Below are 57,671 nucleotides of genomic sequence, written 5' to 3'. Positions count from 1 at the left end.
GGCTGAGAAGGTAATTGATAGTGGCGAAGAGCCATTGGATTCAAAAAAATTAGAAGAATTAAAAAAAGCAATTGAAGATAGTCAGAATTCGCTTCGAAAAGTACCAGAAATGGAGAAATCAACTGCTAAGATTGAGGAGCAAATAGAAGAATTAAGCAAGCCAGTGGACTATAGTGAAACAATAAAGAATTTATCTGACAAACAGACTCTTTATCAAAATAGCATTCTTCAGCTAAAACAAATTACAAATCCATCTAATACTTTTGTTGAAGAAAGACTCAAAGAAATTTCTTCAATTACAGGAGTACAGTCTGTTACTGAAAATAACGATCCAAATAATAAATTGAATAAACAAGGTGGGTATACAGCGTCTGTATATTTTGTTGACAATCAAGTTACACATTCAGTAGAGGGATCTGATATTGTTCAGAAAGGAAATGATGCTGGAGGAAATGTAGAGGTGTATAAGACAAAAGAAGAAGCTGAGAAACGAAACACATATATTAGCGCATTTGATGGTACTGCTTTAAATCCTGGTTCACACTATGTTTATGGAACAGTTTTAATTCGTACATCACACTATTTAACAGGAACACAGCAGAAAGAGTTAACTGAAAAAATTTATAATAAACTGATTGAACTTAAATAATTAAAAAATTGGATAGCTATTAGTTTATTTAACTAATATACAGTCAAAAAGCCGTTTTAAAGCGGTTTTTTTGTTATAATGAAGGGGAGAATTATTGATATTAAAGGAGAAAAACATGACATTTGAAGAGATCCTGCCTGGGTTAAAGGATAAGAAAAAATATGTACGAACTGGTTGGGGAGGTGCTGAAAACTATGTCCAACTTTTTGACACTATCGAGCAAAATGGGGTTGCACTTGAAGTGACACCTTATTTCCTAATCAACGTGTCTGGAGAGGGAGAAGGTTTTTCCATGTGGAGTCCGACACCTTGTGATGTTTTGGCGACGGATTGGGTAGAAGTGCATGACTAGACGTGTATTGATTACGGGAGTGAGTTCAGGGATCGGCCTAGCTCAAGCTCGCCTCTTTTTAGAGAAGGACTATCAAGTTTATGGAGTGGACCAAGGTGAAAATCCACTCTTAGAGGGTGACTTTCACTTTTTACAGAGAGATTTGACCTTGGACTTGGAGTCAATTTTTGACTGGTGTCCTCAGGTAGATATTTTGTGCAATACTGCTGGAGTGTTGGATGCTTATAAACCCCTATTGGAACAGACAGCGCAGGAAATTCAAGAAATTTTTGAAATTAACTACGTGACTCCTGTTGAGTTGACTCGGTATTATTTGACACAAATGTTGGAGAATAAAAAAGGAATTATTATCAACATGTGCTCTATTGCTTCGAGCCTGGCAGGTGGTGGTGGACACGCTTATACTTCTTCGAAGCACGCCTTGGCTGGATTTACCAAGCAGTTGGCTCTAGACTATGCTGAAACTGGGATTCAGGTCTTTGGTATCGCTCCAGGAGCAGTCAAGACAGCTATGACCGCTGCGGACTTTGAACCAGGTGGTTTAGCGGACTGGGTGGCTAGTGAAACCCCAATCAAACGCTGGATTGAACCGGAGGAAGTGGCAGAAGTCAGTCTCTTTTTGGCCAGTGGAAAGGCACCTGCCATGCAGGGACAAATATTGACAATAGATGGAGGCTGGTCTTTGAAATAGGGAGAATAAAGTTAATAAAAAGGAGCGTCCATGACACCGCAAGAAATGTGGAATGCCTACAAGAAAATTACCCCCTCTTTAGGAGATGAAATCGATGCTTGGGCTTTTGGAGTGGAACCAGACCTTTTAGCAGATTTGGTTTTAAGAGGCGAAAAGACTGCAACAGCATCAGCCTACGATCTCTATGCACTAGAAGCCGAGTCTCTTCCTCAAGAAGGAACTTTTGATGTCATTTTAGATTGTCAAAATCAGGCTGTCTGTATTGTCGAAATTACAAAGGTTTCTGTCCAGCCCTTCAATCAAGTTTCTGCTCAACATGCCTACAAGGAAGGGGAAGGTGACAAATCCCTAGCCTATTGGCGTCAGGTTCATGAGGATTGTTTCGCCGAGTGGCTGAAAGAAGCAGGACTGACTTTTACACCTGAAAGCAAGGTTGTTTTAGAAGAATTTAGCAAGGTCTACCCACTGTAGACTATTAGAAGGAAGAAAGTTTGGAAAATCACCGTCCAATCCTTTTTTCTCAAGTAAAACATGATATAATAAGTTTGTTTGAAGAAGAGTAGCAGCTCTTAAACTTAGAATAGGAGAAAACTATGCAAGCAGTTGAACATTTTATTAAGCAATTTGTTCCTGAACATTATGATTTATTTTTAGACTTGAGTCGTGAGACCAAGACTTTTTCAGGAAAGGTGACTATTAGTGGTAAAGCACAGAGTGACCGCATTTCCCTTCATCAAAAAGACTTGGAAATCGTTTCTGTAGAAGTTGCAGGGGAAGCTCGCCCATTTACAGTTGACCATGAAAATGAAGCCCTTCATATCGAATTGGCTGAGGCTGGTCAAGTTGACTTGGTTATCGCTTTCTCAGGAAAAATTACAGACAACATGACAGGGATTTACCCATCTTACTACACAGTTGATGGAGTCAAGAAGGAGGTCTTGTCTACTCAGTTCGAGAGCCATTTTGCGCGCGAAGCATTCCCATGTGTGGATGAGCCAGAAGCCAAAGCAACTTTTGACCTCTCTCTACGTTTTGACCAAGCAGAAGATGAATTGGCCTTGTCTAACATGCCAGAAATCAATGTTGAAAACCGTAAGGAAACAGGTATCTGGAAGTTTGAGACAACACCTCGCATGTCTTCTTACTTGTTAGCCTTTGTAGCAGGTGATTTGCAAGGTGTAACGGCTAAAACTAAAAACGGTACCCTCGTAGGTGTTTATTCAACCAAAGCCCACCCACTATCTAACCTTGATTTTTCACTGGACATCGCTGTTCGCTCTATCGAGTTTTACGAAGATTACTATGGAGTTAAGTACCCAATCCCTCAATCTCTCCACATCGCCCTTCCTGACTTCTCAGCTGGAGCTATGGAAAACTGGGGTCTTGTGACTTACCGTGAAGTTTACTTGGTTGTAGATGAGAACTCTACCTTTGCCAGCCGTCAACAAGTTGCCCTTGTTGTGGCCCATGAATTGGCTCACCAATGGTTTGGTAACCTGGTAACTATGAAATGGTGGGATGACCTTTGGCTCAATGAAAGCTTTGCTAACATGATGGAGTACGTCTGTGTGGATGCCATCGAGCCAAGCTGGAATATCTTTGAAGATTTCCAAACAGGTGGTGTTCCGTCTGCCTTGAAACGTGATGCGACTGATGGTGTTCAATCTGTTCACGTCGAAGTTAAACATCCAGATGAAATCAATACGCTCTTTGACGGAGCTATCGTCTATGCCAAAGGAAGTCGCCTCATGCACATGCTTCGCCGTTGGCTAGGTGATGCCGATTTTGCCAAAGGTTTGCATGCCTACTTTGAAAAACATCAATACAGCAATACAATTGGTCGTGACCTTTGGGATGCTCTTGGTCAAGCATCAGGACGTGATGTCGCAGCCTTTATGGATTCTTGGTTGGAACAACCTGGTTATCCAGTTCTCACTGTCAAAGTTGAAAATGATGTCTTGAAGATTTCACAAAAACAATTCTTCATCGGTGAGCACGAAGACAAGAACCGTCTCTGGGTTGTGCCACTAAACAGCAACTGGAAAGGCTTGCCTGATACACTCGAAACTGAAAGCATCGAAATCCCTGGCTATGCAGCCCTTCTTGCTGAAAACAAAACAGCACTTCGTCTCAACACTGAAAATACAGCCCACTACATTACCGACTATCAAGGAGATTTGTTGGAAGCAGTTCTTGCTGACCTAGTTGAGCTTGATAACACAAGTAAACTGCAAATCGTCCAAGAACGTCGCTTGCTTGCTGAAGCAGGGCACATTTCTTATGCTGACTTGCTCCCAGTTCTTGATAAACTAGCTAAGGAAGAATCTTACCTTGTCGTTTCAGCTGTTTCTCAAGTAATTTCAGCTCTTGAGCGCTTTATCGATGAAGGAACAGAAGCTGAAAGAGCCTTCAAAGCACTGGTTGCTAAATTGGCTCGTCACAACTATGACCGTCTTGGTTTTGAAGCTAAAGATGGCGAATCAGATGAGGATGAATTGGTTCGTCAGTTGGCTGTTTCTATGATGATTCGCTCAAATGATGCAGAAGCTAGCCAAGTCGCTAGCCAAATCTTCGCGGCTCACAAGGAGAATCTTGCAGGACTCCCAGCAGCAATTCGCTCACAAGTTCTGATCAATGAGATGAAACATCATGAGACCAAAGACTTGTTAGCACTTTATCTTGATACTTATACTCACGCAACAGATGCTGTCTTTAAACGTCAGTTGGCAGCTGCTCTTGCTTACAGTACAGATGCGGATAATATCCAAAAATTGATTGCTTCTTGGAAGAACAAATTTGTGGTCAAACCACAAGACTTGTCTGCTTGGTACTTCCAGTTCTTAAGCCATCAGGCAACTCAAGAAACAGCATGGTCTTGGGCTCGTGAAAACTGGGCTTGGATTAAGGCAGCCCTTGGAGGAGATATGAGCTTTGATAGTTTTGTTATCCTTCCTGCTCACGTATTTAAGACTCAGCAACGCTTGGTAGAATACAAGGAATTCTTTGAGCCACAACTTTCTGACCTTGCTCTCAGCCGTAACATCGGTATGGGAATCAAGGAGATTGCAGCGCGTGTTGACTTGATTAACCGTGAAAAAGCTGCAGTGGAAGCAGTCGTTCTTCAATATGGGAAAGCTTAAACATTCGTAAAATAATAAAAACTCAACTTTCTCTCTTAAAGTAAGAGGGAGTTGAGTTTTTTTAAGGCAAATTTGGTATAATGGTTTTAATAAGGAGGAGTTTCTCATGATAAAAATCTTATTAGTTGAGGATGACCTAGGCCTGTCAAATTCAGTATTTGACTTTTTAGATGATTTTGCGGATGTCATGCAGGTATTTGATGGGGAAGAAGGTCTCTACGAAGCTGAAAGTGGCGTCTATGACTTGATTTTGCTCGATTTGATGTTACCTGAAAAAAACGGCTTCCAAGTCTTGAAAGAATTGCGTGAAAAGGGGATTACGACTCCAGTTCTGATCATGACTGCCAAGGAAAGTTTGGATGACAAGGGACATGGATTTGAACTGGGAGCAGATGATTATCTGACCAAACCTTTCTACCTAGAAGAACTCAAAATGCGAATTCAAGCCCTTCTCAAACGTTCAGGCAAGTTTAATGAAAACACCTTGACATATGGAAATATTGTAGTTAATTTGTCAACCAATACCGTTAAAGTCGAAGATACTCCTGTCGAATTGTTGGGGAAAGAGTTCGATTTATTAGTTTATTTCCTTCAAAATCAAAATGTTATTTTGCCGAAGACTCAGATTTTTGATCGTTTATGGGGATTTGATAGTGACACAACGATTTCAGTTGTCGAAGTTTACGTTTCAAAAGTCCGTAAGAAATTAAAAGGAACCACTTTTGCAGAGAATTTGCAAACCTTGCGCAGTGTTGGGTATATTTTAAAAGATGTTCAGTAAACTAAAAAAAACATGGTATGCGGATGACTTTAGTTATTTTATCCGCAACTTTGGTGTCTTCACTCTGATTTTCTCTACCATGACTCTGATTATTTTACAAGTCATGCATTCGAATCTCTATACTTCGGTGGATGATAAGCTTCATGGACTGAGTGAAAATCCTCAGGCAGTTATTCAGCTTGCTGTAAATAGGGCAACAGAAGAGATTAAAGATTTAGAGAATGCCGCTACAGATACTAGTAAGACTGAAGTAAAACCCAATGTCAGTTCCAATACGGAGGTTATTCTTTTTGATAAGAATTTTACCCAGCTCCTTTCTGGAAACCGATTTTTGGGATTGGATAAGATTAAGTTAGAGAAAAAAGAACTAGGACATATCTATCAGATTCAAGTTTTTAATAGCTATGGACAAGAAGAAATTTATCGCATGATTTTGATGGAAACGAATATTAGTTCGGTTTCAACCAATATCAAGTATGCGGCTGTCTTGATTAATACCAGTCAGTTGGAGCAGGCCAGTCAAAAGCATGAGCAATTGATTGTAATTGTGATGGCTAGTTTCTGGATTTTGTCTTTACTTGCCAGTCTCTATCTAGCTAGGGTCAGTGTTAGGCCCCTGCTTGAGAGCATGCAGAAGCAACAGTCCTTTGTGGAAAATGCCAGTCATGAGTTACGAACTCCACTTGCAGTTTTGCAAAACCGCTTAGAGACCCTTTTTCGTAAGCCAGAAGCAACCATTATGGATGTGAGCGAAAGTATTGCCTCTAGTTTGGAAGAAGTCCGAAATATGCGGTTTTTGACGACGAACTTGTTGAATTTAGCTCGTAGAGATGATGGGATTAAGCCGGAACTTGCAGAAGTTCCAACCAGTTTTTTCAATACGACTTTCACAAACTATGAGATGATTGCTTCTGAAAATGACCGTGTCTTTCGTTTTGAAAATCGTATCCATCAAACGATTGTCACAGATCAGCTTCTTTTGAAACAACTGATGACCATTCTATTTGATAATGCCATCAAATATACTGAGGAGGATGGTGAAATTGATTTTATGATTTCAGCGACTGATCGTAATCTTTATTTGCTAGTTTCCGACAATGGAGTCGGTATTTCAGCAGAAGATAAGAAGAAAATTTTTGATCGTTTTTATCGAGTGGACAAGGCTAGAACCCGTCAAAAAGGTGGTTTCGGTTTAGGTTTATCCCTAGCCAAGCAAATTGTAGATGCCCTAAAAGGAACCATTACTGTTAAAGATAATAAACCGAAAGGAACAGTCTTTGAAGTGAAGATTGCCATCCACACACCATCTAAAAAGAAAAAATAAAAATATCGCTCCAGACGGGGCGATATTTTGGATTTATCTTCTACGTTTTCGTTTGATAATAGATCGTTGAACTTTTAAGACAAGTAAACTGGATCCGATTGCTGCGACAAAGGCAAGAGCAGGTGATAATTTTAATGATAAAAAGATAAAACTAAAGATAGCAATACAGATACAAAAAACAGCGATATTAACAAAAAATAGGATTTCCTTGAGATTGGCATCAGATTGCGCTTCAGGTGTATAATCTTGATAGCGAGGAACCTGCTGGCTTAATTCTTCTTGATAGTCTACCTCATAGGATTGTAATTTTCTTACGGGCATTATTCTCTCCTTAACAGTACATACCTATTTTATCATTTTTTCAGCAGAGAATTATTACAGAAAGGTTACAATAAGAATAAAGTCCCTTTTCATTTTTAAAGAATGGCTGATTTTCCAGAAATGTGGTATAATTTTTCTTATGGAAAAGATTATCATTACAGCAACTGCTGAAAGTATTGAACAAGTTAAACAACTTCTCGAAGCTGGCGTAGACCGTATCTATGTCGGTGAGAAAGATTTTGGCCTTCGCCTGCCAACGACCTTTAGTTATGACCAATTGCGTGAAATCGCTAATCTGGTTCATGATACTGGTAAGGAATTGATCGTTGCGGTTAACGCCCTCATGCACCAAGATATGATGGATCGTATCAAGCCTTTCTTAGACTTTTTGGAAGAAATCAAGACAGACTACATTACGATTGGGGATGCAGGTGTCTTTTACGTAGTCAACCGCGATGGTTATTCCTTTAAGACCATCTACGATGCTTCAACCATGGTAACTAGCAGTCGCCAGATTAACTTCTGGGGACAAAAGGCTGGCGCATCTGAGGCTGTTTTGGCGCGTGAAATTCCATCAGCTGAACTTTTCAAAATGCCAGAGATTTTGGAAATTCCTGCTGAAGTTTTGGTTTACGGAGCTAGTGTTATTCACCATTCTAAGCGTCCGCTCTTGCAAAACTACTATAACTTCACGCATATCGATGATGAAAAGACTCGCAAGCGTGACCTTTTCTTGGCAGAGCCAAGTGACCCTGAGAGCCATTATTCCATTTTTGAAGACAATCATGGTACTCATATCTTTGCCAATAACGACCTTGATTTGATGACAAAATTGACAGAATTGGTAGAGCATGGCTTTACTCACTGGAAACTAGAAGGGCTCTACACTCCTGGTCAGAACTTTGTTGAAATTGCAAAACTCTTTATCCAAGCGCGTAGCTTGATTCAAGAGGGCAATTTTAGCCATGACCAAGCCTTCTTGCTGGATGAAGAAGTACGTAAACTTCACCCTAAAAACCGTTTCCTTGATACAGGATTTTATGACTACGATCCTGACATGGTTAAATAGGACATCAAAACCCGAAATAAAAATGTTCGGGTTTTTCAAGTGTATCCATGAAATAAAAACGGATACATGTTATAATAAAAGTAGCTCTTTAATGGAGGTGTTTGAGTGGAAAATCTGAAGAAAATGGCAGGTATCAAGGCTGCTGAGTTTGTCAAAGATGGGATGGTTGTCGGACTGGGAACGGGTTCTACTGCCTATTATTTTGTCGAAGAAATCGGTCGTCGTATTAAGGAAGAAGGCTTGCAGATTACAGCTGTAACGACTTCTAGTGTGACTAGTAAACAGGCTGAAGGGCTTAATATCCCACTCAAGTCTATTGACCAAGTAGACTTTGTCGATGTGACAGTCGACGGGGCGGATGAAGTGGATAGCCAGTTCAACGGGATCAAAGGTGGTGGTGGTGCCCTTCTGATGGAGAAGGTTGTCGCAACGCCCTCAAAAGACTACATTTGGGTAGTGGATGAAAGCAAGCTGGTCGACAAACTAGGTGCTTTTAAATTGCCTGTAGAAGTGGTTCAGTATGGCGCAGAACAAGTCTTTCGTCGTTTTGAGCGAGCTGGCTACAAACCAAGTTTCCGTGAAAAAGATGGTCAACGTTTTGTGACCGATATGCAGAACTTTATCATTGACCTTGCCTTGGATGTCATTGAAGATCCAATTGCCTTCGGGCAAGAATTGGACCATATCGTTGGTGTCGTGGAGCACGGCTTATTCAACCAAATGGTGGATAAGGTCATCGTTGCTGGACGAGATGGAGTTCAGATTTTAACTTCAACAAAAGCAAACTAATCAAAATAATAAGGAGATACACTATGCCAAAATTTAATCGTATTCACTTGGTGGTACTGGATTCTGTAGGAATCGGTGCTGCACCAGATGCTAATAACTTTGTCAATGCAGGGGTTCCAGATGGAGCTTCTGACACACTGGGACACATTTCAAAAGCAGTTGGTTTGAATGTCCCAAACATGGCTAAAATTGGTCTTGGAAATATTCCTCGAGAAACTCCTCTCAAGACTGTTCCAGCTGAAAGCAATCCAACAGGATATGCAACAAAATTGGAAGAAGTATCTCTTGGTAAGGATACTATGACTGGACACTGGGAAATCATGGGACTCAACATTACGGAGCCCTTCGATACTTTCTGGAACGGATTCCCAGAAGAAATCCTGACAAAAATCGAAGAATTTTCAGGACGTAAGGTCATTCGTGAAGCTAACAAACCTTACTCAGGAACGGCTGTTATCGATGATTTTGGACCACGTCAAATGGAAACTGGGGAGTTGATTATCTATACTTCAGCTGACCCAGTTTTGCAGATTGCTGCCCACGAAGACATCATTCCTTTGGATGAACTCTACCGTATCTGTGAATATGCTCGTTCGATCACCCTTGAGCGTCCTGCCCTTCTAGGTCGTATCATTGCCCGTCCATATGTTGGTGAACCAGGTAACTTCACTCGTACAGCAAATCGTCGTGACTTGGCTGTATCCCCATTTGCACCAACCGTTTTGGATAAATTGAACGAAGCTGGTATTGATACTTACGCTGTTGGTAAAATCAATGATATCTTTAACGGTGCTGGTATTAACCATGACATGGGCCACAACAAGTCAAACAGCCACGGAATTGATACACTATTGAAGACCATGGGCCTTGCTGAGTTTGAAAAAGGATTCTCCTTCACAAACTTGGTGGACTTTGATGCCCTTTACGGTCACCGTCGCAATGCTCATGGTTACCGTGATTGTTTGCATGAGTTTGATGAACGCTTGCCTGAAATTATCGCAGCCATGAGAGAGAACGACCTTCTCCTGATTACTGCGGACCATGGAAATGACCCAACTTATGCAGGAACAGACCACACTCGTGAATACATTCCACTTTTGGCTTACAGTCCTGCCTTTAAAGGAAACGGTGTCATTCCAGTTGGACATTTTGCAGATATCTCAGCGACAGTGGCGGATAACTTTGGTGTTGAAACTGCCATGATTGGGGAGAGTTTCTTAGATAAATTGGTGTAAGATGACGCGCTATGCTTTGCTGGTTAGAGGCATCAATGTTGGTGGAAAGAATAAGGTCGTCATGGCGGAGCTTCGTCAAGAATTGACAGAGTTGGGACTGGGAAAGGTTGAAACTTACATCAACAGTGGCAATATTTTCTTTACTTCGACAGTTCCCAAAGTCCGATTGGTTGAAAAGTTAGAGACTTTCTTTGAAGTCCATTATCCATTTATTCAGAGCTTTTCTTTGCTGAGTCATGAAGACTATGAAGCGGAACTTGAAAATCTACCTAAATGGTGGACTAAAGATTTGGCACGAAAGGATGTCCTCTTTTACACGGAGGGCTTGGATGTGGATCAAGTCATTGAGAAAGTTGAAAGTTTGGAACTGAAAGATGAAGTGGTTCATTTTGGAAGACTTGGGATTTTCTGGGGGAAATTCTCTGAAGAATCCTACTATGCAACTGCCTATCATAAGTGCTTGCTCAAGATGCCTTTCTATCGCAATATTACCATTCGCAATGCCAAAACCTTTGACAAAATCGGTCAAATGCTAAAAACTAATAAAGGAGACATGCAATGACATTTTTAGATAAAATCAAGGAAACAGCTGCTTTCCTGAAAGACAAGGGAATCCAAGCGCCTGAGTTCGGTCTAATCCTTGGATCAGGTCTGGGAGAACTTGCAGAAGAAATCGAAAATCCTGTTGTAGTAGACTATGCTGAGATTCCAAACTGGGGTCGCTCTACAGTAGTCGGTCACGCTGGTAAATTGGTATATGGTGATCTTGCAGGTCGCAAGGTCTTGGCTCTTCAAGGGCGTTTCCATTTCTACGAAGGAAATCCTCTGGAAGTGGTGACTTTCCCAGTTCGTGTCATGAAAGTTCTTGGATGTGAAGGTGTCATTGTAACCAATGCTGCAGGAGGTATCGGCTACGGTCCTGGTACTTTGATGGCTATCTCAGACCATATCAATATGACGGGGCAAAACCCATTGATGGGTGAAAACTTGGATGATTTTGGTCCTCGTTTCCCAGATATGTCTAAGGCCTACACACCAGAATACCGTACTACTGCCCATGAAGTGGCTAAAAAGCTTGGTATCAAGCTTGATGAAGGTGTCTATATCGGTGTAACTGGCCCGACTTATGAAACACCAGCAGAAATTCGTGCTTATAAGACACTTGGAGCAGATGCAGTCGGTATGTCCACTGTTCCTGAAGTTATTGTGGCAGCTCACTCAGGCTTGAAAGTTCTAGGAATTTCATGTATTACTAACTTTGCGGCTGGTTTCCAAGAAGAACTTAACCACGAAGAAGTTGTAGAAGTGACCGAACGTGTTAAAGGTGACTTTAAAGGCTTACTTAAAGCGATTCTTGCAGAATTGTAATCATGTTAATAGAATTGAGGAGTATTTTTCGAAAGATTCCTTATAATTTTAGATTATTCCTAGCAGTAATTCTACAAGGAATAGTTTCGGGTTTATCTGGTATATTTCTCCATTATCTTTTAGAGATAATAGAGGGTCTAGCTTTTGGTCAGTCAGAGCATCATACTGGATTTTTGACAGATGGAGTTTCCTCCTCAAGGATAGGACTAAGTTTAATAATTGTTGGTCTTGGCTCATCCTTGGTCTGGTATTTCTTGCAAAAAGGGTCGAAGATTTATTCCATCAAAGCTCAGATGAAGGATGAGACTTCACAATACAAGCTTCATTTTCTAAAACAGCTATTTCATTCAATTTGGCAGATCATTGCAGTTGGAGGGGGAGCCTCTATTGGCAAAGAAGCTGCACCACGAGAGATTGGAACTCTATTTGCAGGACCAATTGGAAAAATATGTATACTGTCTATGAAGGATTGTATCTTTCTCCTTGCTTGTGGTGCTGGTGCTGGTTTAGCAGCTGTCTATCAGGTTCCATTAACAAGTGTTTTCTTTGTTTTTGAAACTCTAGGAATTGCTCTATCTATTAAACGATTTGTCTTAGTCGGTTTGACTACCTATGTTTCAACCTATATAGCAGGCTTGGTTATTTCAGATCAGGCTCTTTACCAGATTCCAGCTATCACATGGTCACTAAAGGAAGTGTGGATTGTACCTTTATTACTTCTTTTCTTAACCCCACTAGCTTGGCTTTTTGGTCGCTTAAGTAAGGCAGCATCTTCAAACAGAATAAAAGATAAACGAATACTTCTCACATTGCCCTCAGCTTTTCTTTTTCTTGCTGGATTGGCAAGTTATTTTCCACATCTACTTGGAAATGGACGTATGATGGCTCAGGAAGTATTAAATGGTAGCAATGGCAAAACAGTACTCCTTTTGTTTATCTTAAAAGCAGTGGTCGTTCTTATTATCCTTTGGGCAGGGGCCTATGGTGGTACTCTTACGCCATCTTTTGCCTTGGGGATGGCTGGAGCTGCTCTCTTGGGCATGATTCTAGGTGGGGATAGCCAGCCAAGCATTTTGCTTTTGGGATCGGTTTGCTTTTTGTCTGTGACCTTGAGGGCGCCCTTTTCTGCAACTGGATTAGTAATAGGTTTCACTGGGCTAGGTATAGTTTCTCTTCCGTATCTCTTAGTAACAGCTGTTTTAGCCTATGAATTTGCAAAAATGTTAGACCGCTTTCCTTGGGCTAGCATACTGTGTCAGAAGTCAAGGAATAAAGTAATTAGGTAGGAAATGCCTGTTTCTTCTAATCAAGGATTTATCTTAAAAGGTTAAAAACTATTGTCAGTTTATCAATAACTGTTTTAAATAAAAATGTAGTAGCCATATTGGAATCCTGATTGAATACTATTTTTCCTAGCTATGAAATATAAAAATAAAAAAGAGAAAGGTAGAGCTTGTGTTCTGATTTGAACACGAGCGGAAAACTTTTCTAAAAACTCAGAAGAGAAGGGGAGTTCGGGCTTGAATTGAAGCCGGTCTATTCTCTTCTATATAATCAAAATTTAAAAAGAAAGGATGGGCAAACCGTATTTGCTGAACTGAATACGGGCGGAGAACTGTGTAAAAAAGATAAACTGTTTAGCATCTGCGATGCGTCATCAGTTTCCTATTTTTACTTTATTCTCTGTCGCTATCCTGAATATAAAAAAAGAAAGGTAGAGTGAGGTGTTCTAATTTGAACACGAGCGGAAAACTTGGAAAATAGATAATCTGACTGAGAAATCAGGATTTCTCGTCAGATTCCTAATTTTCAGTCGTTTTCTTGTCGCTCTTTGTATCATAATTATGTCTATCCATATTGCTGCTCAGCAGGGTGAAATTGCTGATAAAATTCTTCTTCCTGGGGATCCTCTTCGTGCGAAGTTTATTGCGGAAAATTTCCTTGAAGATGCTGTTTGTTTTAACGAAGTGCGTAACATGTTTGGTTACACTGGTACTTACAAGGGCCACCGTGTATCAGTCATGGGAACTGGGATGGGGATGCCATCGATTTCGATTTATGCGCGTGAGTTGATTGTGGACTACGGTGTGAAGAAATTGATTCGTGTGGGAACTGCAGGTTCTTTGAATGAAGATGTCCACGTTCGTGAATTGGTTTTGGCGCAGGCAGCTGCAACCAACTCTAACATCATCCGCAATGACTGGCCACAGTACGATTTCCCACAAATCGCTAGCTTTGATTTGCTGGACAAGGCCTACCATATCGCCAAAGAACTTGGTATGACCACCCACGTTGGGAACGTTTTGTCTTCTGATGTCTTTTATTCAAACTACTTTGAAAAGAACATCGAACTTGGTAAATGGGGAGTCAAGGCTGTGGAAATGGAAGCAGCAGCTCTTTACTATCTTGCTGCTCAACACCATGTTGATGCTTTAGCTATTATGACTATCTCTGATAGCTTGGTCAATCCAGATGAAGACACGACTGCAGAAGAACGCCAAAATACCTTCACTGATATGATGAAGGTTGGTTTGGAAACCTTGATTGCAGAGTAAAATGTAAAAGAAAATCCTGATTTCAAGTCGAATCAGGATTTTTTCATAGATGCGATTTTTTCGGGGTCTGGTGTGACGCGGAGGGTCTTTTGTCCTGTGTAAGTGACAAAGCCTGGTTTTCCGCCAGTTGGTTTGTTGAGTTTTTTGACTTCAATCATATCTACCTGCACCAGATTTGATAGGCGACCTTGAGAGAAGTAGGCGGCCAGTTCTGCCGCGTCTGTCTTGACTTCATCAGATGGGTCAAGATTGCCTGAGATGACAACATGGCTTCCAGGAATGTCCTTGGCATGGAACCAAAGTTCCTCCTTGCGGGCCATTTTAAAGGTTAGCTCCTCATTTTGCAGGTTATTGCGACCGACATAGATGATGGTTTTGCCATCGCTTGCTAGATATTGTTCTGGTTTTTTGCGTTTCTGGATTTTCTCCCGTTGTCTTCTGCGGATAAAACCTGTTTGGATCAATTCTTCACGGATTTCAGCGATTTCTTCTAGTCCAGCTTGGTTGAGGACGGTTTCTACACTTTCCAGATAGAGAATGGTTGCCTTGGTTTCCTCAATCAGCTCAGTCAAGTATTTGACAGCTTCTTTGAGTTTCTGATACCGTTTAAAATAGCGTTGGGCATTCTGGTTGGGAGTCAAGGCCTTATCAAGCGCAATTGTGATAGGTTGATTAGTATAGTAGTTGTCTAGGATAACCTGATCTTGGTCATTAGGAACTTGATGGAGGAAGGTTGTCAGTAATTCCCCCTTTTGACGAAATTCTTCAGCGTTGTCTGTCGCCAGTAACTCTTTTTCTTGTTTTTTAAGCTTATGACGATTTTTTTGAAGTTCATTTTCAACACGACGAATCAGTTCACTGGCTTGCTGTTTTACGCGGTCGCGCTCAGCCTTATCCTTATAGTAGGTGTTCAACAAATCAGAAAGACTGGCAAAAGGCTCTCCCACCTGATTTGCAAAAGGAACTGGGCTGAAGGAAGTCTCAGTCAAGCATGGCTTGGTTTCTTGATTGAAAAAGTTTCGGAAAGTGGAAAGTTTTTCACTAACCAGTATCCTTTCCAATTCATTTGCCGTATCGCGTCCCAGACCTTGAAAGAGGCTTTGAAGATTTTTAGCTGTCGTTTCCTGTGTTTGCAGGATTTCAAAAAGTTTCTCGTCCTTGATTGTAAAAGGATTGAGAGCTTCCGTACTTGGCGGAGCGATATAGGTCGATCCAGGAAGCAAGGTGCGGTAGCTATTTTGTGAAAAGCCAACATGTTTGATAACTTCGAGGATTTTATGACTGCTTTTATCGACCAGTAGAATATTACTGTGTTTCCCCATAATTTCGATAATCAAGGTAGCCTGAATATGGTCCCCAATCTCGTTTTTATTAGAAACCGTAATTTCCACAATACGGTCATTTTCCACTTGCTCAATCGACTCAATCAGGGCACCCTGCAAATATTTTCTTAAAACCATGATAAAGGTAGAAGGCTGGGCTGGGTTTTCAAAAGTTGTTTGGGTCAGCTGAATGCGTCCAAAAACTGGATGGGCAGAAAGGAGCAGGCGATGACTTTGGCGATTGCTACGGATTTGCAAGACCAACTCTTGTTCAAAAGGTTGATTGATTTTCTGAATGCGACCATTCACTAATTCTCTTCGCAATTCCTCAACCATGTGGTGTAAAAAAAATCCGTCAAATGACATCGTTCTCTCCTTGTGATTGTATTCCATAGTATTATATCAAAAAGGTAGAATAAAATCATGGAAATGTGGTATAATAAAGCCAAGTAAAGAGAAACGAGAAGCACATGTATATTGAAATGGTAGATGAAACTGGTCAAGTTTCAAAAGAAATGTTGCAACAAACCCAAGAAATTTTGGAATTTGCAGCCCAAAAATTAGGAAAAGAAGACAAGGAGATGGCAGTTACCTTTGTGACCAATGAGCGTAGTCATGAACTCAATCTGGAGTACCGTGACACCGACCGTCCGACAGATGTCATCAGCCTTGAGTATAAACCAGAATTGGAAATTGCCTTTGACGAAGAGGATTTGCTTGAAAATCCGGAATTGGCAGAGATGATGTCTGAGTTTGATGCCTATATTGGGGAACTGTTCATCTCTATCGATAAGGCACATGAGCAGGCCGAGGAATATGGCCATAGCTTTGAGCGTGAGATGGGCTTCTTGGCAGTACACGGCTTTTTACATATCAACGGCTATGATCACTACACTCCGGAAGAAGAAGCGGAGATGTTCGGTTTACAAGAAGAAATTTTGACAGCCTATGGACTCACAAGACAATAAACGAAAATGGAAAAATCGTGACCTGATATCCAGTTTAGAATTTGCTCTCACAGGAATTTTTACTGCCATCAAGGAAGAACGCAATATGCGAAAACATGCAGTGACGGCTCTTGTAGTCATTCTTGCAGGTTTTGTTTTTCAGGTGTCACGAATCGAATGGCTCTTTCTCCTATTGAGCATTTTCTTGGTAGTAGCTTTTGAAATTATCAATTCTGCTATTGAAAATGTGGTGGATTTGGCCAGTCACTATCACTTTTCCATGCTGGCTAAAAATGCCAAGGATATGGCGGCAGGCGCGGTATTAGTGGTCTCTCTTTTCGCAGCCTTAACAGGCGCATTGATTTTTCTCCCACGAATCTGGGATTTATTATTTTAAACAGTAAGAGGAAATTATGACTTTTAAATCAGGCTTTGTAGCCATTTTAGGACGTCCCAATGTTGGGAAGTCAACTTTTTTAAATCATGTCATGGGGCAAAAGATTGCCATTATGAGTGACAAGGCGCAGACAACGCGCAACAAAATCATGGGAATTTACACGACTGATAAGGAGCAAATCGTCTTTATCGACACACCAGGGATTCACAAGCCAAAGACGGCCCTTGGAGATTTCATGGTCGAATCTGCCTATAGTACCCTTCGTGAAGTGGATACCGTCCTTTTCATGGTACCTGCGGATGAAGCGCGTGGTAAGGGAGACGACATGATTATCGAGCGTCTCAAGGCTGCCAAGGTTCCTGTTATTTTGGTGGTGAATAAGATTGATAAGGTTCACCCAGACCAGCTCTTGTCTCAGATTGATGATTTCCGAAATCAGATGGACTTTAAGGAAATCGTTCCAATCTCAGCCCTTCAGGGCAATAACGTGTCTCGTCTAGTGGATATTTTGAGTGAAAATCTGGATGAAGGATTCCAGTATTTCCCGTCTGATCAAATCACAGACCATCCAGAACGATTCTTGGTTTCAGAAATGGTTCGCGAGAAAGTTTTGCACCTAACTCGTGAAGAAATTCCGCATTCTGTTGCAGTAGTAGTGGATTCTATGAAACGAGATGAAGAGACAGACAAGGTTCATATCCGTGCAACCATCATGGTCGAGCGCGATAGCCAAAAAGGGATTATCATCGGTAAAGGTGGCGCTATGCTTAAGAAAATCGGTAGCATGGCCCGTCGTGATATTGAACTCATGCTAGGAGACAAGGTCTTCCTAGAAACCTGGGTCAAGGTCAAGAAAAATTGGCGCGATAAAAAGCTAGATTTGGCTGACTTTGGCTATAATGAAAAAGAATACTAAGTAGAGGTGGGCTCATGCCTGCTTCTTGTTTTTACAGAAGGAGGACTTATGCCTGAATTACCTGAGGTTGAAACCGTTCGACGTGGCTTGGAAAAATTGATTTTGGGAAAGAAGATTTCGAGTGTAGAAATTCGCTATCCCAAGATGATAAAGACAGATTTGGACGAGTTTCAAAAGGAAGTGCCTGGTCAAGTTGTTGAGTCAATGGGACGTCGTGGTAAATATTTGCTGTTTTACCTAACAGACAAGGTCTTGATTTCCCATTTGCGGATGGAGGGCAAGTATTTTTACTATCTGGACCAGGTTCCTGAACGCAAGCATGCCCATGTTTTCTTTCAGTTTGAAGATGGTGGCACGCTTGTTTATGAGGATGTTCGCAAGTTTGGTACTATGGAACTCTTGGCGCCTGACCTTTTGGAAGCCTACTTTATTTCTAAAAAATTAGGTCCTGAACCAAGCGAACAAGACTTTGATGTGCAGGTATTTCAAGCTGCCCTAGCCAAGTCTAAAAAGCCTATCAAATCCCATCTCCTAGATCAGACCTTGGTAGCTGGACTTGGCAATATCTATGTGGATGAGGTTCTCTGGCGAGCTCAGGTTCATCCAGTTAGACCTTCTCAGACTTTGACAGCAGAAGAAGCGACTGTCATTCATGACCAGACCATTGCTGTATTGGGACAGGCTGTTGAAAAAGGTGGCTCAACCATTCGGACTTATACTAATGCCTTTGGCGAAGATGGAACCATGCAGGATTTTCATCAGGTCTATGACAAGGCTGGTCAAGAATGTGTACGCTGTGGTACCATCATTGAGAAAATCCAACTAGGTGGACGAGGCACTCATTTTTGTCCTCAGTGCCAAAGGAGGGGCTGATGGGAAAAATCATTGGAATCACTGGGGGAATTGCCTCTGGTAAGTCAACCGTGACAAATTTTCTAAGAAAGCAAGGCTTTCAAGTAGTGGATGCCGACGCTCTTGTTCACCAACTACAGAAACCTGGTGGTCGTCTATTTCAGGCTCTAGTCCAGCATTTTGGGCAAGAAATCATCCTTGAAAACGGAGAACTTAATCGCCCTCTTCTAGCTAGTCTCATCTTTTCAAATCCTGAAGAACGAGAATGGTCTAAGCAAATCCAAGGAGAGATTATCCGTGAGGAACTAGCTACATTAAGAGACCAATTGGCTCAGACAGAAGAGATTTTCTTCATGGATATTCCCCTACTTTTTGAGCAGGACTACAGCGCTTGGTTTGATGAGACTTGGTTGGTCTATGTGGATAGAAATGTCCAAGTGGAACGCCTAATGAAAAGGGACCAGTTGTCTAAAGATGAAGCTGAGTTTCGTCTGGCAGCCCAATGGCCTTTAGAAAAAAAGAAACATTTGGCCAGCCATGTTTTAAACAACAATGGGAATCAGGACCAGCTTCTTACTCAGGTGTTCTCCCTGCTTGAGGGAGGTAGGCAAGATGACAGAGATTAACTGGAAGGATAATCTGCGCATTGCCTGGTTTGGTAATTTTCTGACAGGAGCCAGTATTTCTTTGGTTGTGCCTTTTATGCCCATCTTTGTGGAAAATCTAGGTGTAGGGAGTGAGCAAGTTGCTTTTTATGCAGGTTTAGCTATTTCTGTCTCTGCCATTTCCGCAGCGCTCTTTTCTCCTATCTGGGGTATCCTTGCTGACAAATACGGTCGAAAGCCCATGATGATTCGAGCAGGCATGGCCATGACCATTACTATGGGAGGCTTAGCCTTTATCCCAAATATCTATTGGCTAATCTTTCTTCGCTTACTGAATGGTGTATTTGCGGGTTTTGTTCCCAATGCAACGGCCTTGATAGCCAGTCAGGTTCCCAAGGAGAAATCAGGAACTGCCTTAGGTACTTTGTCTACAGGCGTAGTTGCAGGTACTCTAACTGGTCCCTTTATCGGGGGATTTATCGCAGAATTATTTGGCATTCGTACTGTTTTCTTACTGGTTGGTAGTTTTCTATTCTTAGCTGCTGTTTTGACTATTTGCTTTATCAAGGAAGATTTTCAACCAGTAGCCAAGGAAAAGGCCATCCCAACAAAGGAATTATTTACATCAGTTAAATATCCCTATCTCTTGGTCAACCTCTTTCTGACTAGTTTTGTCATCCAATTTTCAGCCCAATCAATCGGCCCTATCTTAGCTTTGTATGTGCGCGACTTAGGCCAGACAGAGAATCTTCTCTTTGTATCTGGTTTGATTGTGTCCAGTATGGGCTTTTCCAGCATGATGAGTGCAGGAGTCATGGGAAAGCTAGGTGACAAGGTGGGGAACCATCGTCTCTTGGTTGTAGCCCAGTTTTATTCAGTCATCATCTATCTTCTCTGTGCCAATGCTTCTAGCCCCTTTCAACTAGGCCTCTATCGTTTCCTCTTTGGATTGGGAACCGGTGCCTTGATTCCCGGAGTTAATGCCCTTCTCAGCAAGATGACGCCCAAAGCTGGTATTTCGAGGGTCTTTGCCTTTAATCAGGTATTCTTTTATCTGGGCGGTGTCGTTGGTCCCATGGCAGGTTCTGCAGTAGCAGGTCAATTTGGCTACCATGCAGTCTTTTATGCGACAAGCCTTTGTGTTGCCTTTAGTTGTCTCTTTAACCTTCTTCAATTTCGAACATTATTAAAAGTAAAGGAAATCTAGTGAGAGTAAAAATTAATCTCAAATGCTCCTCTTGTGGCAGTATCAATTACCTAACTAGTAAAAATTCAAAAACCCATCCTGACAAGATTGAGGTTTTAAAGTATTGTCCCAAGGAAAGAAAAGTAACCCTACATCTTGAATCTAAGTAGATTTTATGGTAAAATAATAGGGATTTTAAGGAGTTTGATATGTATAACCTATTATTAACCATTTTATTAGTATTATCTGTTGTGATTGTAATTGCAATTTTCATGCAACCAACCAAAAACCAATCCAGCAATGTATTTGATGCCAGCTCAGGTGATTTGTTTGAACGCAGTAAAGCACGCGGTTTTGAAGCTGTAATGCAGCGTTTGACAGGGATTTTAGTCTTTTTCTGGCTAGCCATTGCCTTAGCATTGACGGTATTATCAAGTAGATAAGAAAATAATGGGCAGGACTAGGTCTTTGCCTCTTTTTATTTTAAAAAGATATTTGAGAAGGTTTTACAGTAAAAGAAAATTAAAAATCTAGAAAGAAAATATGAAAGATAGAATAAAAGAATATTTACAAGACAAGGGAAAGGTGACTGTCAATGACTTGGCTCAGGCTTTGGGAAAAGACGGTTCCAAGGATTTTCGTGAGTTGATTAAAACCTTGTCCTTAATGGAAAGAAAGCATCAGATACGCTTTGAGGAAGATGGCAGTCTGACTTTGGAAGTCAAGAAAAAACATGAGATTACCCTCAAGGGGATTTTTCATGCCCATAAAAATGGCTTTGGCTTTGTTAGTCTGGAAGGGGAAGAGGAAGACCTTTTTGTAGGAAAAAACGATGTCAACTATGCTATTGATGGTGATACCGTTGAGGTCGTCATCAAGAAAGTCGCTGACCGCAATAAGGGAACAGCGGCAGAAGCAAAAATTATTGATATCTTAGAACACAGCCTGACAACAGTTGTCGGCCAAATCGTTCTAGATCAGGAAAAACCTAAGTATGCTGGCTACATTCGTTCGAAAAATCAGAAAATAAGTCAACCGATTTATGTGAAGAAACCAGCCCTAAAACTAGAAGGAACCGAAGTTCTCAAGGTCTTTATCGATAAATACCCAAGCAAGAAACATGATTTCTTTGTCGCTAGTGTCCTCGATGTGGTGGGGCATTCAACGGATGTCGGAATTGATGTTCTTGAGGTCTTGGAATCAATGGACATTGTATCCGAGTTTCCAGAAGCTGTTGTCAAGGAAGCAGAAAGTGTGCCTGATGCTCCGTCTCAAAAGGATATGGAAGGCCGTCTGGACTTGAGAGATGAGATTACCTTCACCATTGATGGTGCTGATGCTAAGGACTTGGACGATGCGGTGCATATCAAGGCCTTGAAAAATGGTAATCTGGAACTCGGAGTTCACATAGCAGATGTTTCCTACTATGTGACTGAGGGTTCTGCCCTTGATAAGGAAGCCCTTAACCGCGCGACTTCTGTCTATGTGACAGACCGTGTGGTCCCAATGCTTCCCGAACGACTGTCAAATGGAATCTGTTCTCTCAATCCCCAAGTTGACCGCCTGACCCAGTCTGCCATTATGGAGATTGATAAACATGGTCGTGTGGTCAACTACACTATCACACAAACGGTTATCAAGACAAGCTTCCGTATGACCTATAGTGATGTCAATGATATCCTAGCTGGCGATGAGGAAAAGAGACAAGAACATCAGAAAATTGTTCCAAGTATCGAACTCATGGCCAAGCTCCATGAAACTCTAGAAAACATGCGTGTGAAACGTGGTGCCCTTAATTTTGATACCAATGAAGCGAAGATTTTAGTGGATAAACAAGGTAAGCCTGTTGATATCGTTCTTCGTAAGCGTGGCATTGCCGAGCGCATGATCGAGTCTTTCATGTTGATGGCCAATGAAACAGTTGCCGAGCATTTTAGCAAGCTGGATCTACCTTTCATTTATCGAATTCACGAGGAGCCCAAGGCTGAAAAGGTTCAGAAGTTTATTGATTATGCTTCGAGTTTTGGCTTGCGCATTTATGGGACTGCCAGTGAGATTAGCCAGGAGGCACTTCAAGACATCATGCGTGCTGTTGAGGGAGAACCTTATGCAGATGTATTGTCCATGATGCTTCTTCGCTCCATGCAGCAGGCTCGCTATTCAGAGCACAATCACGGGCATTATGGACTAGCTGCTGACTATTATACTCACTTTACTAGCCCGATTCGTCGTTATCCAGACCTTCTTGTTCACCGTATGATTCGTGATTACGGCCGTTCTAAAGAAATAGCCGAGCATTTTGAACAAGTGATTCCAGAGATTGCGACCCAGTCTTCCAACCGTGAGCGTCGTGCCATCGAGGCTGAGCGTGAAGTCGAAGCCATGAAAAAGGCTGAGTACATGGAAGAATACGTAGGCGAAGAGTACGATGCGGTTGTGTCTAGCATCGTTAAATTCGGTCTCTTTGTTGAATTGCCGAACACAGTTGAAGGCTTGATTCACATCACTAATCTACCTGAATTTTATCATTTCAACGAACGTGATTTGACTCTTCGTGGGGAGAAATCAGGAATAACCTTCCGTGTAGGTCAGCAAATCCGTATCCGAGTTGAAAGAGCCGACAAGATGACTGGTGAAATTGACTTCTCTTATATTCCAAGTGAATTTGATGTGATTGAAAAAGGATTCAAACAGTCTAATCGTAGTGACAGAGGGCGTGGTTCAAGTCGTCGTTCAGATAAGAAGGAAGACAAGAGAAAATCAGGACGCTCAAATGATAAGCGCAAGCATTCACAAAAAGACAAGAAGAAAAAAGGGAAGAAACCTTTTTACAAGGAAGTAGCTAAGAAAGGAGCCAAGCATGGCAAAGGGCGAGGGAAAGGTCGTCGCACAAAATAAAAAGGCACGCCACGACTATACAATCGTAGATACGCTAGAGGCAGGGATGGTCCTGACTGGGACTGAAATCAAGAGTGTACGAGCAGCTCGAATCAATCTCAAGGATGGCTTTGCCCAAGTAAAAAATGGGGAGGTCTGGTTGAGCAATGTTCATATCGCCCCTTACGAAGAGGGTAATATCTGGAACCAGGAACCAGAACGTCGCCGTAAACTCCTGCTCCATAAGAAGCAAATTCAAAAATTGGAACAAGAGACTAAAGGGACAGGAATGACGCTGGTTCCTCTTAAAGTCTATATTAAAGATGGATATGCCAAGCTCCTTTTAGGCCTTGCTAAAGGGAAGCATGACTACGACAAGAGAGAGTCTATCAAACGACGTGAACAAAACCGCGACATCGCGCGTGTCATGAAAGCAGTCAACCAGCGATAAAAAGAGGAATGAAAATGGAAAAACTAGTTGCCTATAAACGCATGCCTTTGTGGAATAAACAAACTATGCCAGAGGCTGTTCAGCAGAAACACAATACCAAGGTCGGGACTTGGGGGAAAATTACTGTCTTGAAGGGAGCTCTCAAGTTTATTGAATTGACAGAGGATGGGGAGGTTCTAGCTGAGCACCTCTTTGAAGCAGGGGCCGACAATCCCATGGCACAACCTCAAGCTTGGCATCGAGTAGAGGCTGCTACAGACGATGTGGAATGGTATTTGGAGTTTTATTGTAAACCTGAGGATTATTTTCCTAAGAAATACAATACCAATCCTGTTCATTCAGAGGTCCTAGAGGCAATGCAGACAGTAAAACCAGGGAAAGCCTTGGATTTGGGTTGTGGTCAGGGCCGTAATTCCCTCTTTTTGGCCCAGCAAGGATTTGATGTGACAGCTGTAGATCAAAATGAACTGGCTCTTGAAATCTTGCAAAGCATTGTGGAACAGGAAGATTTGGACATGCCTGTTGGTCTTTACGATATCAATTCAGCCAGCATTGGACAAGCCTATGATTTTATCGTATCGACGGTGGTGCTGATGTTTCTACAAGCGGACCGCATTCCAGCTATTATCCGAAACATGCAGGAGCACACCACGGTAGGTGGCTACAACCTTATCGTCTGTGCAATGGACACGGAGGATTATCCTTGCTCAGTGAACTTCCCATTTACCTTTAAAGAAGGGGAATTGGCAGACTATTACAAGGATTGGGAATTGGTTAAGTACAATGAAAATCCAGGTAATCTGCACCGTCGCGATGAGAATGGCAATCGTATTCAACTACGCTTTGCGACCATGCTAGCTAAGAAAATCAAATAAACACACATGAAGATTAGGAATTTTCCTGATCTTTTTTCTTTTTACGAATAGATAAGATAGAAGAATTGACAAAAATACGCATTATAAGTATAATTTTAGCTAGAAAGGTGACGATAAATGCCAATCACAGGTAAGGAAATGGTAAAATTAGCTCTTGCAAATGGATGGATTGAAGTTCGTAAGAGAGGATGTCATCATCATTTTAAGAAAGAAGGGGTTCCCTATCTTGTCACTATTCCAGTTCACGGTAATGAGGATCTAGGAAAAGGTTTAGAGAGAAAAATATTAAAAGATTTGGGATTATAGTTGATTTGGAAATTGTGGAGGTGTATTATGCTAAAATCTTATCCTGCTATTTTTCATAGAGAAGGCACTGGATACTGGGTTGAATTTCCTGAATTTGGAGGCGGGACTGAAGGAGCAACGATTGAACTTGCAATGAAAAATGCTCGGGAAATGCTTGAGAGTGTTTTAGCTTCTTATATTGATGAAGGACTGGCTTTGCCTACTCCTAGTGACATTGCTGAGTTGAAAGCTCCTGATGGATTTGTGACTTTGATTCAGGTCAATCCCTTGCCTTTCGTAAAGAATAATAAAGCGATTCGAAAAAATGTTACGGTTCCAGAGTGGCTAGTCAGACTTGCAGATCGTGAGAAAGTGAACTATTCTGAAGTGTTGACACAAGCTCTTGAAAGTCGCTTGCAACTCTAAAATTATAGAGTGATGAAGATTAGGAAATTTCCTGATCTTTTTCTTTTTTACGAATAATATAGAAAAGGAGAGAAATCATGTTTGTTGCGAGAGATGCTAGGGGAGAGCTGGTAAATGTGCTAGAGGATAAGCTTGAGAAGCAAAACTACACCTGCCCAGCTTGTGGAGGTCAGCTTCGTTTGCGTCAAGGACTAAGTGTACGGACCCATTTTGCCCATAAATCTTTAAAAGACTGTGGTTTTTCATTTGAAAATGAAAGTCCAGAACACTTGGCCAATAAGGCATCTCTCTATCAGTGGTTGAAAAAAGAGGCAGAGGTTCAATTAGAATACCCCCTTCCAGAGCTTAAACAGATTGCGGATGTATTTATAAATGGTCATCTTGCTCTAGAAGTTCAGTGTAGTCCCTTGTCTCAAAAAGTTCTTAAAGAGCGTAGTGAGGGCTATCGTAGTCAGGGTTACCAAGTACTGTGGTTGCTAGGAGAAAAACTTTGGCTTAAGGAGCGGTTGACTCGTCTGCAACAAGGTTTTCTCTATTTCAGTCAAAACATGGGCTTTTATGTTTGGGAAGTGGACAAGAAAAAACAGGTTTTAAGGCTTAAATATCTCATCCACCAAGATCTCCGCGGTAAACTCCATTATCAAATCAAGGAATTTCTCTATGGTCAAGCTAGTTTATTGGAAATATTGCGTTTCCCTTATAAGAAACAAAAAATATCTCATTTTACAGTTTCTCAGGATAAGGACATCTGTCGCTATATTCAGCAACAACTGTACTATCAAAATCCCTTTTGGATGAAAGAACAAGCAGAAGCCTATCAAAAGGGAGAAAATCTCCTGACTTATGGGCTAAAAGAATGGTATCCACAAATAAGACCACTAGTAGGTAATTTTTGCCAAATTGAGAAAGATTTGACTCGCTATTATCAGTATTTTCAAATCTATTACCAAGAAAATCCTCAAAATGATTGGCAAAAGCTTTATCCACCAGCCTTTTATCAGCAATATTTCTTGAAAAATATGGTAGAATAGAAAAGATGGAGGAATCTAATGGTATTACAAAGAAATGAAATAAATGAAAAAGATACATGGGATCTATCAACGATTTACCCAACTGACCAGGCTTGGGAAGAAGCCTTAAAAGATTTAACAGAACAATTGGAGAAAGTAAACCAGTATGAAGGACATCTCCTGGATACTGCGGATAGCCTACTAGAAATCACTGAATTTTCTCTTGAGATGGAACGCCAAATGGAGAAGCTTTACGTTTATGCTCATATGAAGAATGACCAAGACACACGTGAAGCCAAGTACCAAGAGTACTATGCCAAGGCCATGACTCTCTATAGCCAGCTAGACCAAGCCTTTTCATTCTATGAACCTGAATTTATGGAAATCAGTGAAAAGCAGTATGCTGACTTTTTAGAAGCTCAACCAAAATTGCAGGTTTATCAACACTATTTTGACAAACTTTTACAAGGAAAAGACTACGTTTTATCACAACGTGAAGAAGAATTATTGGCTGGAGCTGGAGAAATCTTTGGTTCGGCAAGTGAAACCTTCGCTATCTTGGACAATGCGGATATTGTGTTCCCTTATGTCCTCGACGATGATGGTGAGGAAGTGCAGCTCTCTCATGGGACTTACACACGTTTGATGGAATCTAAAAATCGTGAGGTTCGTCGTGGTGCCTACCAAGCTCTTTATGCGACTTATGAACAATTCCAACATACCTATGCCAAAACCTTACAAACAAATGTTAAGGTTCAAAACTACCGTGCCAAAGTTCGCAACTACAAGAGTGCGCGTCATGCAGCCCTAGCGGCCAATTTTGTTCCAGAGAGTGTTTATGACAATTTGGTAGCAGCAGTTCGCAAGCACTTGCCACTCTTGCATCGTTACCTTGAGCTTCGTTCAAAAATCTTGGGGATTTCAGACCTCAAGATGTACGATGTCTACACGCCACTTTCATCTGTTGAATACAGTTTCACCTACCAAGAAGCCTTGAAAAAAGCTGAAGATGCCTTGGCAGTCTTGGGTGAGGATTACTTGAGCCGTGTTAAACGTGCCTTCAGCGAGCGTTGGATTGATGTTTATGAAAATCAAGGCAAGCGTTCAGGGGCTTACTCTGGTGGTTCTTACGATACCAATGCCTTTATGCTTCTTAACTGGCAGGACAATCTAGACAATCTCTTTACCCTTGTTCATGAAACAGGTCATAGTATGCATTCAAGCTATACTCGTGAAACTCAGCCTTATGTTTACGGAGATTATTCTATCTTCTTGGCTGAGATTGCATCAACTACCAATGAAAATATCTTGACGGAGAAATTATTGGAAGAAGTGGAAGATGATGCAACGCGCTTTGCTATTCTCAATAACTTCCTAGATGGTTTCCGTGGAACAGTTTTCCGTCAAACTCAATTCGCTGAGTTTGAACACGCTATCCACCAAGCAGACCAAAACGGGGAAGTCTTGACCAGCGATTTCCTAAACAAACTCTACGCAGACTTGAACCAAGAGTATTATGGATTGAGCAAGGAAGATAATCCTGAAATCCAATATGAGTGGGCCCGCATTCCACACTTCTACTATAACTACTATGTATATCAATATTCAACTGGTTTTGCAGCAGCCTCAGCCTTGGCTGAAAAGATTGTTCATGGTAGTCAAGAAGACCGTGACCGTTATATCGACTACCTCAAGGCAGGGAAGTCTGACTATCCACTCAATGTCATGAGAAAAGCTGGTGTTGATATGGAGAAGGAAGATTACCTCAACGATGCCTTTGCAGTCTTTGAACGCCGTTTAAATGAGTTTGAAGCCCTTGTTGAAAAATTGGGATTGGCATAAGATGGTTGAATCGTATAGTAAAAATGCCAACCATAACATGCGTCGTCCTGTTGTCAAGGAAGAAATTGTGGACTTGATGCGCCAGCGTCAAAAGCAAGTCACAGGCTCTTTGAAAGAATTGGAAGACTTTGCTCGCAAGGAAAATATTCCCATCATTCCTCATGAAACGGTTGCTTATTTCCGTTTTCTCATGGAAACCATACAACCTAAAAACATTCTGGAAATTGGGACGGCTATCGGTTTTTCAGCCCTCTTGATGGCGGAACATGCACCAAAGGCCAAGATTACAACCATTGACCGCAATCCAGAGATGATTGGATTTGCCAAGGAAAATTTTGCCCGGTTTGACAGTCGCAAGCAAGTTACACTTCTAGAAGGAGATGCGGTAGATGTCTTATCTACCTTGACAGAGTCTTATGATTTCGTCTTTATGGATTCTGCTAAGTCTAAATACATCGTCTTTTTGCCAGAAATCCTCAAACATTTAGAAGTTGGTGGTGTGGTTGTCTTGGATGATATTTTCCAAGGTGGTGATGTTGCCAAGGATATTATGGAAGTCCGTCGTGGTCAGCGAACCATTTATCGAGGCCTTCAAAGACTATTTGACGCAACCTTAGACAATCCAGGACTCACTGCAACATTAGTACCTCTGGGTGACGGCATTCTCATGCTTCGTAAAAATGTAGCAGATGTTCAATTGCCTGACAGCGAATGATTTCAGAAAAATTTAAGAAAATATAGTAAAATAGATAGGGTAATACTTATCTCAAAGGAGTAGACATGAAAAAAAAATTATTGGCAGGTGCCATTACACTATTATCAGTAGCAACTTTAGCAGCTTGTTCTAAAGGTTCAGAAGGGGCTGACCTTATCAGCATGAAAGGGGATGTCATCACTGAACATCAATTTTATGAGCAAGTGAAAATCAATCCTTCAGCCCAACAAGTCTTGTTGAACTTGACTATTCAAAAAGTATTTGAGAAGCAATATGGCTCAGAAGTAGATGACAAAGAAATCGATGATATCATTTCTGGAGAAGAAAAACAATATGGTGAGAATTACCAACGTGTCTTATCACAATCAGGCATGACTCTTGAAACACGTAAAGCACAAATTCGTACAAGTAAATTAGTTGAATTTGCAGTTAAAAAGGCTGCAGAAGCTGAATTAACTGATGAAGCCTATAAGAAAGCATTTGAGAGCTATACTCCGGACGTAACTGCTCAAATTATTCGTCTTGATAATGAGGATAAAGCGAAAGAAGTCCTCGAAAAAGCTAAGGCAAGTGGCGCAGATTTCGCTCAATTAGCTAAAGATAACTCAACTGATGAGAAAACCAAAGCGAACGGTGGTGAAATCACATTTGATTCTGCATCAACAGAAGTCCCAGATCAAGTTAAGAAAGCAGCTTTTGCCTTGGATGTTAATGGTATTTCTGATGTTATTACAGCTACTGGTACTCAAGCATACAGCAGTCAGTATTACATTGTAAAACTCATTAAGAAAACAGAAAAGTCATCTAATATCGATGACTACAAAGAAAAATTGAAAACTGTTATTTTGACTCAAAAACAAAATGATGCATCATTTGTTCAAAGTATTGTCGGAAAAGAATTGCAAGCAGCCAATATCAAGGTTAAAGACCAAGCCTTCCAAAATATCTTTACCCAATATATCGGTGGTGGCGATTCAAGCTCAAGTAGTTCTTCAAAAGAATAAAACAGAAAAGAGCCAAGCGCTCTTTTTCTTATGAGAAAATCTTCTATCTTAAGGGTAAGAGTTTTTTTCTTTCGGAAAAAATGGTATAATAGCAATCAAAACTAGAAAATAAACGGAATTTGGGAACAATTTCTTTTGTTCTCATTAGATTGGTGATACTATGAAGATTAGTAAGAGGCACCTGTTAAACTATTCTATTCTAGTTCCTTACTTACTTTTATCTATTTTGGGCTTGATTGTAGTTTATTCTACAACCAGTGCCATTCTTATTGAAGAAGGTAAAAGTGCCCTCCAATTGGTTCGAAGTCAGGGAATGTTTTGGATACTTAGTTTAATATTGATTGCCTTGATATATAAGCTGAAACTGAATTTTTTAAGAAAAGAACGACTGCTATTTATTGTTATGTTTGTTGAGCTGATTCTTTTGGCTCTGGCTCGCTTAATTGGTACGCCAGTCAATGGAGCCTATGGTTGGATTTCAGTAGGACCTTTGACCATTCAGCCAGCTGAGTATTTGAAGATTATCATCGTCTGGTACTTGGCCCAACGTTTCTCAAAACAACAGGATGAAATTGGGATTTACGATTTTCAAGTTTTAACTCAAAATCAATGGATTCCTCGTGCTTTTAATGATTGGCGCTTCGTCCTACTAGTAATGATAGGAAGTTTAGCTATTTTCCCAGATTTGGGGAATGCTACCATCCTAGCTCTGGTCGCCTTGATTATGTATACAGTTAGTGGAATTGCTCATCGTTGGTTTATAGCCTTTATCGGTGTATTATTTGGAGTTTCAGCCCTATCCTTATCAGCTATTTCTATGATCGGGGTTGATAAGTTTTCAAAAGTTCCAGTATTTGGTTACGTTGCTAAGCGTTTCAGTGCCTACTTTAATCCCTTTGCCGATTTGGCAGGGTCAGGCCACCAACTTGCAAATTCCTACTTTGCCATGGTAAATGGTGGGTGGTTTGGTCTAGGCTTAGGAAATTCAATCGAAAAACGTGGTTATTTACCAGAGGCCCATACAGACTTTGTATTTTCAATTGTTATTGAAGAGTTTGGATTTGTGGGAGCCAGCTTGATTTTAGCCCTTGTCTTTTTCCTGATTTTACGAATTATCCTAGTCGGTATTCGTGCTAAGAATCCCTTTAATTCCATGATGGCGATTGGGGTTGGGGGGATGATGTTGGTGCAGGTCTTTGTTAATATCGGTGGAATTTCTGGTATTATTCCTTCAACGGGAGTTACCTTCCCCTTCTTATCGCAAGGAGGAAATAGTCTTCTGGTCTTGTCTGTAGCCATCGCCTTTGTCTTAAATATTGATGCAAGTGAAAAACGTGCCCAATTGTATGAGGAGTTAGAAGCTCACTCATCAAACTATATGTAGAGCTGAGAGTGGAAAGGATTACCTATGTCTCTTCAAAAATTAGAAAACTATAGTAATAAAGCTGTCGTGCAAGAAGAAGTATTGATTTTAACAGAATTGTTAGAAGATATCACTAAAAATATGCTTGCCCCAGAGACTTTTGAAAAAATCATGCAGTTGAAGGAATTGTCAACTCAAGAAGATTATCAAGGCTTGAACCAACTGGTTACTAGTCTGACAAATGATGAAATGGCATATATTTCACGCTATTTCTCTATCTTGCCTCTTTTGATTAATATTTCAGAAGACGTGGATTTGGCCTATGAAATCAACCATCAAAATAACATCGATCAAGATTATCTTGGGAAATTATCAGCAACGATTAAAATGGTTGCAGAAAAAGAAAATGCGGTTGAAATTTTAGAACACTTGAATGTTGTCCCTGTTTTGACAGCCCATCCAACACAAGTGCAACGTAAGAGTATGTTGGATTTGACCAACCATATCCACACCCTCTTGCGTAAGTATCGTGATGTGAAATTAGGCTTGATTAATAAGGAAAAATGGCATAATGATCTCCGTCGTTACATTGAGATTATTATGCAGACAGACATGATTCGTGAAAAGAAATTGAAAGTAACCAATGAAATCACGAATGTTATGGAATACTACAATAGTTCATTTTTGAAGGCAGTTCCTCATTTGACTGCTGAGTACAAGCGTCTGGCTAAAAAACATGGACTGGAGTTGAAACATCCTAAACCAATTACCATGGGAATGTGGATTGGTGGAGACCGTGATGGGAATCCTTTTGTTACAGCAGATACCTTGAAACAATCTGCTATGACTCAGTGTGAAGTCATCATGAACTACTATGATGAAAAGATTTACCAGCTCTATCGTGAGTTCTCTCTCTCAACTAGTATTGTCAATGTAAGCAAGCAAGTTAGAGAAATGGCTCGTCAATCCAAGGATAACTCTATTTATCGTGAAAAAGAGCTTTACCGTCGTGCCTTGTTTGATATTCAATCAAAAATCCAAGCGACAAAAGCTTATCTCATTGAAGATAAGGAAGTTGGGGCTCACTATGACACAGCCAATGATTTTTATAAGGACTTAATTACCATTCGTGATTCCCTTTTGGAAAATAAGGGTGAAGCACTGATTTCTGGTGATTTTGTTGAGCTGATTCAGGCAGTTGAAATTTTTGGTTTCTATTTGGCATCTATTGACATGCGTCAAGATTCTAGTGTTCATGAAGCTTGTGTGGCCGAACTCTTGAAATCAGCAGGAATTCATTCTCATTATAGTGAACTCAGTGAAGAAGAAAAATGCCAGCTTCTTTTGAAAGAATTAGAAGAAGATCCACGTATTCTTTCTGCCACTCATGTTGAAAAATCAGAGTTACTTGAAAAAGAATTAGCAATCTTTAAGGCTGCTCGTAAGTTGAAAGATAAGTTGGGAGATGATGTCATTCGTCAGACAATCATTTCACATGCAACCAGCGTATCAGACATGTTGGAATTGGCTATCTTGCTAAAAGAAGTAGGGTTAGTTGATAAAGAAAGAGCCCGTGTCCAAATTGTTCCTCTCTTTGAAACAATTGAAGACTTGGACCACTCAGAAGAAACCATGAGAGAATACCTTTCTCTTCCTCTTGCTAAGAAATGGATTGCTTCACGTAATAACTACCAAGAAATCATGCTTGGTTACTCTGATAGTAATAAAGATGGTGGTTACCTTTCATCATGTTGGACCCTCTACAAGGCTCAACAACAATTGACTGCTATTGGAGATGAATTTGGCGTTAAGGTTACCTTCTTCCACGGCCGTGGTGGGACTGTCGGTCGTGGTGGTGGACCAACCTATGAAGCCATCACCTCTCAACCGCTCAAGTCTATTAAGGATCGTATCCGCTTGACGGAGCAGGGTGAAGTAATTGGCAATAAATACGGTAACAAAGACGCTGCTTACTATAACCTTGAAATGTTAGTATCTGCAGCCATTAACCGTATGATTACTCAGAAGAAGAGTGATACCAATACCTCAAATCGTTATGAAGCTATTATGGACCAAGTAGTGGACCGTAGTTACGATATCTACCGTGATTTGGTCTTTGGTAATGACCATTTCTATGATTATTTCTTCGAGTCAAGTCCAATCAAGGCTATTTCAAGCTTTAATATTGGTTCTCGTCCAGCTGCTCGTAAGACTATTACTGAAATCGGTGGTTTGCGAGCTATCCCTTGGGTCTTCTCATGGTCGCAAAGCCGCGTCATGTTCCCTGGCTGGTATGGAGTTGGTTCAAGCTTCAAGGAATTTATTGATAAAAATCCAGAGAATATCGCTATCCTACGAGATATGTACCAAAATTGGCCTTTCTTCCAGTCACTTCTTTCAAATGTTGATATGGTCTTGTCAAAATCAAATATGAACATTGCTTTTGAATATGCGAAACTTTGCGAAGATGATCAAGTAAAAGCAATCTATGAGACTATTCTAAATGAATGGCAAGTCACCAAAGAAGTTATCTTGGCTATCGAAGGTTACGATGAACTCTTGGCTGAAAATCCATATCTAAAAGCAAGTTTGGATTACCGTATGCCTTACTTTAATATCCTCAACTATATCCAGTTGGAGTTGATTAAACGTCAACGTCGAGGAGAATTATCAAGCGATCAAGAAAAATTAATCCATACAACCATCAACGGAATTGCGACAGGATTGCGTAATTCAGGCTGATACCCTTTCAAACTTCCTCTTTTTCATAGGGGAAGTTTTTGAATAGTTCAAAAAAATTCTCAAAGAGTCTTGACAAGTAGTTGAAAAATGATATAATTTAACCATTCAGAAAAGTAATCATATAAACTTTTTAGAGAGTCTGTGCTAGCTGAAAACAGATAAGTGATGATGATGAAAATTGGGCTGGATGTTATTTAGAATTTGAAATCATAAAAATTCGGTGAGCACACCTTACAGTGCATCTCGTTATTGCGAGACAGAGTGATAGGGGAAAATCCCTATAATTGAGGTGGTACCGCGCATCGACGTCCTCACACAAGTTTTTTGTGTGAGGGCTTTTTTTGATGGAGGTTAGTATGGAAAGAAAACGATGGCGTCGCTTGTTTAGATAAGTGAAGTGTTTTAAAGGAATTAAAAAGGAGAAATAGAATGAAAAATAAACGTTTAATTGGAATTATCGCTGCATTAGCAGTCTTAGTAGCAGGAAGCTTGATTTACTCTTCAATGAATAAACCAGAAGCTAAGAATGAAAAGAAAGTTGCCAAAGTTGGTGTTCTTCAGTTTGTGAGCCATCCCTCTCTTGACTTGATTTATAAAGGGATTCAAGATGGACTTGCAGAAGAAGGATATAAAGATGATCAAGTTAAAATCGACTTTATGAACTCAGAAGGTGACCAAAGTAAGGTTGCGACAATGAGTAAACAGTTGGTTGCAAATGGGAATGACCTTGTGGTTGGTATTGCTACACCAGCTGCTCAAGGCTTGGCTAGTGCCACAAAAGACCTACCGGTTATCATGGCCGCTATTACTGACCCAATCGGTGCTAACTTGGTCAAAGATTTGAAAAAACCAGGTGGCAACATTACAGGGGTGTCTGACCACAATCCAGCTCAACAACAAGTTGAACTCATCAAAGCTTTGACACCAAATGTGAAAACAATCGGAGCTCTTTACTCAAGCAGCGAAGACAATTCAAAAACACAGGTAGAAGAATTTAAGGCTTTTGCTGAAAAAGCAGGTTTGACAGTGGAAACATTTGCAGTTCCTTCAACAAATGAAATTGCTTCAACAGTCAATGTTATGACTAGCAAGGTCGATGCTATCTGGGTTCCAATCGATAACACAATCGCATCTGCATTTTCAACAGTTGTATCAAGCAATCAATCAGCTAAAAAACCAATTTACCCAAGCGCAACTGCCATGGTAGAAGCAGGTGGTTTGGCATCCGTTGTAGTTGACCAACATGACCTCGGTGTGGCAACAGGTAAAATGATTGCTCAAGTTTTGAAAGGTGCAAAACCAGCTGATACTCCAGTCAATGTATTTTCAACTGGTAAGTCAGTAATCAATAAAAAAATGGCACAAGAGTTAGGTATTACTATTCCTGAATCTGTTCTAAAAGAAGCAGGACAAGTGATTGAATAATCTACAATGGAGGAGTTGGGGGACATCTCCTCCAATTTTTTACAATAGAAATCATATAGAAAAGGTTAAGAAACAAATGATACTATCTATTATTTCTCAAGGATTTGTCTGGGCTATTCTAGGTCTGGGAATCTTTATGACATTTAGGATTTTGAACTTTCCAGATATGACGACAGAAGGTTCCTTCCCTCTTGGGGGAGCTGTTGCTGTCACTCTGATAACCAAAGGTGTAAATCCCTTTTTAGCGACACTTGTTGCTGTAGGAGCAGGGTGTTTGGCTGGAATGGCAGCAGGCCTTCTTTATACAAAAGGGAAGATTCCAACATTGCTCTCAGGAATTTTGGTGATGACATCTTGTCACTCTATCATGCTCTTGATTATGGGACGTGCCAATTTAGGCTTGCTTGGAACTAAGCAAATTCAGGATGTCTTACCTTTTGATTCAGATTTGAACCAACTCTTGACAGGTCTTATCTTTGTCAGTCTTGTCATTATCCTCATGCTTTTTTTCTTGGACACTAAACTTGGACAAGCCTATATTGCTACAGGTGACAATCCTGATATGGCTAGAAGTTTCGGAATTCATACTGGACGCATGGAGCTCATGGGCTTGGTCTTATCAAATGGTGTGATTGCCCTTGCAGGTGCCCTCATTGCCCAGCAAGAAGGCTATGCCGATGTATCTCGAGGAATCGGGGTTATCGTTGTGGGGCTTGCAAGCTTGATTATTGGAGAAGTTATTTTCAAGAGTTTGAGTTTGGCAGAACGTTTGATTACCATTGTTGTCGGTTCTATTGCCTATCAATTTTTAGTATGGGCAGTTATCGCGCTTGGATTTAACACAAGTTACCTTCGTTTGTACAGTGCCGTTATTTTAGCAGTCTGCCTCATGATTCCAACATTTAAGCAAACCATCTTGAAAGGAGCCAAGTTAAGCAAATGACAGCAATTGTAGAATTAAAAAATGCAACCAAAGTCGTTAAAAATGGCTTTGATGAAGAAAAGATTATTTTAAATGATGTTTCCTTAGAAATTTTTGAACAGGATTTTATCACGATTTTAGGTGGCAATGGGGCAGGTAAATCAACTCTCTTTAACACTATTGCGGGAACCTTGTCATTAACCAGTGGGACAATTCGTATCTTGGGTGAAGATGTTACCAAGTTTTCACCAGAGAAGAGAGCCAAGTATCTGTCTCGTGTTTTCCAAGATCCCAAGATGGGGACAGCTCCTCGTATGACAGTGGCTGAAAATCTCTTGATTGCTAAGTTCCGTGGTGAAAAGCGTGGACTCTTTCCAAGACGTCTGGCTAGTTATAAGGATGAGTTTCAGGCTACTATTGAAAAAGTAGGAAATGGTCTTGAGAAACACTTGAATACACCGATTGAGTTTTTATCAGGTGGTCAAAGACAGGCCTTGAGTCTCTTGATGGCAACCTTGAAGCGTCCTGAATTACTCTTGCTAGATGAGCATACTGCGGCCCTGGATCCAAAGACCAGTGTGGCCTTGATGGAATTGACAGATGAGTTTGTCAAGAAAGATCAGCTGACAGCGCTTATGATTACTCATCATATGGAAGATGCTCTCAAATATGGTAATCGTTTAATTGTCATGAAAGAAGGACGAATTATCCAAGATTTGAAGCAAGAAGAAAAAGCAAAAATGAAAATCTCTGATTATTATCAACTCTTTGAATAAAGTAGGGAAAATGAGTGAAATGGTTTACTTTTTTTCTGAAATAAAGTATACTATATAAAGTAAACTATGATAACATGGAGGTATTGTGTATGGTTGACAAACAAGTCATTGAAGAAATCAAAAACAATGCCAACATTGTGGAAGTCATAGGAGATGTGATTTCTTTACAAAAGGCAGGACGGAACTATCTAGGGCTCTGTCCTTTTCATGGTGAAAAAACACCTTCTTTCAACGTTGTAGAGGACAAGCAGTTTTACCACTGTTTTGGTTGTGGTCGCTCAGGTGATGTCTTTAAATTCATCGAGGAGTACCAAGGGGTTCCCTTTATGGAGGCTGTCCAAATCTTAGGTCAGCGTGTCGGGATAGAGGTGGAAAAACCGCTTTATAATGAGCAGAAACCAGCCTTACCCCACCAATCTCTTTATGATATGCACGAAGATGCGGCTAAATTTTATCATGCTATTCTCATGACAACGACCATGGGGGAGGAGGCCAGAAACTACCTCTATCAGCGTGGTTTGACAGATGAAGTCCTCAAGCATTTTCGGATTGGTTTGGCCCCTCCAGAACGAAACTATCTTTATCAACGTTTGACTGGTCAGTATCGTGATGAGGATTTCCTGGATTCAGGACTGCTTTATCTCTCGGATGCTAATCAATTTGTAGACACCTTTCACAATCGGATTATGTTTCCCCTGACAAATGACCAGGGAAAGGTTATTGCTTTCTCAGGTCGTATCTGGCAGAAAACGGATTCACAAACTTCTAAGTATAAAAATAGCCGATCGACTGCAATTTTTAACAAAAGTTACGAATTATATCATATGGATAGGGCAAAAAAATCTTCTGGAAAAGCCAGTGAGATTTACCTGATGGAAGGGTTCATGGATGTCATTGCAGCCTATCGGGCTGGGATCGAAAATGCTGTCGCATCTATGGGGACGGCCTTAAGTCGAGAGCATGTTGAGCATCTGAAAAGGTTAACCAAGAAGTTGGTTCTTGTTTACGATGGCGATAAGGCTGGGCAAGCCGCGATTTTGAAAGCATTGGATGAAATTGGTGATATGCCTGTGCAAATCGTCAGCATGCCTGATAACTTGGATCCTGATGAGTATCTACAAAAAAATGGACCAGAAGACTTGGCCTATCTATTAACAAAAACTCGTATTAGTCCGATTGAGTTTTACATTCATCAGTATAAGCCTGAAAATAGTGAAAATCTGCAGGCTCAGATTGAATTTATTGAAAAAATAGCGCCCTTGATTGTTCAAGAAAAGTCCATAACTGCTCAAAACAGCTATATTCATATTTTAGCTGACAGTCTGGCGTCCTTTGATTATGCCCAGATTGAGCAGATTATTAATGAAAGCCGTCAGGCACAAAGGCAGAATCGCATGGAAGGAATTTCCAGACCGACGCCAATCACTATGCCTGTCACCAAGCAGTTATCGGCTATTATGAGGGCAGAAGCTCATCTACTTTATCGAATGATGGAATCCCCTTTTGTTTTGAACGATTACCGCTTGCGAGAAGACTTTGCATTTGATACACCTGAATTTCAGGTTTTATATGACTTGCTTGGTCAGTATGGCAATCTTCCTCCAGAAGTTCTAGCAGAACAGACAGAGGAAGTTGAAAGAGCTTGGTACCAAGTCTTAGCTCAGGATTTGCCTGCTGAGATGTCACCGCAGGAACTTAGTGAAGTAGAGATGACTCGAAACAAGGCTCTCTTGAATCAGGACAATATGAGAATCAAAAAGAAGGTGCAGGAAGCTAGCCATGTAGGAGATACCGATACAGCCCTAGAAGAATTGGAACGTTTAATTTCCCAAAAGAGAAGAATGGAGTAATAATGGCAACAAAACAAAAAGAAGTAACAACATTTGACGTACAAGTAGCAGAATTTATCCGTAATCATAAACAAAAAGGGACAGCAACAGATGATGAAATCAATGCTAGTCTAGTTATTCCTTTTACCTTGGATGCTGATGGGATTGAAGACCTTTTGCAACGAATCCAGGATGCAGGAATTTCAATCACAGATAACGAAGGAAACCCAAGTGCGCGTGTTCTTAGCAATGAAGAAGAACCAGAACTCAGCGATGAGGATTTGATTGGATCAACTTCGGCTAAGGTTAATGACCCTGTCCGTATGTACTTGAAAGAAATCGGGGTTGTTCCTCTTTTGACAAATGAAGAGGAAAAAGAATTGGCACTAGCAGTTGAAGCTGGTGATATCGAAGCCAAACAACGACTTGCGGAAGCCAACCTTCGTTTGGTTGTTTCCATTGCCAAACGTTATGTCGGTCGTGGTATGCAGTTCCTTGACTTGATTCAAGAAGGGAACATGGGCTTGATGAAGGCGGTTGACAAGTTTGACTATTCTAAAGGATTCAAGTTTTCAACTTATGCAACTTGGTGGATTCGTCAAGCAATCACTCGTGCTATTGCGGATCAAGCTCGTACCATTCGTATCCCTGTCCACATGGTTGAAACCATTAATAAATTGGTTCGTGAACAGCGTAATCTCCTTCAAGAATTGGGACAAGATCCAACGCCAGAACAAATCGCTGAACGTATGGATATGACTCCAGACAAGGTTCGTGAAATCTTGAAGATCGCACAGGAGCCGGTATCTCTTGAAACACCGATCGGTGAAGAGGATGATAGCCATCTTGGGGACTTTATCGAAGACGAAGTGATTGAAAATCCAGTGGACTACACAACTCGTATCGTCTTGCGTGAGCAGTTGGATGAGGTCTTGGATACTCTTACAGACCGTGAAGAAAATGTTTTGCGTCTACGTTTTGGACTAGATGATGGGAAAATGCGCACCCTTGAAGATGTGGGGAAAGTCTTTAACGTAACCCGTGAGCGTATCCGTCAGATTGAGGCTAAAGCATTGAGAAAACTACGCCAACCAAGTCGCAGCAAACCGCTTCGTGATTTTATTGAAGACTAAGAGTGAGGATAAATATGGCTTATACAGAAGAGCAAATTGAAAACATCAAAACACGGATTCTAACAGCCTTGGAAGAAGTCATCGACCCTGAGTTGGGAATCGATATTGTTAATCTTGGTTTGATTTATGAGATTCGTTTCGATGGCGATACAGGGCAAACAGAGATTGACATGACTTTGACAACTATGGGTTGCCCCCTAGCAGACCTTTTGACGGATCAGATTTATGATGCTATGACAGAGGTTCCAGAAGTGACTGATACTGAGGTTAAATTAGTCTGGTATCCAGCCTGGACGGTTGAAAAAATGAGTCGCTATGCCCGCATTGCCCTAGGCATTAAGTAAACAAATAAAAGCATGTGAGAGATTATTGGAAAAGCGAGGAAATTTCCTCTTCTTTTCCTTTAGTCTCTCCTTTCTTTTGATGATTTTATTCAAAGAAAATGATATAATAGTAGTTATGGAAAAAAAGAAATTACGCATCAATATGTTGAGTTCAAGTGAGAAAGTAGCAGGACAAGGAGTTTCAGGTGCCTACCGTGAATTAGTTCGTCTTCTTCACCGTGATGCCAAGGACCAATTGATTGTTACAGAAAATCTTCCAATAGAGGCAGATGTGACTCACTTTCATACAATTGATTTCCCCTATTATTTATCAACATTCCAAAAGAAACGCTCAGGAAGGAAAATTGGCTATGTGCATTTCTTGCCTGATACACTTGAGGGGAGTTTGAAAATTCCATTTTTCTTAAAGGGAATTGTTAAACGCTATGTATTTTCTTTTTACAACCGGATGGAGCACTTGGTTGTGGTCAATCCTATGTTTATCGAGGATTTGGTGGCAGCAGGTATTCCACGTGAAAAAGTGACCTATATTCCTAACTTTGTCAACAAGGAAAAATGGCATCCTCTTCCACAAGAAGAGGTGGCTCGACTACGCGAAGAGCTAGGTCTTAGCGATAATCAGTTTATCGTAGTAGGTGCTGGTCAAGTTCAGAAACGTAAAGGGATTGATGACTTTATCCGTCTGGCTGAGGAATTGCCTCAAATTACCTTTATCTGGGCGGGTGGTTTCTCTTTTGGTGGCATGACAGATGGCTATGAACGCTACAAAAAAATTATGGAAAATCCCCCTAAAAATTTGATTTTTCCAGGTATTGTATCTCCAGAGCAGATGCGTGAATTGTATGCCCTAGCGGACCTTTTCTTGTTGCCTAGTTACAATGAGCTCTTTCCTATGACTATTTTAGAAGCTGCGAGTTGTGAAGCTCCGATTATGTTGCGTGATTTGGATCTCTATAAGGTGATTTTGGAGGGAAATTATCGGGCGACAGCAGATAGAGAAGAGATGAAAGAAGCTATTTTGGAATATCAAGCCAATCCTGCTGCCTTAAAAGAACTTAAAGAAAAGGCTAAGAATATTTCTAGAGAGTATTCTGAAGAGCATCTGTTACAAATCTGGTTGGACTTTTATGAGAAACAAGCCGCTTTAGGGAGAAAGTAAAAAGTGAGGTAATCTATGCGAATTGGTTTATTTACAGATACCTATTTTCCTCAGGTTTCAGGTGTGGCGACCAGTATTCGAACCTTGAAAACCGAACTTGAGAAGCAAGGGCACGCTGTTTTTATCTTTACGACGACAGATAAGGATGTCAATCGTTATGAAGATTGGCAAATTATCCGCATTCCAAGTGTTCCCTTCTTTGCTTTTAAGGACCGCCGCTTTGCCTATCGAGGATTTAGCAAGGCGCTTGAAATTGCCAAACAGTACCAGTTAGATATTATCCATACTCAGACAGAATTTTCTCTTGGCTTGTTGGGGATTTGGATTGCGCGTGAATTGAAGATTCCAGTCATCCATACTTATCACACCCAGTACGAAGACTATGTGCATTATATTGCTAAGGGGATGCTGATTCGTCCGAGTATGGTCAAGTACCTGGTTAGAGGTTTCTTGCATGATGTGGATGGGGTCATTTGCCCGAGTGAGATTGTCCGTGATTTGCTTTCTGACTATAAGGTCAAGGTTGAAAAACGGGTTATTCCAACTGGGATTGAATTAGCTAAGTTTGAGCGTCCGGAAATCAAGCAGGAAAATTTGAAAGAACTACGTAGTAAATTAGGGATTCAAGATGATGAAAAGATGCTACTTAGTCTTTCCAGAATTTCCTATGAAAAAAATATTCAAGCAGTATTAGCAGCCTTTGCAGAAGTTCTGAAAGAGGAAGACAAGGTTAAACTGGTAGTTGCTGGGGATGGTCCTTATCTGGATAACCTCAAAGAGCAAGCACAGAAACTAGAGATTCAAGACTACGTCATCTTTACTGGCATGATTGCTCCTAGTGAGACGGCTTTTTACTATAAGGCAGCGGATTTCTTCATCTCGGCATCGACAAGTGAAACGCAAGGTTTGACCTACTTGGAAAGCTTAGCTAGTGGGACGCCTGTCATTGCACATGGAAATCCTTATCTGGACAATCTTATCAGTGATAAAATGTTTGGAACCTTGTATTACGGTGAACATGATTTAGCTGGAGCTATTTTAGAAGCTCTAATTGCAACGCCGGATATGAATGAGCGTACTTTATCAGAGAAGTTGTACGAGATTTCAGCTGAAAACTTTGGGAAGCGAGTGCATGAGTTTTATCTGGATGCCATTATTTCAAATAACTTCCAGAAAGATTTGGCTAAAGATGATACGGTTAGTCAGCGAATCTTTAAGACAGTTTTGTATCTACCACAACAGGTGGTTGCTGTGCCCGTAAAAGGCTCTAGACGCATGCTGAAGGCTTCAAAAACGCAGTTAATCAGCATGAGAGACTATTGGACAGACCATGAAGAATAGAAAGAGGATAAGCTATGAATAAACGATTAATGAGAAGCGGTCGTGACCAAAAGATTGCTGGTGTTTGTGCCGGTGTGGCTTATTATTTTGATATAGATCCTACTATTGTTCGTGTAATATGGGGTGTTCTTGCTTTTGGTTACGGAGCAGGAATTGTAGCTTATATCATTTTATGGATTATTGCGCCAGAAGCAAGTGACTATTGAAAACTAGCTAAATTCATGCTAAGATAATAGAAAATAGAATGTAACGAAGGAGATAAAAATGGCATTTGGAGATAATGGAAATCGTAAAAAAACTATGTTTGAGAAAATAACCTTGTTTATCGTGATTATCATGCTAGTAGCAAGTTTATTGGGAATTTTTGCAACTGCAATTGGTGCCCTCAGTAATCTATAAAATAGATTCAAGAAAATTTAGTGACTGGGATTTCCCAGCCCTTTTTTAAAGTGAGAAGAAAAAATGAGTATGTTTTTAGATACAGCTAAGATCAAGGTCAAGGCTGGTAATGGTGGTGATGGCATGGTTGCCTTTCGCCGTGAAAAATATGTCCCTAATGGCGGTCCTTGGGGTGGTGACGGTGGTCGTGGAGGAAATGTGGTCTTCGTTGTAGACGAAGGGCTACGTACCTTGATGGATTTCCGCTACAATCGCCATTTCAAGGCTGAGTCTGGTGAAAAAGGGATGACCAAAGGAATGCATGGACGTGGTGCTGAAAACCTAAGAGTTCGAGTGCCACAAGGTACGACTGTGCGTGATGCTGAGACAGGCAAGGTCTTGACAGATTTGATTGAACACGGTCAAGAATTTATTGTAGCCCACGGTGGTCGTGGTGGTCGTGGAAATATCCGCTTTGCAACACCAAAAAATCCTGCACCTGAAATCTCTGAAAATGGAGAACCAGGTCAGGAACGTGAGTTACAGTTAGAACTTAAAATCCTTGCAGATGTTGGTTTAGTTGGATTCCCATCTGTAGGGAAATCAACACTTTTAAGTGTTATCACCTCAGCTAAGCCCAAAATTGGTGCCTACCACTTTACGACAATTGTGCCAAATCTAGGAATGGTTCGTACCCAATCAGGTGAATCCTTTGCAGTAGCTGATTTACCAGGTTTGATTGAAGGGGCTAGTCAAGGTGTTGGTTTGGGAACTCAGTTCCTCCGTCACATCGAGCGTACACGTGTCATCCTTCACATCATTGATATGTCAGCTAGCGAAGGCCGTGATCCATATGAGGACTACCTAGCGATCAATAAAGAGCTGGAGTCATACAATCTTCGCCTCATGGAGCGTCCACAGATTATTGTAGCCAATAAGATGGATATGCCTGAAAGTCAGGAAAATCTTGAAGAATTCAAGAAGAAATTAGCTGAAAATTACGATGAATTTGAAGAGTTACCAGCTATCTTCCCAATTTCTGGATTGACCAAGCAAGGTCTGGCAACGCTTTTGGATGCTACAGCTGAATTGTTAGACAAGACATCAGAATTCTTGCTCTACGACGAGTCAGATATGGAAGAAGAAGCTTACTATGGATTTGATGAGGAAGAAAAAGCCTTTGAAATTAGTCGTGATGACGATGCGACATGGGTGCTTTCTGGTGAAAAACTCATGAAACTCTTTAATATGACCAACTTTGATCGTGACGAATCAGTCATGAAATTTGCTCGCCAGCTACGTGGTATGGGGGTTGATGAAGCCCTTCGTGCGCGTGGAGCTAAAGATGGTGACTTGGTCCGAATTGGTAAATTTGAGTTTGAATTTGTAGACTAGGAGACTGATATGGGAGATAAACCGATATCTTTCCGAGATGCGGATGGCAACTTTGTTTCCGCCGCAGATGTTTGGAATGAAAAGAAATTGGAAGAACTATTTAATCGTCTCAATCCAAATCGTGCCCTGAGATTAGCACGAACTAAAAAAGAAAATCCATCTCAGTAAAGAATATAAAAAAATTCCGTGCCACATGAGACACGGAATTTTCTTATTCTTCAAAGAAAAATGGTGGAGCGAATTTTTTCAATTCTTCAAAGCATTTTTGAGCAGCTTCTGCATCTTCACAGATGACAAGACAAACATCATCCCCACAGAGGCTAGCAATAGCGTCAGGGAAGCTTAAGGCATCAATAATAGAACCAAAGGATTGAGCAAGTCCAGGAAGGGTTTTTAGTAGGACTTGGTGTTGAACTGGGCGCATCAAGACAAGAGCATCTTCCATGTAAATTTCGAGACGTTTTTCCCATTTTGAGATAGAACCTGTATTGAGCACGTAGTAAGAGTTGTCTTCTTCTCGTACTTTTGAAAGGTTCATGCTTTTAATATCTCTTGAAAGTGTAGCTTGTGTAACTTGAATATCATTATCGGCAAGAAGAGCTTGTAGCTCAGCTTGAGTATGAATCTTGTTTTTTGTTACAAGAGCTCGTATGAGTTGGTGTCGGTGTTCAGATTTATTCATAAAATGTTACTCCTTGTACCAGGTACAGAAAGCGTGGACTGAACGATATCGTCAGTCGGGTGGTAAGCGGTATTGTCACGTATGAAGATTTGAAAGTCAGTAGAATAGGAAGAAGCGGAGAGAATCTCCTTACTTTACCTCTTCGCTAGTTGGGTGGAGATGAATTGGCTATCTATCCGTTTATCTACATTGGTGTCCTCTACTAACAGTAAATCCTTCAATTTGGGTAGCCTTTTGTCACGACTTCTTGTGAATTTACGATTAATGTTAATTCACAGAGATTTTCCAACATGTAGTGTGGTAGCGAGTATTATTAATGAGTACACATGTTGGTTAGGGTTGAATAGTATCTTTTTTCCAAAATCCAGTTTTAAACATATCATAGGCCTAGACTAGGATTGGATTTGATACCAAGTTTATGTGTAGTTTGACTGTTCAAGTGGAAATCTTCCATATTGAACAGTCTAGTATTCTACCTTTTGACAAGGTAGGATAAGAGTAGACTGTTCAAGATCAACAGTCAGGTGGTAAGCGGTGTTGTCACGTATGGTGATTTCAAAGTCAGTAGTATAAAGGACTAAACGGAGAGTATCTCCTTCTTTTAGCTTGTAAATAGTTGGTTGCAGTTCAAACTGGATATCCATCCATTCATCTGCTTTAATATCCTCTACTAACAGTAAATCATTTCTATTTTGTAAATTAAGGTAGCCTTTTGTCACTACTCGTTGTGTGGTTGCACTAAATGGCAATTCACAGAGATTTTCCAGCATGTGATAGCGACCGTTGTCAATGGTTCTAGCACTTAAAACAGCTGGATAAGGTTGTAGGTATTTCTTTTGTCCAAATTCTAGCAGTTGGGCTGATAATAAACCCTTGTTTGAGCTGGATTTGATACGAAGATTGAGTTGAGCTCGACCGTTCAAGTGAATGTCTTTAGTTACAGGAAGGTCAATAGTAATCTGATTGACTTTCCCTTGATAAAGTTCTGTATTGAAGGTCTGGTAGGTCTTGCCATAGCGCTCAAAATCCTTATCTGGATACTGGTTTTGAATAACTTGCTCTTCTTGCCCAAGTGAGAAGGTTTCAAAGTGTTCTTGCTCACCAAAGTTATCAAGAGATAACCAAGTCTGAGGAGCAGTATTGTCCTGCCAGATAACAGTAGGAAGTTGGTAATCCGTTTCCTGTCCCAGTAATTTCTTAGTCAATAAAGCATTCATGGATTCACGGAAGTCAATGGACTGCCAGTTGTTCATGTAAACATGTGCACCATTATGGAAAAAGAGGTGCTTATTTATATAAGCAGGAAGGGCATGGAACATCTGGTAAACATGAAGTGGTTTGACATTCCAATCCTGAGACCCATGGGTAAAGACAACCTCTGCTTTTACCTTATGGGCATTGAGTAGATAATTACGGTCATGCCAAAACTGAGTGTAGTCGCCAGACTTGCGATCCAGTTGCTCTTTTACTTTTTCTAAGTCAGCTTGGTGAGCTTCGTTCCCACGAATATAGTCACCAGCCAAGAGATTACGAGAATAGGTTAACTCAGCAAGGGAGTCAAAGTCCTCCCCTGGATATCCACCTGGGCTAGTTACCAGACCGTTTTCACGGTAGTAGTTGTACCACGAAGAAATACCAGCCTCGGAAATGATAACCTCTAAACCATCTACACCTGTAGTCGCAAGACCATTGGACATGGTACCTAGATAGGAAAGTCCAGTTGTGGCTACTTTTCCGTTTGACCAGTCAGCCTTAACTTGACGCTGGTGCGTGTGGTCGGTGAAGGCACGACAACGACCATTAAGCCAATCGATGACATTTTTATAAGCTTCGATTTGCTGGTAGTCTCCATTAGTCATGAAACCTGTAGAATCTTTGGTTCCAACACCTGACACATAGAGATTGGCAAAGCCTCGTGGAAGGAAGTAGTCGTTGAGAGTATAGCTAGCGTTGATGTGCGTTAGCTTTTCCTCAGCTTCTGACACAAGCTCAGCTTGACCTTGAGGTTGGACGAGATTTAGTTGAGGTTCTTTAAGCTCAATCTTGTGAGCAGGTTTGACCTCAAGCTCACCCTCCATCTTGTAGAGAGCCTTATCACTAGCCTTGTCATTGGTTCCCTGATGGTAGGGGCTGGCTGTCATGATAGCAGGGATTTTTCCATCATAACGAGGACGAATAATGCTGACCTTGACTAAGTCTGGAAGCCCTTTTCGGTCAGTATCGACACGAGTCTCAACGTAAACGACTTCGCGAATGGCATCATGGCTAGAAAAGGTAGCCAAACTCTTGCCGTTAAAGTAGTGATAGTCATTATCCTCAGGAATCAGGCCGTCACTGACAAGTTGGTCGATAAGAGTATTTCCCTTTTTGGTGCGAGTATTGAGTAACTGATAGAAATTTTCAATCAAGTCACCATATACAATGGGAAAACCAGTCTCTTTACGAAAAACATCACTGTCTTCAAAGTCAACCAAGTAAGAAAAACCTAAAAGTTGAAAAGCCACAGTATAGAAAATATCAGCAGTCAACTCTTTATCTGATTGAAAAAATGTCAATAAGTCAGTTTCCTTATCAACTGCTAAACTGGATAGGGGATAGGAGCTATCTTTGTAATTAAAAAAGAAACGAATAAGAAACGCTTCAAGCATTTTTTTATTTGTGATGTTGACTGGTAAATCAAATCCATACTTTTTTAATTCAAAGATAATTGTATCTCTAGGTAGCGCAAAATAGCTGAATTGATTAAAACGCATAAAAGCCTCCTACTTATGAAATATATTAAGGTTATTATATCAAAAAATAGAGAGAAAAGATACTATAAAAATTAATAGAAACTATAATAAATAAAAATAAGTATTTATAAAATAAACATGTGAAATGATAAGCTTAAATACAAAAATATTAGTGGTGCTGTTGTAAATCAGGCAAGGATTGTCTAATTAACTATGATTTGAGCTATTAGATATTAAAGCATCAGTAATAGTAATAGAAATTTTAAGAAAATGGTATAATATAGTGAGAACGATAGAGGAGAAGTGTAAATTGATCGCACAACTAGATACAAAAACAGTCTATAGTTTTATGGAGAGTGTCATTTCAATCGACAAGTATGTGAGAGCAGCTAAAGAATTCGGCTACACTCATCTGGCTATGATGGATATTGACAATCTTTATGGAGCTTTCAACTTTCTAGAGGTTACAAAAAAATACGGCATTCATCCTTTATTAGGACTTGAAATGAATGTGCTTGTAGATGACAAGGATGTGAATCTGCGCTTTTTAGCTCTATCTAATGTGGGCTATCAGCAGTTGATGAAGCTTTCAACAGCCAAGATGCAGGGGGAGAAAAGTTGGTCAGTTCTATCTCAGTATCTAGAGGATATTGCGGTAATTGCTCCTTATTTTGAAGAACTTGAGTTGTTAAATCTAGGCTGTGATTACTATATAGGGGTTTACCCAGAAACACTGGCCAGCGAATTTCACCATCCTATTTTACCATTGTATCGGGTCAATGCATTTGAAAGTAAGGATAGAGAAGTTCTTCAAGTATTAACAGCGATTAAAGAAAATCTACCGCTCAGAGAAGTTCCTTTGCGCTCACGACAAGATGTTCTTATATCAGCAAGTTCTTTAGAGAAACTATTCCAAGAACGTTTTCCTCAAGCTTTGGACAATTTAGAAAAGCTTATTTCAGGCATTTCTTATGATTTGGATACTAGTTTGAAACTGCCTCGTTTTAATCCAGCTAGACCAGCCGTAGAAGAGTTGAGAGAACGAGCTGAACTGGGGCTTGCTCAGAAGGGGTTAACTGGTAAAGAATATCAAGACCGTCTAGACCAAGAATTGGCTGTTATTCATGATATGGGCTTTGATGATTATTTCTTGGTTGTTTGGGATTTGTTGCGTTTCGGACGTTCGAATGGCTATTATATGGGAATGGGACGGGGTTCTGCAGTTGGTAGCTTGGTTTCCTATGCTTTAGACATTACAGGGATTGACCCAGTAGAGAAAAATCTGATTTTTGAACGTTTCCTCAATCGTGAACGCTATACCATGCCTGATATTGATATTGATATTCCAGATATTTATCGTCCAGATTTTATCAGATATGTTGGTAATAAATATGGTAGTAAACATGCGGCTCAAATCGTTACTTTTTCTACCTTTGGGGCTAAGCAAGCTCTTCGAGATGTATTGAAACGCTTTGGTGTGCCCGAGTATGAATTATCTGCAATTACTAAGAAAATCAGTTTTCGGGACAATCTCAAGTCGGCCTATGAGGGGAATCTCCAGTTTCGTCAACAAATCAATAGTAAGTTAGAATACCAAAAAGCCTTTGAAATTGCCTGCAAGATTGAGGGCTACCCAAGACAAACCTCTGTCCATGCGGCTGGTGTTGTGATCAGTGACCAAGATTTGACCAACTACATTCCTCTAAAGCATGGTGATGAAATTCCACTGACTCAGTATGATGCTCATGGTGTTGAATCTAGTGGACTTTTAAAGATGGATTTTCTGGGGCTACGAAATTTGACCTTTGTTCAGAAAATGCAAGAGTTGCTTGCTGAAACAGAAGGTATTCACCTTAAAATTGAAGAAATAGATTTGGAAGACAAAGAAACTCTATCTCTTTTTGCATCTGGCAATACAAAAGGTATCTTTCAATTTGAACAACCTGGTGCTATTCGCTTGCTCAAACGTGTGCAACCAGTCTGTTTTGAAGATGTCGTAGCAACTACTTCCCTAAATAGACCAGGTGCTAGTGATTATATCAATAATTTTGTGGCAAGAAAACATGGGCAGGAAGAAGTGACTGTTCTCGATCCAGCTCTGGAGGATATTTTGGCTCCAACTTATGGCATTATGCTCTATCAGGAGCAGGTTATGCAGGTTGCTCAGCGATTTGCTGGATTTAATCTTGGGAAGGCCGATATTTTGCGTCGAGCTATGGGTAAAAAGGATGCCTCTGCCATGCATGAGATGAGGGATTCCTTTATTCAAGGCTCCATAGAAGCTGGTCATACTGTGGAAAAAGCAGAGCAGGTTTTTGATGTTATGGAGAAGTTTGCAGGTTATGGTTTTAACCGATCTCACGCCTATGCCTACTCAGCCTTGGCCTTCCAGTTGGCCTATTTCAAAACGCATTATCCAGCCATCTTTTATCAGATTATGTTGAATTCTGCCAACAGTGATTATGTAACAGATGCCTTAGAAGCAGGTTTTGAAGTAGCCCCATTGTCCATTAATACTATTCCTTATCACGATAAAATTGCCAACAAGTCTATCTATCTAGGTTTGAAATCGATTAAGGGGCTCAGCAAGGATTTGGCGCTTTGGATTATTGAACATAGACCTTATTCTAATATTGAAGATTTTTTAGCTAAACTACCTGAGAATTATCTGAAACTTCCTCTGCTAGAACCTTTGGTAAAAGTTGGTCTTTTCGATTCATTTGAAAAAAATCGTAAAAAAGTATTCAATAATTTAGCTAATCTATTTGAATTTGTGAAAGTGTTAGGAAGCTTATTTGGAGAGAGCATTTATAGTTGGCAAGATTCGGAGGACTGGACGGAGCAAGAAAAATTCTACATGGAACAAGAGCTTCTAGGAGTAGGCGTCAGCAAACATCCTCTACAAGCTATTGCAAGTAAGGCTATTTATCCGATTACTCCTATTAGTAATTTGTCAGAAAATAGCTATGCTATTATCTTGGTTGAGGTTCAGAAGATAAAAGTAATTCGTACCAAAAAGGGTGAAAATATGGCCTTCTTACAGGTAGATGACAGTAAGAAAAAATTGGATGTTACACTTTTTTCAGATTTATATCGACAGGTTGGTCAGGAAGTAAGAGAAGGAACCTTCTACTATATTAAAGGGAAAGTCCAGTCACGTGACGGTCGTCTGCAAATGATTGCACAAGAAATAAGAGAAGCAGTTGCTGAGCGCTTTTGGATTCAGATGAAAAATCATGATTCAGATCAAGAAATTTCGAGAATTTTAGATCAATATAAAGGCCCAATCCCAGTCATCATCAGGTATGAAGAGGAACAGAGAACGATTGTTTCTCCCCATCATTTTGTAGCTAAATCAACTGAATTAGAAGCGAAATTAGCTGGAATCGTTATGAAAACGATTTATCGCTAAAATTACGGAAAATAGAAGAATTTTCCAATTAAATGTGATATAATCAGTAAGAATGTTAAAAGAAAAAGGAGCATAACCAATATGAAACGTATTGCTGTTTTGACTAGTGGTGGAGACGCCCCTGGTATGAACGCTGCCATCCGTGCAGTTGTTCGTCAAGCAATTTCAGAAGGAATGGAAGTATTTGGTATCTATGATGGATATGCTGGTATGGTTGCTGGTGAAATTCATCCCCTAGATGCGGCTTCAGTAGGAGACATCATTTCTCGTGGTGGTACTTTCCTTCACTCAGCTCGCTACCCAGAGTTCGCTCAACTTGAAGGGCAACTTAAAGGGATTGAGCAATTGAAAAAACACGGGATTGAAGGTGTAGTTGTTATCGGTGGTGACGGATCTTACCACGGTGCTATGCGTTTGACTGAGCATGGCTTCCCAGCTATCGGTCTTCCAGGTACAATCGATAACGATATCGTTGGTACTGACTTTACAATCGGTTTTGACACAGCGGTTACGACTGCTATGGACGCTATCGATAAGATTCGTGATACGTCATCAAGTCACCGTCGTACTTTTGTTATCGAAGTTATGGGACGTAACGCTGGTGATATCGCTCTTTGGGCTGGTATTGCAACTGGTGCTGATGAAATCATCATTCCTGAAGAAGGATTCAAGATTGAAGATATCGTTGAAAGCATTAAATGTGGTTATGAGTGTGGTAAAAAACACAACATCATCGTCTTGGCAGAAGGTGTGATGTCTGCAGCTGAATTTGGTCAAAAACTAAAAGAAGCTGGGGATACAAGCGACCTTCGTGTGACAGAACTTGGACATATTCAACGTGGTGGTTCTCCAACTGCGCGTGACCGTGTTTTGGCATCACGTATGGGTGCACATGCTGTTAAACTTCTTAAAGAAGGTATCGGTGGTGTTGCGGTTGGTATCCGTAACGAGAAAATGGTTGAAAACCCAATTCTTGGAACTGCAGAAGAAGGAGCATTGTTTAGCCTTACTGCAGATGGTAAGATTGTGGTTAACAACCCACACAAGGCTGACCTTGAGCTATCTAGCTTGAATAAGAGCTTGTCATAATTTATAATTTAGTTAATAAGACCAAAAAGGTCATATATATAAAGGAGTCACAAAAATCATGAATAAACGTGTAAAAATCGTTGCAACTTTGGGACCTGCGGTAGAAATCCGTGGTGGTAAAAAATTTGGTGATGACGGATACTGGGGTGAAAAACTTGATGTTGAAGCTTCAGCTAAAAACATTGCTAAATTGATTGAAGCTGGTGCTAACACATTCCGTTTCAACTTCTCACACGGTGACCACCAAGAACAAGGTGACCGTATGGCAACTGTTAAACTTGCAGAAAAACTTGCAGGTAAAAAAGTTGGTTTCCTTCTTGATACAAAAGGACCAGAAATCCGTACTGAATTGTTTGAAGGAGATGCAAAAGAGTACTCTTACACAACTGGTGAAAAAATCCGTGTTGCGACTAAACAAGGAATCAAATCAACTCGTGAAGTGATTGCATTGAACGTTGCTGGCGCTCTTGATATCTATGATGATGTTGAAGTTGGTCGTCAAGTTTTGGTTGACGATGGTAAACTTGGTCTTCGTGTGGTTGCTAAAGATGATGCAACTCGTGAATTTGAAGTTGAAGTTGAAAACGATGGCGTAATTGCTAAACAAAAAGGTGTTAACATCCCTAACACTAAAATTCCTTTCCCAGCTCTTGCTGAACGTGATAACGACGATATCCGCTTTGGTCTTGAACAAGGAATTAACTTCATCGCGATTTCATTCGTACGTACTGCAAAAGACGTGAACGAAGTTCGTGCAATCTGTAAAGAAACTGGAAACGGACACGTTCAATTGTTCGCTAAAATCGAAAACCAACAAGGTATCGATAACTTGGATGAAATCATCGAAGCTGCTGATGGTATCATGATTGCTCGTGGTGACATGGGTATTGAAGTACCATTCGAAATGGTTCCAGTTTACCAAAAAATGATCATCAAGAAAGTTAATGCTGCAGGTAAAGTTGTTATCACTGCAACAAACATGCTTGAAACAATGACTGAAAAACCACGTGCAACTCGTTCAGAAGTATCAGACGTATTTAACGCTGTTATCGACGGAACTGACGCTACAATGCTTTCAGGTGAGTCTGCAAACGGTAAATACCCACTTGAGTCAGTAACTACAATGGCTACAATTGACAAGAACGCTCAAACTCTTCTTAACGAATACGGACGTCTGAACTCAGATTCATTCGAACGTAACTCTAAGACAGAAGTAATGGCTTCAGCTGTTAAAGATGCTACTAACTCAATGGACATTAAATTGGTTGTAACTCTTACTAAGACAGGTCATACTGCACGTTTGATTTCTAAATACCGTCCAAATGCTGACATCTTGGCATTGACATTCGACGAATTGACAGAACGTGGATTGATGTTGAACTGGGGTGTTATCCCAATGTTGACAGATGCTCCATCATCAACTGACGATATGTTCGAAATCGCTGAACGTAAAGCAGTTGAAGCAGGTCTTGTACAATCTGGTGACGATATCGTTATCGTAGCTGGTGTACCAGTTGGAGAAGCTGTTCGTACAAACACAATGCGTATCCGTACAGTACGTTAATTAAAATAAAAAGAGCCTATCATATCAAGCTTTCTAGCCTATATGATGGGCTTTTTTGTGTCAGGGGGCAAAAAGGGGCAAAACTTTTTAAAAAAGGCCAGTTAATACAAATACGATTCAGCTAATATAATTGAAAATGATGGAAAAAAAGGTGAAATTATGGTATACTTTAACGTAGGACCTTTTTAGAAATTTTGAAAGAGTATTAAAAATTTAAAATGAGAAAAATTGTTATCAATGGTGGCTTGCCCCTGCAAGGTGAGATTACCATTAGTGGTGCAAAAAATAGTGTTGTAGCTTTGATTCCAGCTATTATCTTGGCAGATGATGTTGTGACTTTGGATTGTGTTCCAGATATTTCGGATGTGGCAAGTCTTGTCGAAATTATGGAATTGATGGGCGCTACCGTTAAGCGTTATGACGATGTGTTAGAGATTGATCCAAGAGGTGTTCAAAATATTCCAATGCCTTATGGGAAAATCAATAGTCTTCGTGCATCTTATTATTTTTATGGAAGTCTTTTAGGTCGCTTTGGGGAAGCTACAGTTGGTTTACCTGGAGGATGTGATTTGGGACCACGTCCTATTGACTTACATCTTAAGGCTTTTGAAGCAATGGGAGCTACTGTTAGCTACGAGGGAGATAATATGAAGTTATCTGCTAAAGATGTGGGACTTCATGGTGCAAGTATTTACATGGATACGGTTAGTGTAGGTGCGACGATTAATACAATGATTGCTGCGGTTAAAGCAAATGGTCGTACTATTATTGAAAATGCAGCCCGAGAACCTGAGATTATTGATGTTGCCACTCTCTTGAATAATATGGGTGCCCATATCCGTGGTGCAGGAACCAATATCATCATTATTGATGGTGTTGACAGATTACATGGAACGCGTCATCAGGTGATTCCAGACCGTATTGAAGCGGGAACATATATTTCCTTAGCTGCTGCAGTCGGTAAGGGAATTCGTATCAATAATGTATTATACGAACACTTAGAAGGATTCATCGCTAAGTTGGAAGAAATGGGAGTTCGAATGACTGTATCGGAGGACAGTATTTTTGTCGAGGAACAGTCTAATTTGAAAGCAATCAATATTAAGACAGCTCCTTATCCAGGTTTTGCTACTGACTTACAGCAACCAATTACTCCTCTCTTGTTAACAGCAGAAGGGCGTGGTACCATTATTGATACCATTTATGAAAAACGTGTAAACCATGTTTTTGAACTAGCAAAGATGGACGCGGATATTACGACTACAAACGACCATATTTTATATACTGGTGGCCGTAGTTTACGTGGTGCAAATGTAAAAGCTACTGACCTTAGAGCTGGGGCCGCACTTGTCATTGCTGGTTTAATGGCTGAAGGTAAAACTGAAATTACAAATATTGAGTTCATCTTACGTGGTTATTCAGATATTATTGAAAAACTACGTAATCTAGGAGCAGATATTTCATTAGTTGAAGAATAAACCGTAGAGGTGTTTATGAATATTTGGACCAAATTAGCAATGTTTTCTATCTTTGAAACGGATCGCTTGTATTTGCGTCCTTTCTTTTTTAGTGATAGTCAGGACTTCCATGAGATAGCTTCAAATCCAGAAAACTTACAATTCATTTTTCCAAGTCAAGCTAGTTTGGAAGAGAGTCAATATGCACTGGCCAATTATTTTATGAAGGCTCCTTTAGGAGTATGGGCTATTTGTGACAAGAAAAGTGAAAAAATGATTGGTTCAATTAAGTTTGAGAAGCTAGATGAAATTAAAAAAGAAGCAGAACTTGGTTATTTTTTGAGAAAAGATGCTTGGTCCCAAGGCTTTATGACAGAAGTTGTAAGAAAATTTTGCCAACTTTCTTTTGAGGAATTTGGTTTAAAACAATTATCCATCATTACTCATCTTGAAAATGAAGCTAGCCAACGGGTTGCTCTTAAGTCTGGATTTCGATTGATTCGTCAGTTTAAAGGAAGTGATCGCTATACAAGAAAAATGCGGGATTATCTTGAATTTCGGTATTTAAAAGGAGAATTCAATGAGTAAGCATCAGGAAATTCTAAGCTATTTGGAGGAATTAGCTGTCGGTAAAAGAGTCAGTGTTCGTAGCATTTCCAACCATCTAGGAGTCAGTGATGGAACGGCCTATCGGGCTATCAAGGAAGCTGAAAACCGTGGAATTGTGGAGACTCGTCCTAGAAGTGGTACTATTCGTGTTAAATCTCAGAAAGTTGCTATCGAAAGATTAACATTTGCTGAAATTGCAGAAGTGACGTCTTCTGAGGTTTTGGCTGGGCAAGAAGGTTTAGAGAGAGAATTTAGTAAGTTTTCAATTGGTGCCATGACTGAACAAAATATCTTGTCATACCTTCACGATGGGGGGCTCTTGATTGTCGGAGACCGTACTCGTATCCAATTACTAGCTCTGGAAAATGAAAATGCAGTTCTGGTTACAGGTGGATTTCAGGTTCATGATGATGTGATTAAACTGGCCAATCAAAAAGGAATTCCAGTTCTGAGAAGTAAGCATGACACGTTCACTGTCGCGACCATGATCAATAAAGCCCTGTCAAATGTACAAATCAAGACTGATATTTTGACAGTTGAGAAACTTTACCGTCCGAGTCATGAGTATGGTTTTCTGAGGGAAACAGACACAGTCAAAGATTATTTGGACTTGGTGCGTAAGAATCGTAGCAGCCGTTTCCCTGTTATCAATCAACATCAGGTTGTTATTGGTGTTGTAACCATGAGAGACGCTGGTGATAAGTCACCAAGTACTACAATTGACAAGGTCATGTCTCGTAGTCTATTTTTGGTTGGATTATCGACAAATATTGCCAATGTGAGTCAACGGATGATTGCAGAAGACTTTGAAATGGTACCAGTTGTTCGGAATAATCAAACCTTGCTTGGAGTTGTGACACGACGAGATGTCATGGAGAAGATGAGTCGTTCCCAAGTTTCGGCTCTACCAACATTTTCTGAGCAGATTGGTCAAAAACTTTCTTATCACCATGATGAAGTCGTCATTACAGTTGAGCCCTTTATGCTTGAAAAAAATGGTGTTTTGGCTAATGGTGTATTATCTGAAATTCTGACTCACATGACACAAGATTTAGTTGTGAATAGCGGGCGCAATCTCATTATCGAGCAGATGCTGATCTACTTTTTGCAGGCTGTTCAGATTGATGATATACTGCGCATTCAAGCACGGATTATCCATCATACGAGACGGTCAGCTATTATTGACTACGATATTTATCATGGTCATCAAATTGTTTCAAAAGCTAATGTAACCGTTAAAATTAATTAGAAACTAGGAGAAAAAATGATAACATTAAAATCAGCTCGTGAAATCGAAGCTATGGACAAGGCTGGTGATTTTCTAGCAAGTATTCA

General features: G+C 40.5%; 56 protein-coding genes and 1 other annotated feature (2 of these 57 running past the window's edge). Of the genes, 52 read left to right on the top strand and 4 right to left on the bottom strand.

The genetic code is table 11. From position 1 onward, the window contains the following. The 7 genes from JJN14_RS05755 to ciaH all read left to right on the top strand — a co-directional run. Positions 1-649, top strand: the 3' portion of a protein-coding gene (locus tag JJN14_RS05755) for an EbhA (protein WP_201058104.1). Its footprint begins 167 nt before the window's first position; 649 of the gene's 816 nt are visible here — the last part of the coding sequence; its start codon lies beyond the left edge, outside the window; its stop codon occupies positions 647-649. A gap of 115 nt (positions 650-764) precedes the next feature. Then, complete coding sequence (locus JJN14_RS05750; protein WP_000141924.1) at positions 765-1,001, top strand: DUF2829 domain-containing protein; 237 nt, start codon at positions 765-767, stop codon at positions 999-1,001. Further along, the gene (locus JJN14_RS05745) at positions 994-1,692 is read left to right on the top strand and encodes a 3-oxoacyl-ACP reductase (protein WP_201058103.1); all 699 of its coding nucleotides are present in this window, start codon (positions 994-996) and stop codon (positions 1,690-1,692) included. Before JJN14_RS05750 ends, JJN14_RS05745 begins: the two co-directional genes overlap by 8 nt. A 30-nt stretch (positions 1,693-1,722) precedes the next feature. Then, positions 1,723-2,163, top strand: coding sequence for an ASCH domain-containing protein (locus tag JJN14_RS05740; protein ID WP_201058102.1), 441 nt, complete (start codon positions 1,723-1,725; stop codon positions 2,161-2,163). A gap of 122 nt (positions 2,164-2,285) precedes the next feature. Beyond that, complete coding sequence (locus JJN14_RS05735) at positions 2,286-4,832, top strand: M1 family metallopeptidase (protein ID WP_201058101.1); 2,547 nt, start codon at positions 2,286-2,288, stop codon at positions 4,830-4,832. Positions 4,833-4,938: 106 nt separating this feature from the next. Next, the gene (gene ciaR, locus JJN14_RS05730; RefSeq protein WP_000590639.1) at positions 4,939-5,613 is read left to right on the top strand and encodes a two-component system response regulator CiaR; all 675 of its coding nucleotides are present in this window, start codon (positions 4,939-4,941) and stop codon (positions 5,611-5,613) included. Beyond that, positions 5,603-6,937, top strand: coding sequence for a two-component system sensor histidine kinase CiaH (gene ciaH / locus JJN14_RS05725; RefSeq protein ID WP_201058100.1), 1,335 nt, complete (start codon positions 5,603-5,605; stop codon positions 6,935-6,937). Before ciaR ends, ciaH begins: the two co-directional genes overlap by 11 nt. 33 nt (positions 6,938-6,970) lie before the next feature. Here the strand turns inward: ciaH and JJN14_RS05720 are convergent, their stop codons facing one another. After that, positions 6,971-7,258 (bottom strand): DUF3270 domain-containing protein, encoded by a 288-nt coding sequence (locus JJN14_RS05720; RefSeq protein ID WP_201058099.1) that lies wholly within the window; start codon positions 7,256-7,258, stop codon positions 6,971-6,973. A gap of 139 nt (positions 7,259-7,397) precedes the next feature. On the opposite strand from JJN14_RS05720, the gene JJN14_RS05715 reads away from it, so the two are divergent. The 7 genes from JJN14_RS05715 to deoD all read left to right on the top strand — a co-directional run bounded on the left by JJN14_RS05715 (position 7,398) and on the right by deoD (position 14,274). Next, positions 7,398-8,327, top strand: a complete 930-nt coding sequence (locus JJN14_RS05715; protein WP_124787964.1) for a peptidase U32 family protein — start codon at positions 7,398-7,400, stop codon at positions 8,325-8,327. A gap of 105 nt (positions 8,328-8,432) precedes the next feature. Then, a complete protein-coding gene (rpiA, locus tag JJN14_RS05710) occupies positions 8,433-9,116 on the top strand; it encodes a ribose-5-phosphate isomerase RpiA (protein ID WP_201058098.1) in 684 nt (227 codons plus the stop codon). Between the two features lie 23 nt (positions 9,117-9,139). Then, positions 9,140-10,351 (top strand): phosphopentomutase, encoded by a 1,212-nt coding sequence (locus JJN14_RS05705; RefSeq protein ID WP_004259464.1) that lies wholly within the window; start codon positions 9,140-9,142, stop codon positions 10,349-10,351. Position 10,352: 1 nt separating this feature from the next. Further along, complete coding sequence (locus tag JJN14_RS05700; RefSeq protein WP_201058097.1) at positions 10,353-10,913, top strand: DUF1697 domain-containing protein; 561 nt, start codon at positions 10,353-10,355, stop codon at positions 10,911-10,913. After that, positions 10,910-11,719, top strand: a complete 810-nt coding sequence (locus JJN14_RS05695) for a purine-nucleoside phosphorylase (protein WP_201058096.1) — start codon at positions 10,910-10,912, stop codon at positions 11,717-11,719. The genes JJN14_RS05700 and JJN14_RS05695 overlap by 4 nt, the downstream gene beginning before the upstream one ends. A 2-nt stretch (positions 11,720-11,721) precedes the next feature. Continuing rightward, entirely contained in the window at positions 11,722-13,005 is a 1,284-nt protein-coding gene (locus tag JJN14_RS05690) for a chloride channel protein (protein ID WP_201058095.1), read from the top strand. 558 nt (positions 13,006-13,563) lie between these two features. After that, positions 13,564-14,274: a purine-nucleoside phosphorylase gene (gene deoD, locus JJN14_RS05685; RefSeq protein ID WP_000022091.1), complete on the top strand. Its 711-nt coding sequence runs from the start codon at positions 13,564-13,566 to the stop codon at positions 14,272-14,274. Between the two features lie 32 nt (positions 14,275-14,306). On the opposite strand, the gene pavA is transcribed toward deoD, so the two are convergent. Further along, complete coding sequence (pavA, locus tag JJN14_RS05680) at positions 14,307-15,962, bottom strand: Rqc2 family fibronectin-binding protein PavA (protein WP_201058094.1); 1,656 nt, start codon at positions 15,960-15,962, stop codon at positions 14,307-14,309. A gap of 104 nt (positions 15,963-16,066) precedes the next feature. Between pavA and ybeY the strand changes: the two genes are divergently transcribed. From ybeY to JJN14_RS05525, 31 genes are all read left to right on the top strand, one after another. Continuing rightward, positions 16,067-16,564 (top strand): rRNA maturation RNase YbeY, encoded by a 498-nt coding sequence (gene ybeY / locus JJN14_RS05675; RefSeq protein WP_000275156.1) that lies wholly within the window; start codon positions 16,067-16,069, stop codon positions 16,562-16,564. After that, entirely contained in the window at positions 16,545-16,940 is a 396-nt protein-coding gene (locus JJN14_RS05670; protein ID WP_000378166.1) for a diacylglycerol kinase family protein, read from the top strand. Before ybeY ends, JJN14_RS05670 begins: the two co-directional genes overlap by 20 nt. A gap of 16 nt (positions 16,941-16,956) precedes the next feature. Beyond that, on the top strand, positions 16,957-17,856 hold the full coding sequence (era, locus tag JJN14_RS05665) for a GTPase Era (RefSeq protein ID WP_000143264.1): 900 nt from the start codon (positions 16,957-16,959) through the stop codon (positions 17,854-17,856). Positions 17,857-17,904: 48 nt separating this feature from the next. After that, entirely contained in the window at positions 17,905-18,729 is an 825-nt protein-coding gene (gene mutM, locus JJN14_RS05660) for a DNA-formamidopyrimidine glycosylase (protein WP_201058093.1), read from the top strand. Next, positions 18,729-19,334, top strand: coding sequence for a dephospho-CoA kinase (gene coaE / locus JJN14_RS05655; RefSeq protein ID WP_201058092.1), 606 nt, complete (start codon positions 18,729-18,731; stop codon positions 19,332-19,334). Before mutM ends, coaE begins: the two co-directional genes overlap by 1 nt. Further along, entirely contained in the window at positions 19,321-20,520 is a 1,200-nt protein-coding gene (locus tag JJN14_RS05650) for a multidrug efflux MFS transporter (protein WP_201058091.1), read from the top strand. The genes coaE and JJN14_RS05650 overlap by 14 nt, the downstream gene beginning before the upstream one ends. Beyond that, a complete protein-coding gene (gene rpmG / locus JJN14_RS05645) occupies positions 20,520-20,669 on the top strand; it encodes a 50S ribosomal protein L33 (RefSeq protein ID WP_001809104.1) in 150 nt (49 codons plus the stop codon). The genes JJN14_RS05650 and rpmG overlap by 1 nt, the downstream gene beginning before the upstream one ends. Positions 20,670-20,708: 39 nt before the next feature. Continuing rightward, positions 20,709-20,942: a preprotein translocase subunit SecG gene (gene secG / locus JJN14_RS05640; protein WP_000282517.1), complete on the top strand. Its 234-nt coding sequence runs from the start codon at positions 20,709-20,711 to the stop codon at positions 20,940-20,942. Positions 20,943-21,042: 100 nt separating this feature from the next. Continuing rightward, positions 21,043-23,397, top strand: coding sequence for a ribonuclease R (gene rnr / locus JJN14_RS05635; RefSeq protein WP_201058090.1), 2,355 nt, complete (start codon positions 21,043-21,045; stop codon positions 23,395-23,397). Continuing rightward, a complete protein-coding gene (smpB, locus tag JJN14_RS05630; protein WP_001051750.1) occupies positions 23,360-23,827 on the top strand; it encodes an SsrA-binding protein SmpB in 468 nt (155 codons plus the stop codon). Before rnr ends, smpB begins: the two co-directional genes overlap by 38 nt. 14 nt (positions 23,828-23,841) lie before the next feature. Continuing rightward, positions 23,842-24,702: an SAM-dependent methyltransferase TehB gene (gene tehB, locus JJN14_RS05625; protein ID WP_201058089.1), complete on the top strand. Its 861-nt coding sequence runs from the start codon at positions 23,842-23,844 to the stop codon at positions 24,700-24,702. A gap of 117 nt (positions 24,703-24,819) precedes the next feature. Further along, positions 24,820-25,008, top strand: coding sequence for a type II toxin-antitoxin system HicA family toxin (locus tag JJN14_RS05620; protein ID WP_201058088.1), 189 nt, complete (start codon positions 24,820-24,822; stop codon positions 25,006-25,008). A gap of 27 nt (positions 25,009-25,035) precedes the next feature. Further along, positions 25,036-25,413, top strand: coding sequence for a type II toxin-antitoxin system HicB family antitoxin (locus JJN14_RS05615; RefSeq protein ID WP_033688727.1), 378 nt, complete (start codon positions 25,036-25,038; stop codon positions 25,411-25,413). 77 nt (positions 25,414-25,490) lie between these two features. Next, complete coding sequence (locus JJN14_RS05610) at positions 25,491-26,444, top strand: competence protein CoiA (RefSeq protein ID WP_201058087.1); 954 nt, start codon at positions 25,491-25,493, stop codon at positions 26,442-26,444. Positions 26,445-26,462: 18 nt separating this feature from the next. Continuing rightward, positions 26,463-28,265: an oligoendopeptidase F gene (gene pepF, locus JJN14_RS05605; RefSeq protein ID WP_201058086.1), complete on the top strand. Its 1,803-nt coding sequence runs from the start codon at positions 26,463-26,465 to the stop codon at positions 28,263-28,265. Position 28,266: 1 nt separating this feature from the next. After that, on the top strand, positions 28,267-28,980 hold the full coding sequence (locus tag JJN14_RS05600) for an O-methyltransferase (protein WP_201058085.1): 714 nt from the start codon (positions 28,267-28,269) through the stop codon (positions 28,978-28,980). A gap of 65 nt (positions 28,981-29,045) precedes the next feature. Continuing rightward, entirely contained in the window at positions 29,046-29,984 is a 939-nt protein-coding gene (gene prsA / locus JJN14_RS05595) for a peptidylprolyl isomerase PrsA (RefSeq protein WP_020901794.1), read from the top strand. Between the two features lie 160 nt (positions 29,985-30,144). Then, complete coding sequence (ftsW, locus tag JJN14_RS05590) at positions 30,145-31,368, top strand: cell division peptidoglycan polymerase FtsW (protein WP_120770130.1); 1,224 nt, start codon at positions 30,145-30,147, stop codon at positions 31,366-31,368. 24 nt (positions 31,369-31,392) lie between these two features. After that, positions 31,393-34,089, top strand: a complete 2,697-nt coding sequence (ppc, locus tag JJN14_RS05585) for a phosphoenolpyruvate carboxylase (protein ID WP_201058084.1) — start codon at positions 31,393-31,395, stop codon at positions 34,087-34,089. Positions 34,090-34,186: 97 nt separating this feature from the next. Then, positions 34,187-34,405, top strand: a binding site (T-box leader). A gap of 113 nt (positions 34,406-34,518) precedes the next feature. After that, a complete protein-coding gene (gene trpX, locus JJN14_RS05580; RefSeq protein ID WP_201058083.1) occupies positions 34,519-35,514 on the top strand; it encodes a tryptophan ABC transporter substrate-binding protein in 996 nt (331 codons plus the stop codon). A 76-nt stretch (positions 35,515-35,590) separates the two neighbouring features. Further along, entirely contained in the window at positions 35,591-36,457 is an 867-nt protein-coding gene (locus JJN14_RS05575) for an ABC transporter permease (RefSeq protein WP_201058082.1), read from the top strand. Continuing rightward, positions 36,454-37,212: an ABC transporter ATP-binding protein gene (locus JJN14_RS05570; RefSeq protein ID WP_004254621.1), complete on the top strand. Its 759-nt coding sequence runs from the start codon at positions 36,454-36,456 to the stop codon at positions 37,210-37,212. Before JJN14_RS05575 ends, JJN14_RS05570 begins: the two co-directional genes overlap by 4 nt. Positions 37,213-37,301: 89 nt before the next feature. After that, entirely contained in the window at positions 37,302-39,062 is a 1,761-nt protein-coding gene (gene dnaG / locus JJN14_RS05565; protein WP_201058081.1) for a DNA primase, read from the top strand. A gap of 2 nt (positions 39,063-39,064) precedes the next feature. Continuing rightward, positions 39,065-40,174, top strand: coding sequence for an RNA polymerase sigma factor RpoD (gene rpoD / locus JJN14_RS05560; protein WP_000201900.1), 1,110 nt, complete (start codon positions 39,065-39,067; stop codon positions 40,172-40,174). A 14-nt stretch (positions 40,175-40,188) separates the two neighbouring features. Further along, positions 40,189-40,518, top strand: a complete 330-nt coding sequence (locus tag JJN14_RS05555) for a metal-sulfur cluster assembly factor (protein ID WP_000331929.1) — start codon at positions 40,189-40,191, stop codon at positions 40,516-40,518. A 115-nt stretch (positions 40,519-40,633) separates the two neighbouring features. Further along, positions 40,634-41,677, top strand: coding sequence for an alpha-galactosylglucosyldiacylglycerol synthase (gene cpoA, locus JJN14_RS05550; RefSeq protein WP_416069223.1), 1,044 nt, complete (start codon positions 40,634-40,636; stop codon positions 41,675-41,677). 15 nt (positions 41,678-41,692) lie between these two features. Next, a complete protein-coding gene (locus JJN14_RS05545) occupies positions 41,693-43,018 on the top strand; it encodes a glycosyltransferase family 4 protein (protein WP_201058080.1) in 1,326 nt (441 codons plus the stop codon). Positions 43,019-43,032: 14 nt separating this feature from the next. Continuing rightward, a complete protein-coding gene (locus JJN14_RS05540) occupies positions 43,033-43,224 on the top strand; it encodes a PspC domain-containing protein (RefSeq protein WP_201058079.1) in 192 nt (63 codons plus the stop codon). A 58-nt stretch (positions 43,225-43,282) separates the two neighbouring features. Next, positions 43,283-43,417 carry a DUF4044 domain-containing protein gene (locus tag JJN14_RS05535; protein WP_000863859.1) on the top strand — a complete coding sequence of 45 codons (135 nt, stop codon included), beginning with the start codon at positions 43,283-43,285 and terminating at the stop codon, positions 43,415-43,417. A 63-nt stretch (positions 43,418-43,480) separates the two neighbouring features. Next, positions 43,481-44,791 (top strand): GTPase ObgE, encoded by a 1,311-nt coding sequence (obgE, locus tag JJN14_RS05530; protein WP_201058078.1) that lies wholly within the window; start codon positions 43,481-43,483, stop codon positions 44,789-44,791. A gap of 9 nt (positions 44,792-44,800) precedes the next feature. After that, positions 44,801-44,959 carry a hypothetical protein gene (locus JJN14_RS05525; protein WP_001808548.1) on the top strand — a complete coding sequence of 53 codons (159 nt, stop codon included), beginning with the start codon at positions 44,801-44,803 and terminating at the stop codon, positions 44,957-44,959. Positions 44,960-45,002: 43 nt separating this feature from the next. Here the strand turns inward: JJN14_RS05525 and JJN14_RS05520 are convergent, their stop codons facing one another. Beyond that, the gene (locus tag JJN14_RS05520) at positions 45,003-45,473 is read right to left on the bottom strand and encodes an arginine repressor (RefSeq protein ID WP_001043024.1); all 471 of its coding nucleotides are present in this window, start codon (positions 45,471-45,473) and stop codon (positions 45,003-45,005) included. 464 nt (positions 45,474-45,937) lie between these two features. Beyond that, positions 45,938-48,226: a Xaa-Pro dipeptidyl-peptidase gene (locus JJN14_RS05515; protein WP_201058077.1), complete on the bottom strand. Its 2,289-nt coding sequence runs from the start codon at positions 48,224-48,226 to the stop codon at positions 45,938-45,940. Between the two features lie 289 nt (positions 48,227-48,515). Here JJN14_RS05515 and JJN14_RS05510 point away from each other — a divergent pair, with 289 nt between their 5' ends. The 7 genes from JJN14_RS05510 to JJN14_RS05480 all read left to right on the top strand — a co-directional run. Further along, a complete protein-coding gene (locus tag JJN14_RS05510; RefSeq protein WP_201058076.1) occupies positions 48,516-51,617 on the top strand; it encodes a DNA polymerase III subunit alpha in 3,102 nt (1,033 codons plus the stop codon). Between the two features lie 81 nt (positions 51,618-51,698). After that, the gene (gene pfkA / locus JJN14_RS05505) at positions 51,699-52,706 is read left to right on the top strand and encodes a 6-phosphofructokinase (protein WP_000820863.1); all 1,008 of its coding nucleotides are present in this window, start codon (positions 51,699-51,701) and stop codon (positions 52,704-52,706) included. 58 nt (positions 52,707-52,764) lie between these two features. Continuing rightward, on the top strand, positions 52,765-54,270 hold the full coding sequence (gene pyk, locus JJN14_RS05500; RefSeq protein ID WP_120770140.1) for a pyruvate kinase: 1,506 nt from the start codon (positions 52,765-52,767) through the stop codon (positions 54,268-54,270). A gap of 218 nt (positions 54,271-54,488) precedes the next feature. Further along, on the top strand, positions 54,489-55,748 hold the full coding sequence (locus JJN14_RS05495; RefSeq protein ID WP_201058075.1) for a UDP-N-acetylglucosamine 1-carboxyvinyltransferase: 1,260 nt from the start codon (positions 54,489-54,491) through the stop codon (positions 55,746-55,748). 15 nt (positions 55,749-55,763) lie between these two features. After that, on the top strand, positions 55,764-56,315 hold the full coding sequence (locus JJN14_RS05490; RefSeq protein WP_201058074.1) for a GNAT family N-acetyltransferase: 552 nt from the start codon (positions 55,764-55,766) through the stop codon (positions 56,313-56,315). Further along, on the top strand, positions 56,308-57,585 hold the full coding sequence (spxR, locus tag JJN14_RS05485; RefSeq protein ID WP_201058073.1) for a CBS-HotDog domain-containing transcription factor SpxR: 1,278 nt from the start codon (positions 56,308-56,310) through the stop codon (positions 57,583-57,585). Before JJN14_RS05490 ends, spxR begins: the two co-directional genes overlap by 8 nt. A 15-nt stretch (positions 57,586-57,600) precedes the next feature. Continuing rightward, positions 57,601-57,671, top strand: the beginning of a protein-coding gene (locus JJN14_RS05480; RefSeq protein WP_201058072.1) for a methionyl aminopeptidase. The gene runs 790 nt beyond the window's last position; 71 of the gene's 861 nt are visible here — the first part of the coding sequence; its start codon is at positions 57,601-57,603; its stop codon lies off the right edge, out of view.

Origin of the sequence: Streptococcus mitis, from assembly GCF_016658865.1 — a bacterium.
GTDB classification, from domain to species: domain Bacteria; phylum Bacillota; class Bacilli; order Lactobacillales; family Streptococcaceae; genus Streptococcus; species Streptococcus mitis_BT.
This window is presented reverse-complemented; position numbering and strand designations above follow the sequence as displayed.

Excerpts from the sequence above, each read along its gene's own strand:
- pyk (WP_120770140.1), top strand. The coding sequence starts at position 52,765 with ATGAATAAACGTGTAAAAATCGTTGCAACTTTGGGACCTGCGGTAGAA.
- JJN14_RS05555 (WP_000331929.1), top strand. The coding sequence starts at position 40,189 with ATGGCTTATACAGAAGAGCAAATTGAAAACATCAAAACACGGATTCTA.
- ciaH (WP_201058100.1), top strand. The coding sequence starts at position 5,603 with ATGTTCAGTAAACTAAAAAAAACATGGTATGCGGATGACTTTAGTTAT.
- ftsW (WP_120770130.1), top strand. The coding sequence starts at position 30,145 with ATGAAGATTAGTAAGAGGCACCTGTTAAACTATTCTATTCTAGTTCCT.
- mutM (WP_201058093.1), top strand. The coding sequence starts at position 17,905 with ATGCCTGAATTACCTGAGGTTGAAACCGTTCGACGTGGCTTGGAAAAA.
- deoD (WP_000022091.1), top strand. The coding sequence starts at position 13,564 with ATGTCTATCCATATTGCTGCTCAGCAGGGTGAAATTGCTGATAAAATT.
- obgE (WP_201058078.1), top strand. The coding sequence starts at position 43,481 with ATGAGTATGTTTTTAGATACAGCTAAGATCAAGGTCAAGGCTGGTAAT.
- pfkA (WP_000820863.1), top strand. The coding sequence starts at position 51,699 with ATGAAACGTATTGCTGTTTTGACTAGTGGTGGAGACGCCCCTGGTATG.
- JJN14_RS05690 (WP_201058095.1), top strand. The coding sequence starts at position 11,722 with ATGTTAATAGAATTGAGGAGTATTTTTCGAAAGATTCCTTATAATTTT.
- ciaR (WP_000590639.1), top strand. The coding sequence starts at position 4,939 with ATGATAAAAATCTTATTAGTTGAGGATGACCTAGGCCTGTCAAATTCA.
- JJN14_RS05610 (WP_201058087.1), top strand. The coding sequence starts at position 25,491 with ATGTTTGTTGCGAGAGATGCTAGGGGAGAGCTGGTAAATGTGCTAGAG.
- JJN14_RS05490 (WP_201058074.1), top strand. The coding sequence starts at position 55,764 with ATGAATATTTGGACCAAATTAGCAATGTTTTCTATCTTTGAAACGGAT.
- JJN14_RS05740 (WP_201058102.1), top strand. The coding sequence starts at position 1,723 with ATGACACCGCAAGAAATGTGGAATGCCTACAAGAAAATTACCCCCTCT.
- JJN14_RS05750 (WP_000141924.1), top strand. The coding sequence starts at position 765 with ATGACATTTGAAGAGATCCTGCCTGGGTTAAAGGATAAGAAAAAATAT.
- JJN14_RS05535 (WP_000863859.1), top strand. The coding sequence starts at position 43,283 with ATGGCATTTGGAGATAATGGAAATCGTAAAAAAACTATGTTTGAGAAA.
- era (WP_000143264.1), top strand. The coding sequence starts at position 16,957 with ATGACTTTTAAATCAGGCTTTGTAGCCATTTTAGGACGTCCCAATGTT.
- JJN14_RS05650 (WP_201058091.1), top strand. The coding sequence starts at position 19,321 with ATGACAGAGATTAACTGGAAGGATAATCTGCGCATTGCCTGGTTTGGT.
- JJN14_RS05615 (WP_033688727.1), top strand. The coding sequence starts at position 25,036 with ATGCTAAAATCTTATCCTGCTATTTTTCATAGAGAAGGCACTGGATAC.
- tehB (WP_201058089.1), top strand. The coding sequence starts at position 23,842 with ATGGAAAAACTAGTTGCCTATAAACGCATGCCTTTGTGGAATAAACAA.
- ppc (WP_201058084.1), top strand. The coding sequence starts at position 31,393 with ATGTCTCTTCAAAAATTAGAAAACTATAGTAATAAAGCTGTCGTGCAA.
- coaE (WP_201058092.1), top strand. The coding sequence starts at position 18,729 with ATGGGAAAAATCATTGGAATCACTGGGGGAATTGCCTCTGGTAAGTCA.
- JJN14_RS05495 (WP_201058075.1), top strand. The coding sequence starts at position 54,489 with ATGAGAAAAATTGTTATCAATGGTGGCTTGCCCCTGCAAGGTGAGATT.
- dnaG (WP_201058081.1), top strand. The coding sequence starts at position 37,302 with ATGGTTGACAAACAAGTCATTGAAGAAATCAAAAACAATGCCAACATT.
- JJN14_RS05570 (WP_004254621.1), top strand. The coding sequence starts at position 36,454 with ATGACAGCAATTGTAGAATTAAAAAATGCAACCAAAGTCGTTAAAAAT.
- JJN14_RS05520 (WP_001043024.1), bottom strand. The coding sequence starts at position 45,473 with ATGAATAAATCTGAACACCGACACCAACTCATACGAGCTCTTGTAACA.
- pepF (WP_201058086.1), top strand. The coding sequence starts at position 26,463 with ATGGTATTACAAAGAAATGAAATAAATGAAAAAGATACATGGGATCTA.
- JJN14_RS05670 (WP_000378166.1), top strand. The coding sequence starts at position 16,545 with ATGGACTCACAAGACAATAAACGAAAATGGAAAAATCGTGACCTGATA.
- ybeY (WP_000275156.1), top strand. The coding sequence starts at position 16,067 with ATGTATATTGAAATGGTAGATGAAACTGGTCAAGTTTCAAAAGAAATG.
- prsA (WP_020901794.1), top strand. The coding sequence starts at position 29,046 with ATGAAAAAAAAATTATTGGCAGGTGCCATTACACTATTATCAGTAGCA.
- trpX (WP_201058083.1), top strand. The coding sequence starts at position 34,519 with ATGAAAAATAAACGTTTAATTGGAATTATCGCTGCATTAGCAGTCTTA.
- JJN14_RS05715 (WP_124787964.1), top strand. The coding sequence starts at position 7,398 with ATGGAAAAGATTATCATTACAGCAACTGCTGAAAGTATTGAACAAGTT.
- JJN14_RS05620 (WP_201058088.1), top strand. The coding sequence starts at position 24,820 with ATGCCAATCACAGGTAAGGAAATGGTAAAATTAGCTCTTGCAAATGGA.
- JJN14_RS05600 (WP_201058085.1), top strand. The coding sequence starts at position 28,267 with ATGGTTGAATCGTATAGTAAAAATGCCAACCATAACATGCGTCGTCCT.
- JJN14_RS05575 (WP_201058082.1), top strand. The coding sequence starts at position 35,591 with ATGATACTATCTATTATTTCTCAAGGATTTGTCTGGGCTATTCTAGGT.
- rnr (WP_201058090.1), top strand. The coding sequence starts at position 21,043 with ATGAAAGATAGAATAAAAGAATATTTACAAGACAAGGGAAAGGTGACT.
- JJN14_RS05700 (WP_201058097.1), top strand. The coding sequence starts at position 10,353 with ATGACGCGCTATGCTTTGCTGGTTAGAGGCATCAATGTTGGTGGAAAG.
- JJN14_RS05695 (WP_201058096.1), top strand. The coding sequence starts at position 10,910 with ATGACATTTTTAGATAAAATCAAGGAAACAGCTGCTTTCCTGAAAGAC.
- JJN14_RS05705 (WP_004259464.1), top strand. The coding sequence starts at position 9,140 with ATGCCAAAATTTAATCGTATTCACTTGGTGGTACTGGATTCTGTAGGA.
- spxR (WP_201058073.1), top strand. The coding sequence starts at position 56,308 with ATGAGTAAGCATCAGGAAATTCTAAGCTATTTGGAGGAATTAGCTGTC.
- JJN14_RS05525 (WP_001808548.1), top strand. The coding sequence starts at position 44,801 with ATGGGAGATAAACCGATATCTTTCCGAGATGCGGATGGCAACTTTGTT.
- rpoD (WP_000201900.1), top strand. The coding sequence starts at position 39,065 with ATGGCAACAAAACAAAAAGAAGTAACAACATTTGACGTACAAGTAGCA.
- JJN14_RS05515 (WP_201058077.1), bottom strand. The coding sequence starts at position 48,226 with ATGCGTTTTAATCAATTCAGCTATTTTGCGCTACCTAGAGATACAATT.
- JJN14_RS05540 (WP_201058079.1), top strand. The coding sequence starts at position 43,033 with ATGAATAAACGATTAATGAGAAGCGGTCGTGACCAAAAGATTGCTGGT.
- pavA (WP_201058094.1), bottom strand. The coding sequence starts at position 15,962 with ATGTCATTTGACGGATTTTTTTTACACCACATGGTTGAGGAATTGCGA.
- JJN14_RS05720 (WP_201058099.1), bottom strand. The coding sequence starts at position 7,258 with ATGCCCGTAAGAAAATTACAATCCTATGAGGTAGACTATCAAGAAGAA.
- JJN14_RS05545 (WP_201058080.1), top strand. The coding sequence starts at position 41,693 with ATGCGAATTGGTTTATTTACAGATACCTATTTTCCTCAGGTTTCAGGT.
- smpB (WP_001051750.1), top strand. The coding sequence starts at position 23,360 with ATGGCAAAGGGCGAGGGAAAGGTCGTCGCACAAAATAAAAAGGCACGC.
- secG (WP_000282517.1), top strand. The coding sequence starts at position 20,709 with ATGTATAACCTATTATTAACCATTTTATTAGTATTATCTGTTGTGATT.
- cpoA (WP_416069223.1), top strand. The coding sequence starts at position 40,634 with ATGGAAAAAAAGAAATTACGCATCAATATGTTGAGTTCAAGTGAGAAA.
- JJN14_RS05735 (WP_201058101.1), top strand. The coding sequence starts at position 2,286 with ATGCAAGCAGTTGAACATTTTATTAAGCAATTTGTTCCTGAACATTAT.
- JJN14_RS05745 (WP_201058103.1), top strand. The coding sequence starts at position 994 with ATGACTAGACGTGTATTGATTACGGGAGTGAGTTCAGGGATCGGCCTA.